General features: G+C 72.2%; 47 protein-coding genes (1 of these 47 cut by a window edge). 31 read left to right on the top strand and 16 right to left on the bottom strand.

Going from position 1 to position 57,671, the window contains the following annotated elements; all coding sequences use genetic code 11:
* Positions 1–18: 18 nt before the first annotated feature.
* Entirely contained in the window at positions 19–696 is a 678-nt protein-coding gene (locus tag ASE15_RS11270; RefSeq protein ID WP_056650666.1) for a GntR family transcriptional regulator, read from the top strand.
* 4 nt (positions 697–700) lie between these two features.
* Here the strand turns inward: ASE15_RS11270 and ASE15_RS11275 are convergent, their stop codons facing one another.
* Positions 701–3,301 carry an ATP-dependent DNA ligase gene (locus ASE15_RS11275; protein WP_056650671.1) on the bottom strand — a complete coding sequence of 867 codons (2,601 nt, stop codon included), beginning with the start codon at positions 3,299–3,301 and terminating at the stop codon, positions 701–703.
* Between the two features lie 203 nt (positions 3,302–3,504).
* On the opposite strand from ASE15_RS11275, the gene ASE15_RS11280 reads away from it, so the two are divergent.
* The 4 genes from ASE15_RS11280 (at position 3,505) to ASE15_RS11295 (ending at position 7,323) form a co-directional block, all read left to right on the top strand.
* Complete coding sequence (locus ASE15_RS11280; RefSeq protein ID WP_056763368.1) at positions 3,505–4,308, top strand: SDR family NAD(P)-dependent oxidoreductase; 804 nt, start codon at positions 3,505–3,507, stop codon at positions 4,306–4,308.
* Positions 4,309–4,459: 151 nt separating this feature from the next.
* Positions 4,460–5,101, top strand: coding sequence for a TetR/AcrR family transcriptional regulator (locus ASE15_RS11285; RefSeq protein WP_056650677.1), 642 nt, complete (start codon positions 4,460–4,462; stop codon positions 5,099–5,101).
* Positions 5,098–6,804, top strand: a complete 1,707-nt coding sequence (locus ASE15_RS11290; protein WP_068708475.1) for an MDR family MFS transporter — start codon at positions 5,098–5,100, stop codon at positions 6,802–6,804. The genes ASE15_RS11285 and ASE15_RS11290 overlap by 4 nt, the downstream gene beginning before the upstream one ends.
* Positions 6,805–7,023: 219 nt before the next feature.
* Positions 7,024–7,323 (top strand): hypothetical protein, encoded by a 300-nt coding sequence (locus ASE15_RS11295; RefSeq protein ID WP_157277207.1) that lies wholly within the window; start codon positions 7,024–7,026, stop codon positions 7,321–7,323.
* Positions 7,324–7,405: 82 nt separating this feature from the next.
* Here ASE15_RS11295 and ASE15_RS11300 read toward each other — a convergent pair whose 3' ends face one another.
* Both ASE15_RS11300 and ASE15_RS11305 read right to left on the bottom strand, forming a co-directional pair.
* The gene (locus tag ASE15_RS11300) at positions 7,406–8,368 is read right to left on the bottom strand and encodes a DUF5692 family protein (protein ID WP_056763372.1); all 963 of its coding nucleotides are present in this window, start codon (positions 8,366–8,368) and stop codon (positions 7,406–7,408) included.
* A gap of 114 nt (positions 8,369–8,482) precedes the next feature.
* Entirely contained in the window at positions 8,483–9,094 is a 612-nt protein-coding gene (locus ASE15_RS11305) for a TetR/AcrR family transcriptional regulator (RefSeq protein WP_056650684.1), read from the bottom strand.
* 250 nt (positions 9,095–9,344) lie between these two features.
* Between ASE15_RS11305 and ASE15_RS11310 the strand changes: the two genes are divergently transcribed.
* A complete protein-coding gene (locus ASE15_RS11310) occupies positions 9,345–10,148 on the top strand; it encodes a GTP pyrophosphokinase family protein (RefSeq protein WP_082608922.1) in 804 nt (267 codons plus the stop codon).
* Here the strand turns inward: ASE15_RS11310 and ASE15_RS11315 are convergent.
* Positions 10,145–10,447, bottom strand: coding sequence for a DUF1905 domain-containing protein (locus ASE15_RS11315; RefSeq protein WP_056650687.1), 303 nt, complete (start codon positions 10,445–10,447; stop codon positions 10,145–10,147). The genes ASE15_RS11310 and ASE15_RS11315 overlap by 4 nt on opposite strands.
* Positions 10,448–10,588: 141 nt before the next feature.
* Here ASE15_RS11315 and ASE15_RS11320 point away from each other — a divergent pair, with 141 nt between their 5' ends.
* From ASE15_RS11320 to ASE15_RS11335, 4 genes are all read left to right on the top strand, one after another.
* Positions 10,589–11,563, top strand: a complete 975-nt coding sequence (locus ASE15_RS11320) for a Ku protein (protein WP_056650690.1) — start codon at positions 10,589–10,591, stop codon at positions 11,561–11,563.
* Between the two features lie 27 nt (positions 11,564–11,590).
* On the top strand, positions 11,591–12,088 hold the full coding sequence (locus ASE15_RS11325; protein ID WP_056650694.1) for a heme-degrading domain-containing protein: 498 nt from the start codon (positions 11,591–11,593) through the stop codon (positions 12,086–12,088).
* Positions 12,089–12,204: 116 nt separating this feature from the next.
* The gene (locus ASE15_RS11330) at positions 12,205–12,684 is read left to right on the top strand and encodes a VOC family protein (protein ID WP_056650697.1); all 480 of its coding nucleotides are present in this window, start codon (positions 12,205–12,207) and stop codon (positions 12,682–12,684) included.
* A 39-nt stretch (positions 12,685–12,723) separates the two neighbouring features.
* Positions 12,724–13,152 carry a hypothetical protein gene (locus tag ASE15_RS11335; RefSeq protein ID WP_056650700.1) on the top strand — a complete coding sequence of 143 codons (429 nt, stop codon included), beginning with the start codon at positions 12,724–12,726 and terminating at the stop codon, positions 13,150–13,152.
* Positions 13,153–13,282: 130 nt separating this feature from the next.
* Here the strand turns inward: ASE15_RS11335 and ASE15_RS11340 are convergent, their stop codons facing one another.
* The 8 genes from ASE15_RS11340 to ASE15_RS11375 all read right to left on the bottom strand — a co-directional run bounded on the left by ASE15_RS11340 (position 13,283) and on the right by ASE15_RS11375 (position 24,511).
* Positions 13,283–15,829 carry a sialidase family protein gene (locus ASE15_RS11340; RefSeq protein ID WP_056763375.1) on the bottom strand — a complete coding sequence of 849 codons (2,547 nt, stop codon included), beginning with the start codon at positions 15,827–15,829 and terminating at the stop codon, positions 13,283–13,285.
* 316 nt (positions 15,830–16,145) lie between these two features.
* Entirely contained in the window at positions 16,146–16,871 is a 726-nt protein-coding gene (locus tag ASE15_RS11345; RefSeq protein WP_056763377.1) for an N-acetylmannosamine-6-phosphate 2-epimerase, read from the bottom strand.
* Complete coding sequence (locus tag ASE15_RS11350) at positions 16,868–17,956, bottom strand: ROK family protein (protein ID WP_235534375.1); 1,089 nt, start codon at positions 17,954–17,956, stop codon at positions 16,868–16,870. The genes ASE15_RS11345 and ASE15_RS11350 overlap by 4 nt, the downstream gene beginning before the upstream one ends.
* Positions 17,953–18,882 (bottom strand): dihydrodipicolinate synthase family protein, encoded by a 930-nt coding sequence (locus tag ASE15_RS11355; RefSeq protein ID WP_056650709.1) that lies wholly within the window; start codon positions 18,880–18,882, stop codon positions 17,953–17,955. The genes ASE15_RS11350 and ASE15_RS11355 overlap by 4 nt, the downstream gene beginning before the upstream one ends.
* Before the next feature lie 73 nt (positions 18,883–18,955).
* The gene (locus tag ASE15_RS11360; protein ID WP_056650711.1) at positions 18,956–19,750 is read right to left on the bottom strand and encodes an ATP-binding cassette domain-containing protein; all 795 of its coding nucleotides are present in this window, start codon (positions 19,748–19,750) and stop codon (positions 18,956–18,958) included.
* A complete protein-coding gene (locus tag ASE15_RS11365; RefSeq protein WP_056650714.1) occupies positions 19,747–21,855 on the bottom strand; it encodes a dipeptide/oligopeptide/nickel ABC transporter permease/ATP-binding protein in 2,109 nt (702 codons plus the stop codon). The genes ASE15_RS11360 and ASE15_RS11365 overlap by 4 nt, the downstream gene beginning before the upstream one ends.
* 1 nt (position 21,856) lies before the next feature.
* The gene (locus ASE15_RS11370) at positions 21,857–22,810 is read right to left on the bottom strand and encodes an ABC transporter permease (protein ID WP_139107857.1); all 954 of its coding nucleotides are present in this window, start codon (positions 22,808–22,810) and stop codon (positions 21,857–21,859) included.
* Between the two features lie 75 nt (positions 22,811–22,885).
* Positions 22,886–24,511 (bottom strand): ABC transporter substrate-binding protein, encoded by a 1,626-nt coding sequence (locus ASE15_RS11375; RefSeq protein WP_056650715.1) that lies wholly within the window; start codon positions 24,509–24,511, stop codon positions 22,886–22,888.
* A 94-nt stretch (positions 24,512–24,605) separates the two neighbouring features.
* Here ASE15_RS11375 and ASE15_RS11380 point away from each other — a divergent pair, with 94 nt between their 5' ends.
* The 3 genes from ASE15_RS11380 to ASE15_RS11390 all read left to right on the top strand — a co-directional run bounded on the left by ASE15_RS11380 (position 24,606) and on the right by ASE15_RS11390 (position 30,265).
* A complete protein-coding gene (locus tag ASE15_RS11380; protein WP_082608883.1) occupies positions 24,606–25,415 on the top strand; it encodes a FadR/GntR family transcriptional regulator in 810 nt (269 codons plus the stop codon).
* Entirely contained in the window at positions 25,412–26,044 is a 633-nt protein-coding gene (locus ASE15_RS11385) for an SGNH/GDSL hydrolase family protein (RefSeq protein ID WP_056763379.1), read from the top strand. Before ASE15_RS11380 ends, ASE15_RS11385 begins: the two co-directional genes overlap by 4 nt.
* Positions 26,045–26,239: 195 nt before the next feature.
* On the top strand, positions 26,240–30,265 hold the full coding sequence (locus ASE15_RS11390) for an NPCBM/NEW2 domain-containing protein (RefSeq protein WP_235534376.1): 4,026 nt from the start codon (positions 26,240–26,242) through the stop codon (positions 30,263–30,265).
* Between the two features lie 402 nt (positions 30,266–30,667).
* Here ASE15_RS11390 and ASE15_RS21735 read toward each other — a convergent pair whose 3' ends face one another.
* Positions 30,668–31,240 (bottom strand): TetR/AcrR family transcriptional regulator, encoded by a 573-nt coding sequence (locus tag ASE15_RS21735; protein ID WP_056650721.1) that lies wholly within the window; start codon positions 31,238–31,240, stop codon positions 30,668–30,670.
* Positions 31,241–31,436: 196 nt separating this feature from the next.
* Between ASE15_RS21735 and ASE15_RS11400 the strand changes: the two genes are divergently transcribed.
* From ASE15_RS11400 to ASE15_RS11450, 11 genes are all read left to right on the top strand, one after another.
* Positions 31,437–32,924 carry an MFS transporter gene (locus ASE15_RS11400; RefSeq protein ID WP_056651424.1) on the top strand — a complete coding sequence of 496 codons (1,488 nt, stop codon included), beginning with the start codon at positions 31,437–31,439 and terminating at the stop codon, positions 32,922–32,924.
* A 68-nt stretch (positions 32,925–32,992) separates the two neighbouring features.
* A complete protein-coding gene (locus tag ASE15_RS11405; RefSeq protein ID WP_082618390.1) occupies positions 32,993–34,927 on the top strand; it encodes a metallophosphoesterase family protein in 1,935 nt (644 codons plus the stop codon).
* An 85-nt stretch (positions 34,928–35,012) separates the two neighbouring features.
* The gene (locus ASE15_RS11410) at positions 35,013–35,738 is read left to right on the top strand and encodes a YceI family protein (protein WP_056650724.1); all 726 of its coding nucleotides are present in this window, start codon (positions 35,013–35,015) and stop codon (positions 35,736–35,738) included.
* Between the two features lie 72 nt (positions 35,739–35,810).
* Entirely contained in the window at positions 35,811–36,779 is a 969-nt protein-coding gene (locus tag ASE15_RS11415; RefSeq protein ID WP_056650726.1) for a metal ABC transporter substrate-binding protein, read from the top strand.
* A gap of 53 nt (positions 36,780–36,832) precedes the next feature.
* A complete protein-coding gene (locus ASE15_RS11420) occupies positions 36,833–37,732 on the top strand; it encodes a metal ABC transporter ATP-binding protein (protein WP_082618437.1) in 900 nt (299 codons plus the stop codon).
* A complete protein-coding gene (locus ASE15_RS11425; RefSeq protein WP_056763380.1) occupies positions 37,729–38,631 on the top strand; it encodes a metal ABC transporter permease in 903 nt (300 codons plus the stop codon). The genes ASE15_RS11420 and ASE15_RS11425 overlap by 4 nt, the downstream gene beginning before the upstream one ends.
* A gap of 101 nt (positions 38,632–38,732) precedes the next feature.
* Positions 38,733–39,437 (top strand): metal-dependent transcriptional regulator, encoded by a 705-nt coding sequence (locus ASE15_RS11430; RefSeq protein ID WP_304438071.1) that lies wholly within the window; start codon positions 38,733–38,735, stop codon positions 39,435–39,437.
* Positions 39,438–39,658: 221 nt separating this feature from the next.
* Positions 39,659–40,849, top strand: a complete 1,191-nt coding sequence (locus ASE15_RS11435; RefSeq protein ID WP_056763774.1) for an MFS transporter — start codon at positions 39,659–39,661, stop codon at positions 40,847–40,849.
* 102 nt (positions 40,850–40,951) lie between these two features.
* Complete coding sequence (locus ASE15_RS11440) at positions 40,952–41,641, top strand: vitamin K epoxide reductase family protein (RefSeq protein ID WP_056763385.1); 690 nt, start codon at positions 40,952–40,954, stop codon at positions 41,639–41,641.
* 254 nt (positions 41,642–41,895) lie between these two features.
* The gene (gene leuS, locus ASE15_RS11445) at positions 41,896–44,856 is read left to right on the top strand and encodes a leucine--tRNA ligase (protein ID WP_056650735.1); all 2,961 of its coding nucleotides are present in this window, start codon (positions 41,896–41,898) and stop codon (positions 44,854–44,856) included.
* Positions 44,857–44,992: 136 nt separating this feature from the next.
* Entirely contained in the window at positions 44,993–45,904 is a 912-nt protein-coding gene (locus tag ASE15_RS11450) for an endonuclease domain-containing protein (protein ID WP_056650738.1), read from the top strand.
* A 78-nt stretch (positions 45,905–45,982) separates the two neighbouring features.
* Here ASE15_RS11450 and ASE15_RS11455 read toward each other — a convergent pair whose 3' ends face one another.
* A complete protein-coding gene (locus ASE15_RS11455) occupies positions 45,983–47,971 on the bottom strand; it encodes a helicase HerA-like domain-containing protein (protein ID WP_056763387.1) in 1,989 nt (662 codons plus the stop codon).
* 105 nt (positions 47,972–48,076) lie between these two features.
* Between ASE15_RS11455 and ASE15_RS11460 the strand changes: the two genes are divergently transcribed.
* The 6 genes from ASE15_RS11460 (at position 48,077) to ASE15_RS11485 (ending at position 55,532) form a co-directional block, all read left to right on the top strand.
* On the top strand, positions 48,077–48,931 hold the full coding sequence (locus tag ASE15_RS11460) for a DegV family protein (RefSeq protein WP_056763389.1): 855 nt from the start codon (positions 48,077–48,079) through the stop codon (positions 48,929–48,931).
* 107 nt (positions 48,932–49,038) lie between these two features.
* Positions 49,039–50,241, top strand: a complete 1,203-nt coding sequence (locus tag ASE15_RS21505; RefSeq protein ID WP_235534379.1) for a helix-hairpin-helix domain-containing protein — start codon at positions 49,039–49,041, stop codon at positions 50,239–50,241.
* Positions 50,242–50,275: 34 nt separating this feature from the next.
* Positions 50,276–52,846 carry a ComEC/Rec2 family competence protein gene (locus ASE15_RS11470; protein ID WP_235534380.1) on the top strand — a complete coding sequence of 857 codons (2,571 nt, stop codon included), beginning with the start codon at positions 50,276–50,278 and terminating at the stop codon, positions 52,844–52,846.
* Positions 52,847–52,981: 135 nt separating this feature from the next.
* Positions 52,982–53,614 (top strand): hypothetical protein, encoded by a 633-nt coding sequence (locus tag ASE15_RS11475; RefSeq protein ID WP_056763391.1) that lies wholly within the window; start codon positions 52,982–52,984, stop codon positions 53,612–53,614.
* A gap of 377 nt (positions 53,615–53,991) precedes the next feature.
* Positions 53,992–55,008: a DNA polymerase III subunit delta gene (holA, locus tag ASE15_RS11480; RefSeq protein WP_056763393.1), complete on the top strand. Its 1,017-nt coding sequence runs from the start codon at positions 53,992–53,994 to the stop codon at positions 55,006–55,008.
* Positions 55,005–55,532 (top strand): GNAT family N-acetyltransferase, encoded by a 528-nt coding sequence (locus tag ASE15_RS11485; protein WP_235534382.1) that lies wholly within the window; start codon positions 55,005–55,007, stop codon positions 55,530–55,532. Before holA ends, ASE15_RS11485 begins: the two co-directional genes overlap by 4 nt.
* Before the next feature lie 123 nt (positions 55,533–55,655).
* Here ASE15_RS11485 and rpsT read toward each other — a convergent pair whose 3' ends face one another.
* The gene (rpsT, locus tag ASE15_RS11490) at positions 55,656–55,916 is read right to left on the bottom strand and encodes a 30S ribosomal protein S20 (RefSeq protein WP_056650751.1); all 261 of its coding nucleotides are present in this window, start codon (positions 55,914–55,916) and stop codon (positions 55,656–55,658) included.
* 284 nt (positions 55,917–56,200) lie between these two features.
* The gene (locus ASE15_RS21205; protein ID WP_082618391.1) at positions 56,201–56,884 is read right to left on the bottom strand and encodes a type II toxin-antitoxin system PemK/MazF family toxin; all 684 of its coding nucleotides are present in this window, start codon (positions 56,882–56,884) and stop codon (positions 56,201–56,203) included.
* Between the two features lie 238 nt (positions 56,885–57,122).
* Between ASE15_RS21205 and lepA the strand changes: the two genes are divergently transcribed.
* On the top strand, positions 57,123–57,671 hold the 5' portion of the coding sequence (gene lepA / locus ASE15_RS11500) for a translation elongation factor 4 (RefSeq protein WP_056763395.1). 1,374 nt of this gene lie beyond the right edge of the window; 549 of the gene's 1,923 nt are visible here — the first part of the coding sequence; its start codon is at positions 57,123–57,125; its stop codon lies beyond the right edge, outside the window.

The raw sequence follows: 57,671 nt of genomic DNA on the forward strand, positions 1-57,671 counted from the left end.
ACCGGGAAGAATGGTGGGATGAGCCCAGCGGAGCAGTTCGAGCCCGAGGCCGAGCGCGTCGCCCGGATCGTGCGCGAGCAGATCATCGACGGCGAGCGGGCCCCGGGGGACAAGCTCGTCGAGCGCGACCTCGCGACCGAGCTCGGCGTGAGCCGCGTCCCGGTGCGCGACGCGCTCAAGACGCTCATCGCCGAGGGGCTCGTGACCCCGCGCCCCCGCACCTGGGCGGTCGTGCGTACCTTCACCGAAGCCGACGTCGAGGACCTCATCGAGGTGCGCTCCGCGATCGAGACCCTGACGTTCCGCCTCGCGGCCGAGCGCAGGACCCCCGAGCGTCTCGTCGAGCTCGAGGCCGCGCTCGACCGTGAGGAGCGCGCCGCGCGGGAGGGCGACGCGACGGCCGCCCACCGGGCAGGCGCCGACTTCCACGAGCTCGTCGCGACCACGGCCGCGAGCCCCCTGCTCGACGAGATCGGCGCGATCACCGCGAGCCGGCTGCGCTGGTTGCTCGGGCAGCACGTCGACCTCCAGGAGATGGTCGACGAGCACCGTGCGCTCCTGGCCGCGATCCGCGCGGGCGACGGGCAGGAGGCGGCGCGGCTCGCCGTCGGGCACCTGCGGACCAGCCGCGACGCGGCGCGCGCGCGGCTCGCCCAGCGCGGCGGGGTCGCGCGACGGGACGCACCGCAGGACTGAGGGCTCAGCCCTCCCGGCGCACGTCCTCGGGCGACTTGTCCGGGCGCCAGCCGCGCCAGACCGCGTGCCGCAGCTTGCCGTCGCCCTCGGGGGCGCTCGTCCAGTCCGCGTAGTCGACCTCGCCGACCAGGTGCGGCGTGACCCAGCGGGCGTCCGAGGCGTCCGCGGCCGGCACGTCGAGAGCAGGGTTCGTGACCCGTGCGATCCGGCCGAGCCGGGTCACGAGGTCGCGCCGGTCCTTCTCGGTGAAGCCCGACCCGACGCGGCCCACGTAGCGCAGCCCCTCGTCGTCGGGCACCGCGAGCAGCAACGAGCCCACGAGGTGCGACCTGTCCCCGTGCCCCGGACGCCAGCCGATCACCACGACCTCCTGGGTGTGCGAGTGCTTGACCTTGATCCAGCTCCGCGAGCGCCGCCCTGCCGTGTAGGTGCTCGTGCGCCGCTTGGCGACCACACCCTCGAGGCCGAGCTGCCTGCTCGTCGCGACGGCCCCCGCGAGGTCGCCGTCGAACGCGGGCGGCACGTGCACGATCCCCGACCCGTCGACCAGGTCCTCGAGGATCTCGCGCCGCTCGTCGTACGTTCGCCTGACGAGCGAGCGCCCTCGGACGGACAGGGCGTCGAACAGCATGAGCTCGACCCCGACCTTGGCGCGGGCCGCCGCGACGTCACCCGCCTTGGTGAGGTTCGCGCGCTGCTGCAGGCGGCGGAAGCTCGGCCGCCCGCGCGCGTCGAGCGCCACGATCTCGCCGTCCAGGACCACGGGCAGGTCCGCGGCAGGGACGCGGGCCGCGAGGTCCTGGAGCTCGGGGTAGGTCAGGGTCATGTCCTTGCCGCTGCGGCTCACGAGGCGGACCGAGGCGTCGTCGGCTGCGCCCGTGACCTGCGCGATCACGCGGAACCCGTCCCACTTCATCTCGTAGGCCCAGTCGTCGGGGTCGCCCTCGGCGGTCAGCGTCTCGACCGTCCCGGCGGTCGCGAGCATGGGGCGGGGCAGGGCGGGCCCGGCGGGCTCGTCGTCGGGCCCCGCGGGGCGGAGTGTCGCGCTGCCGTGCCCCGCTCGCTTCGGGGGGTGCGCCTCGTCGCGCGGGGCCATGAGATGGATGAGCCAGCTGTTCTCCTCGGCTCTGCTCGCACTGCCCGACGAGCTGCGCTCCTGATGACCTCCCGTGTGGATGAGCGCGAGCCTCCGCGTGCCGTGCTGCTCGCCGTGCAGCGTGACGATGACCTCCTCGTCGTCGCGCCACTTCTCGAGCTCGTACGTGCCCGCGTCCCAGATGGTCACCTCCCCTCCGCCGTACTCGCCCGCGGGGATCGTCCCTTCGAACGAGCCGTACGCGAGCGGGTGGTCCTCGGTCTGGACCGCGAGGTGGTTCTGCTTCGTGTCGGTCGGCTCGCCGCGCGGCAGAGCCCAGCTCACGAGCACTCCGTCGTGCTCCAGGCGGAAGTCCCAGTGCAGGCGGCGTGCGTGATGCTCCTGGATGACGAAGCTGTTGCCCCCTGGCGACCCGTCGGCCGGCTCTGCGGTGCCCGGGACGGGCTCGGGGGTCCGGGAGGCGTCGCGCTTGGCGCGGTAGGTCTCGAGGCGGTCGCGCCGGGGAGCGGCGTCGGCCTCGCCGCCTTGCTCGGCCTCGCCGCTGCTCCCGCGCGTGCTGCCCGACGGCGTCGCCCCCTTGCGCGCGAACGTCGCCATGCGCTCGGGCGTGGGTTCGAGCGAGGCCAGGTGGCCCGCGGTGAGGGCCGCGAGGGGGTCGCCGATCGTCCGCACCCGCTCGACGACCTCGTCCTTGTCGAGGTGTGCGAGGTCGGGGTCGTCGAGCTCGTCCCACGTGCGCGGTGCCGCGACCGTGGGGTGGGCGCGGCCCCGCAGCGAGTAGGGCGCGATGGTGGTCTTGTTGCCGTTGTTCTGGCTCCAGTCGACGAGCACCTTGCCGCCGCGCAGCGCCTTCTTCATGTCGCTCACGACGAGGTCCGGGTGCTCGGCCTCGAGGTAGCGGGCGAGCTCGTGCGCGACCGCGCTGACCTCGTCGGTGGTCTGGTGCCCGTCGAGCGCCGCGTACAGGTGGATGCCCTTGGAGCCGCTCGTCACGGGCAGGGGGTTCAGGCCCATGCCGCGCAGCACGTCACGGGCCAGGCGGGCGACCTCGGCGCACTCGGGCAGGCCCGCGCCCTCACCGGGGTCGAGGTCGAGGACCAGGCGGTCGGGGTTCTTCTGGACCCCTGTCCGGCCGAACTGCCACTGCGGCACGTGGATCTCCAGGGCGGCGATCTGCCCGAGCCACGTGAGGGTCGCGAGGTCGTTGACGAGCGGGTACGCGTTGGTGCTGTGCTTGTGCTGGATCGTGCGGCGCCGGACCCACGTGGGGGTTCCCGCGTCGAGGTTCTTCTGGAAGAACACGGGCCCCTCGACACCGTTGGGCCAGCGTTTGCGCGTCGCCGGCCTGTTCGAGGCGTGGGGGAGCAGGACGTCGGCGACCGCCGCGAGGTAGGCCAGGACCTCGCCCTTGGTCGTGCCCGTGGCGGGGTACAGGACCTTGTCCAGGTTGGTGAGCTTGAGGCGATGACCGCCGACGCTCACGGTCTGCGCCGCCGTCGAGGAGGCCATGGGTCCATGGTTGCCCGGGGCGGGTGGTCGCGCTCGATGGGGGCGCGTCGGTCGGTGGGCGGGAAGCGAGCGATTGACGGGCACCGGGGACTCGACGAGCATGTGACCCGCACCACTTCTCGGCCGTCTCGGCGGCGGTGAGCGGCCCGCGGGCGGCTCGTCCTCCCTGTCCCGGCCGCCCTGCCGACACCACAGGAGACGCCATGACCGTGTTCGACCTCACCGGGCGCCGGGCCCTCGTCACCGGCGGGGCCCAGGGCCTCGGCGAAGGGATGGCCCGCGCGCTCGCGGCGGCGGGCGCGAGCGTCGTGATCGCAGACCTGCAGGAAAGCGGGGCGCAGGTCGCGGCCGGACTGCCGTCAGGCGGAGGCCAGCACCATGCGTTCACCCGCCTCGACGTCACGGCGGAGCCGGACTGGGAACGGGCGATCGCCGCGACGGTCGACGCCCTGGGTGGCCTCGACATCCTGGTGAACAACGCGGGCATCGAGATCTCCGGCCTGCTCACCGAGGTCGATCCCGACGACGTCCGGCGGATGCTCGAGGTGAACGTCCTCGGCACCACGCTCGGGATCAAGCACGGCCTGCGGGCGATGCGCCCGGGTGGGGCGGCGGGGTCCGGCGGCGCGATCGTGAACGTCTCCTCGGTCGCGGCCACGATCGCGTTCCCCGGCATCTCCGTCTACTCGGCCACCAAGTCCGCGGTCGACCGCCTCACGCGGGTCGCCGCGATGGAGAGCGGGAAGCTCGGCTACGGCGTCCGGGTCAACTGCGTCTACCCCGGCCTCGTACCGACCGCGATGGGTGCGGGCCTCGCGAACGACATGGCGACCCTGGGGCTGTACGGCTCGGCCGAGGAGGCGGTCGGCGCCGTGGTCGACCTGACTCCTTCCGGACGCCTGGGGACGGTCGAGGACATGGCGGACGCCGTCGTGTTCCTCGCGTCGGACGCGGCACGGTTCGTCAACGGCGCGGGCCTTCCCGTCGACGGCGGAATGGGGATGTGAACCGGAGCCGGCGAGCGCGGCGACGACGCGCCTGAGTGCGGCGTGGCTGTCGTCGATCTGTCCGTCGGGCGACAGCCGCTCCGCACTCAGCAGGACCCGCTGCGCAAAGGTGCAGTTGTGCAATCTTTGCAGTGCTGCATATAGTGCAGTAATGCACAACGCTCCGACGTCCCTCCGCGACCGCAAGCGCGCCGAGACCTGGCTCACGATCCATCAGGCAGCCGCCGCGCTGGTCCGTGAGAAGGGGCTCCAGCACGCGACCGTCGAGGAGATCGCCGCCACGGCGGGTGTCTCGCAGCGGACGTTCTTCAACTACTTCGCGACCAAGGAAGAGGCGATCCTGGGGCTCGTGCCCCCGCGCGTCTCCGACGAGGCGCTCGCAGCCTTCCGGGCGGAGACCGAGGGGCCCGCGTTCGAGCGGGTCGTGCGGTTCCTGCTCTCGATCCTGCGGTCCACGCTGCACCCCGGCGTGCCGTTCGCCGAGCGCAAGGCGCTCGTGCGGGAGCACCCCGAGCTGCGGCGGCACGCCATGGGCTACGTCTCCCAGGTCGAGGGGCTCGTCAACGACCTGCTGTCCGACCGGGCCGAGGACGGGACGGGGTTCAGCGAGCTCGCGTCGCTGGGCCTGCCCGACAGCCCCGACACCGCGCGAGCGCTCCTCATGCTCGCCGGCACCATCATGCGCTTCGCGTACTCGCGCGACCCCGGAGCCGCCCTGAGCGACGCCGACGCCGAAGCCGAGATCAGCGAAGCGATCACCATCTTCCGAGAGGTCTTCGAGGCCACGCTATGACCAACCCCACCCGAGCCGGCAGCACGCCGGCACCCACGCGAGGCGCGGCTCCCACCGCGCCCGGCCAGGCAGCGCCCGCAGCGCCGGTCGCGCAGAAGGACCGCGGGATCGTCCTGCTCTTCATGGGCCTCATGGTCACCATGCTGCTCGCGTCCCTCAACCAGACCGTGCTCTCGAGCGCGCTGCCGACGATCGTGGGCGAGCTCAACGGCGTCGAGCACATGAGCTGGGTCATCACGGCCTTCATCCTCGCCTCGACCATCACCATGCCGATCTACGGCAAGATCTCCGACGTCCTGGGCCGCAAGCCCCTCTTGATCACCGCGATCCTGCTGTTCATGGCGGGCTCGGTGATCGGCGCCGTCGCGGGCGACATGAACATGCTGATCGTGGGCCGCACGGTCCAGGGCCTGGGCGGCGGAGGTCTCATGATCCTGTCGCAGGCCGCGATCGCCGACGTCATCCCCGCACGCGAGCGCGGCAGGTACATGGGGATCATGGGCGCCGTCTTCGCGGTCTCCTCGGTCGCCGGCCCGCTGCTCGGCGGATGGTTCACCGAGGGGCCGGGCTGGCGCTGGGTGTTCTGGATCAACATCCCGCTGGGCATCCTCGCAGCGCTCGCCGCGATCTTCCTGCTGCACCTGCCCAAGAAGCAGCGTGGCCCCGAGCGCGTGCGCCACGACTACTTCGGCATGGCCCTCATGGCCGTGGCCACCACGGCGATCGTGCTGGTCGGGACCTGGGGCGGCTCGCAGTACGCGTGGGGCTCGGCGACGATCCTCGGGCTCATCGCGCTGGCCGTCGTGGCCGCCGTGGCGTTCGTGCTCGTCGAGAAGCGTGCCGACGAGCCGATCATCCCGCTGCACCTGTTCGCCGACCGCAACTTCACGGTCACGACCATCGCGGCCCTCGCGACCGGGATCGCGATGTTCGGCGCGATCGGCTACATGCCGACGTACCTGCAGATGGCGACCGGCGCGAGCGCGACCGTCGCGGGCCTGCTCATGATCCCCATGATGGGGTCCCTGCTCGTCACCTCGGTCGTCACGGGGCAGATGGTCTCGCGGACCGGGAAGTACAAGGTCCTCCCGATCGTCGGGTCGCTGATCCTGGGCGTGGGCCTGGCCCTGCTCTCGACCGTCAAGGCCGACACCCCGACCCCCATGATCTGCGTGTTCCTCGGGGTGATCGGGATCGGGCTGGGCAGCAGCATGCAGATCCTCACGCTGATCGTGCAGAACTCGTTCCCCCTGCGCGAGGTCGGCACCGCCACCGCAGCCAACAACTACTTCCGTCAGGTCGGCGCCACGCTGGGCTCGGCCGTGGTCGGCAGCGTCTTCATCTCGCGCCTGACCACGCTCATCGCGGAGAAGTTCCCGCAGGGCACGGGCTCGGCGGGAGGGACGGGCTCGCTCACCCCGGACCTGGTCCAGTCCCTGCCCGACGGCGTGCGCGCCCTCGTGATCGAGTCCTACAACGAGGCGCTCGTGCCGCTCTTCCTCTACATGGTGCCGCTCGCGATCATCGCGGCGATCGCCCTGTGCTTCGTCCACGAGAAGCCGCTCGCGACCTCGGTCGAGCACGAGATCGCCGCGGAGTCCCTGGCCGAGGGCCAGCTCCTGGTGACCGACGAGGACGAGGCGAGCGACGCCGTCGGGCCCCTCGAGGACGCGACCAGCGGGCCGCAGCACCGCGAGCGGTAGACCCACCGCGCACGAAGGGACCTCCGGCCGCGGCCGGAGGTCCCTTTCGTATCTCGCCGTCCGGGGAGAGCTTGTGCACTCTGAGGACGTGCGAGACTCTCCGTGACGCGAGCAGGAACGCAGGTGGGGCAAGCGGATTCGCGGCGCGGACCTTCTCCGCGGGGACCGCACTTCGGCGTCAAGGATCTGAGTTCGTCCGGCTGTGGATGAGGAGCGTCAGTGGATCTTCCAGGTGAGCTGTCGCTGGTCCCTGGGGTCGAATCAGTATGGGTTCATGACGGCGAAGAAGAACTGGTGGTCAGCTTCGACGACGACGCGTCCGGTGATCTGTCGATGGATGTCTGGCGGCTTGCGGAGGGCTGGGAGGTGGTTCGAGTCCTGCTGACGGACGTGAGCGTCCGGGTCTCGAAGGATGAGCTGTCGTCGATCGTCCAGGCGGTGGCCGCGCGGCGCTTCGCTACCGATCGTGGGCGCCTCTCCATCTGCTCGCCCGACGGCACCGAACGATGGTTCTGGTGAGTCGGTGGGCTCTCCCACTCACGACCACGGGTCGTCCGACAGCGTGTCGGGCGACCCGTCGTCGTGAGCGCAGAGCGGGACCTCAGGCCGTCGCCGCGCTGCCCGCTGTCGCCGCCACGGGGCCCGGGGCGGGACGGTCTTTCGCGAGCTCCTGGTACGACCGGTGGTCGGTGAACAGCTCGTCGCGCAGCGGGTTGCGCCGCCTGGTCGCGATGACCTTGACCTGGTAGACCGCGACCGCGACGTTCGCGAGGAGCGAGACCAGGCTCACGACGAACAGCGCCGTCGGGTTGTGTGACGAGTCGACCGCGAACGCCGAGTCCGACACGAACGTCGGCACGGCCATCGTGAACATCATCCAGAACGCGAGCGTGTGAGCGCGGTGCTGGAGCCAGGCGCCCTTGCGCAGGAAGAACGCCGGGATGGTGCAGCTGATGAGCAGCGCCGCGCCCGCGTAGAACGCGTGGTCGCCCACGCAGTTGTAGACGTACGCGAAGTTCCACAGGTCGTACGCGATGATCCAGAACCACATCATGTCGGGCCAGACCATGTCCTTGAAGCGGTCGCGGGTGATGTAGATGCCGGCCCAGCCGCAGATCGTCAGCAGGTTCAGGATGCCCGCGACGCCGTTCATGACGTTCCACGAGCCGCCGACCATGAAGACGCCGTCGACCATGCCGTGCATGCCGGAGACCTGGAAGTCGCGGATCACGGCCTCGAGGATGTTGAGGCCCAGGATCGCCGGCGGGAACAGCAACGCGTACTTCATGGCCGCGATGCGGGGGTTGTAGCGGATGAGCATGAAGCCGATGCACCCGGCGAGGGCCGAGTACACCTTGACCCAGTGGAACCAGGTGCCGGTCGAGGACCCGGCGCCCGCGGTGTGCGGCCACACGAAGATCGTCAGCAGGACCGGCAGGACGATGAAGATCCCGATCGCGGCGGCCTTGGACCAGCGGACCAGCTCGTTGAGGCCGACGAGGGCCGCGAGCACCACGAACCACATGACGGCGGCTTGCCAGGGGATGGAGTCGAACAGGAACACGTCGCTCCCTTTCTCAGGACGGCGGGACGGCAGGTGTCGTCCCGGCGGGTGGGGGAGGTGCGCCAGGTGGACGGGCGCGGACCCCGGCGCACCGGTGTGGTCCGTGCTGTCGCGTCACTCGGAATCGGCCCGCGCCCCCTCGAGGTGCAGTGCCTGCCGCACGATCGTCACGAGCACCGCGTCGTCGACCTCGGGACAGTTCCGGGCCAGGCCCACGAGGCCGTAGACCAGGACGTAGAACGTCTCGGGCACGTGCTCGATGCGGACCTGGTGCCGGGCCGCGTAGGCCTCGACCGTGGTGGCCTCGACGCACTCGACGACCGCGCGCACGGCGCGGTCGAGGAACCGGTTGTACAGCCCCGTGTGCTCGGCGCGCTGCAGGTCGTCGCGCAGCGGGTCGACCGACCGCAGGTGGGTGCGGAACATCGCGACGCAGTCGACGAGCGCCTTGTCGATGTTGCCCGGCTCGCGGGCCGCGTCCCACGCGTGCACGGCCTCGACGAACTCGGTGACGTACCCCTCGAGCACCGCGTCGACGAGCGTGTCCTTGTCGGGGAAGTAGTAGTAGACGAGCCCTCGCGCGACGCCCGCCCGCTCGGCGACGTCCTTGGTCGAGGTGTGGGCGATGCCCTGCTCGGCGAAGAGGTCGCGCGCCGCGAGGACGATCTCCTCGGCCCGCACCTCGGGCGCCGAACGACGGCGTCTGGGCCTCGTGGCGTCGGTCATCTGGGGCTCCTTCCCGAGCTGATGACACCGACGCTAGGACCGCTATTGACACAGCGTCAACAGTGTTCCGGCAGGTCAGGACGTAGGTCCCGGAGAACTGGGCCGTTGGGCCCGCGACCGGGCAGTGCCCCTTGCCTCGGCCCGCGCCACGACGTGAGACGGCCCGGGGGCGAGGGCGGACGTGGTCCCTCCGGGGGTGCGCGGTGTGCGACGGTAGATGGTCGGTGTCAGCACGAGCAGCGAGGAACTCATGAGCGGTGAACCCCAGGTCGGGGCAGAGCTACGGGCCCTGCGGGAGCACTTCACGCGGCTGATGATGACGTACCGGTTCGGCATGGACGAGGTGATGACCAAGATCACCATCCTGCGCGACGAGTTCGCCTACGCCCACGAGTACAACCCGATCGAGCACGTGTCCTCGCGCCTCAAGTCGCCCGAGTCGCTGCTCGCCAAGGCGCGGCGCAAGGGCGTGGACCTGACGATCGAGGCCCTGCGTGCCGAGATCTTCGACATCGCGGGCGTGCGCGTCACGTGCAGCTTCGTGTCCGACATCTACAAGGTCCGCGACATGATCGCGGCGCAGCAGGACCTCGTGGTGCTCGAGGAGCGCGACTACATCTCCCACCCCAAGGGCAACGGGTACAAGAGCCTGCACCTGATCGTCGAGGTGCCCGTGTTCCTGTCAGACCGCGTGCAGCCCGTGGTCGTCGAGATCCAGATCCGCACCATCGCCATGGACTTCTGGGCCAGCCTCGAGCACAAGATCTACTACAAGTACGACAAGGCCGTCCCGCAGCGCCTGCTCGACGAGCTCAAGGAGGCCTCGCTCGCGGCCTCCGCGCTCGACGAGAAGATGGAGCGACTGCACGACGAGGTGCTCCAGCACTCTCGCGACACCGTGGACCTCCGCCCCGAGACGGAGAAGGTGGCGGGACCGTTCACGCCCTCGTGGGACCTGCTCGACTCCTACCTGCGGGGCACGGGGGGAGGGCAGGGCGCCACGGACGCTCCCGGTTCCGAGGGCACCGGCGGCGCCTCAGGGGTCGCGGGCTAGATCAGCGTCTCGACCGCGATCCGCACGGTGTCCCCGACGTCGACCGCCTCGCGCCGACGCACCGCGGCCTTGACGGGCAGCACGAACGTCCTGCGCTCCGCGTCGGGGAAGACCGACGTCGACCAGCGCGAGCCGCCGAGCGTGACCTCGACCTTGACCGACCCGAACCCGGCCGGAGGCAGCGGGGAGTCGGCGATCTCGTCGCTGACGTCGGTGGGCAGGGCCGCGAAGACCCACGTGTCGCTGCGTGCGGTCCAGCGCCACAGCTCCGCCTCGAACTCGTACCTGGTGCCGGCCATGCGCCCATGATGCCGGGCGCCGCCCACAGGGGCGAGACGGTCGGCGACGTGATCGGGGTCGAGCTGCCCGTGGGCCCGCACCACCGGCTCCAGATGGTCTGACGACTCGCCAGCCCCCGGCCCCGGGAGCACCATGGAGACATGAGGGCCATCTGGAAGGGTGCCATCACGTTCGGTCTCGTCAACGTGCCGATCAAGGTGTACTCGGCGACCGAGGACCACGACGTGCCGCTGCACCAGGTGCACGACAAGGACGGCGGTCGGATCCGCTACCAGCGACGGTGCGAGGTCTGCGGCGAGGTCGTGGCGTACGAGCACATCGACAAGGCGTACGACGACGGCGAGCGCACGGTCGTGCTCACGGCCGAGGACCTGGGGTCGCTGCCCGCCGAGCGGAGTCGCGAGGTCGAGGTCGTCGAGTTCGTGCCCACCGACCAGATCGACCCCATGCTCCTGGACCGCAGCTACTACCTCGAGCCCGACTCCTCCTCGAACAAGGCCTACGTGCTGCTGCGCCGCACGCTCGAGGAGACCGACCGCACCGCGATCGTGAAGTTCGCGCTGCGCCAGCGCACGCGGCTCGCGGCGCTGCGCGTGCGCGACGACGTGCTGGTGCTGCAGACGCTGCTGTGGGCCGACGAGGTGCGCGAGGCCGCGTTCCCGACGCTCGACGAGCCCGCGAAGGTCAGCGCCAAGGAGCTCGCGATGTCGTCGCAGCTCGTCGAGTCGTTCGCGGCCGACTTCACGCCCGAGGAGTACCAGGACGACTACCAGGCCCAGCTCCGCCAGCTCATCGAGGCCAAGATCGAAGCAGGGGACACGTTCAGCACCGAAGAGACCTTCGGCGAGCAGGAGGAGAAGGGCGGCGACGGCGCCGAGGTCATCGACCTGATGGAGGCGCTGCGCCGCAGCGTCGAGAGCTCGCGCGGCAAGAAGTCGGGTGACGCCAAGGGTGAGGTGCCAGCGAAGGAGGCTGCGTCGTCGGGCACCACGAAGAAGAAGAGCGAGCGCCCGACGGCGTCGCGCGCCTCGGGCGGCAAGGCCGCCTCGACCAAGGCGCCCGCCTCGACGAAGGAACCCGCGAAGAAGACGACGCGCAAGAAGGCCTCGGCGTGACGAGCCCTGGCGTGCCAGGCTGACGCCATGACTCACGACCAGCCCGAGAACCCCGACCTCGCCCGCCTCGTCGCCGAGGCCGAGCAGCACGAACGCGACCTTGTGCTCACGCGCTTCACGCACGACGACGCGTGGCGGCTCGGCTGCCTGCTCGTCGAGCTCGCCGCGGAGCGGTCGCTGCCGATCACGATCGACGTGCGCCGCGGGCCGCAGCAGGTCTTCCACGCCGCGACCGAGGGCACCACGCCCGACAACGACACCTGGGTCCAGCGCAAGGTGCGCGTGGTCGAGCGGTTCGGCGCGTCGTCGTACCTCATGGGGCTGCGCGCCAAGGCCAGGGGGACGACGTTCACGGCGCAGCACGAGCTGTCGCTCCAGGAGTACGCGGCCCACGGCGGGGCCTTCCCGCTGCGGGTCGAGGGCGTCGGGGTGATCGGCGTCGTGACCGTGTCCGGCCTGGCCCAGCGCGACGACCACCTGCTCGTGGTCGAGGCCCTGCGGACGTTCCTGCGGACCGCCGCCTGACGCGCCCGCCGCGCCGCCGCGCCTGACCGGGTGCGCCGACCGATGAGTTCGCCGGTCCCTGCCGGTCGAACCTGAAGAGCGCGACGCACCGCGCGCCGCGCGGGAGGAGGAGTGCGATGAGACCGATCGTCCCGAGCCTGTGGTTCAACGGAGGACTCGAGGAGGCCGTGGCCTTCTACACCTCGGTGTTCCCCGACAGCACCGTCGGTGACTCCCTGAGGATGCCCGACGGCACACTCGTCACCATCGACTTCACGTTGCAGGGGCAGCCCTTCAACCTCATCAACGGCGGCCCCGACCACCTGTTCCCGTTCAGCGAGGCCGTCTCGTTCATCGTGCGCTGCGAGGACGAGGCGGAGGTCGACCGCTACTGGGACGCCCTGCTCTCGGGCGGCGGCACCGAGTCGCAGTGCGGCTGGCTCAAGGACCGCTATGGGCTGTCGTGGCAGGTCGTGCCGGTCGAGTTCGAGGAGCTCGCTCAGTCCGACGACCAGGAGGCCGTGGCGCGGATGATGGGCGTCATGATGCAGATGATCAAGCTCGAGATGCCCGCGCTGCGGGCTGCGTTCGCAGGGGAGAATGCCCCGGGAGCCTGAGGCAGTCGTGCCCGAGGCCCGGACGAGCGGAGCGCTTCTGTGCGATCGACCATCCTCTCGAGGACGTTTCTCGGGAAGAAGAGGTTCCTTGCGTCGTTCGACGCGTTCTTCGAGCAAGGGCTCCTGGTGGTCGCCGAGGACGGGAGCAAGTCCGTCCACGAGACGTTCGACCCCACGGGCGGGCCCGTTCACCACGACGGTGACTCGCTCTGCGTCATCGTCCGGAGCGCCGTCGACGGCCCCGTGACGGTCGTCGTCTTCGACGCGAAGGCGCCGCGTTCGCTGGTTGCCGACCTGAGCCTGGTGTTCGACGGCCGGTTCGAGGGCGGGAACGGAAGGATCGTCCTCGAGGCCACGGACGATTCGTTGCGGGTCGTCGTCGCGGCGGAGGAGGACGACTCGCCACGCGTCCGGGTCTACCTCGACGACCTGCGGTGGGCGACGGTCGTCGTCGTGGTGCTCTCCTAGCGACAGTGCCGCGCGAGGCTCGGCCCTCGTCCCCACCGGCATGGGGACGAGGGCCGAGGTCTGTGGTGCGGGTGCAGCGCCAGGCAGGGCGCCGCACCCCGAGGTGGATCAGTCGCGGATCAGCCGCCGATCAGCACGACGTCGCGTCGTAGGGTGCGACGAGGGTCGCAGTCGACCCACCGGCCATGACGTCGAACGCGACCTCGCCGGCCGTGACCGAGGCGGAACGGGTCGCGAACCGCTGCGACGCGCTGCGCCCGGCCTCCACGCCCGCGAACGACTTGGAGCCCGCGCTCGTGCGGATCGTGACGTCCACCGCCTCGTCCCCGGCGTTGACCGCGCGGCCCGTGAGCTGGACCTTGCCCGCCACGCACTGGGCGCTCGCGGCGACGTCCACGGCCACGGGGGAGACGGGAGTCGTGGGCAGCTCGTAGGGCGCCACGTCGACCCGTCCGGTCACGGCGAGGTCGCCGTTCACGGCGTCCACCGTGACGGTCCGGCCCGCGAGCGAGCCTGCCGCGACGTCCGCCGCGGTGAGGGTGCGTCGCACCGTGCCGCACGAGGCCTCGGCTCCTGCCGCGAGCTCGGGCAGCGTGCACAGGCCCGTGGCCCCGACGCCCGTCAGCCGCACGTTGCCGGTGTTGCGCACCGTGACTTGGTTGACCACGACGTCGCCCGCGTTCACCGAGCCGGTCCCGTCGGTGTCCTCGACCGTGGGCTCGCCGACCGTCACCGCGAGCGAGGGACGGCGGTCGACCAGGTCGACGGGCTCGCCCGTGAGAGAGACCGACGAGGCCTGGTCCGCGTTCATGTACCAGCGGGTCTCGGGGACGAAGAAGCCGTCCGCGAGGTCGCCTGCCGTCACCACGCGGTACGCGAGCGCGCACAGGTAGGTGCCGCCCGCGGGCAGGCTGCTCCAGTTGCAGCCCGGGGAGAGGTTCGTCAGGTTGCCCGTCGCGGTCGAGCGGTAGGCCGTGGTCCCGGTGTTGTAGACGCGGAACGAGTAGGGGACGCGCTCGCCGACCGTGTACGGCTGGGTCGCGACGTCACGGTCGGTCGTGTACTTCCCGAACACCGCGAGCGAGGTCACGGCTCCCCCCGCGGGGCCGCCGGTCACGGTCACGTAGCCGTACGCACGCGCCTGCGTGCCGTCGGCCGCGGTCAGGACGCTCTGGACACGGACGGGGTTGGCAGCCGTGGTCGCCGCAGCGGTCGCGGACGCCGTGAGCGCGACCTGCACCGTGGCGGTCTCGCCGACCGCGAGCGCCGGCACGTCGACCGTCGTCGCGCTCCAGCCCACGGGGGCGTCGATCGTCAGGCGCGAGGCGGCCAGCGGCGCCTGGTTCTGGTTGGTGACGCGGACGGGGACCTGGACCGTGGCGCCCGTCGCGACGGTCGTGTCCGGCACGACGGTCGAGGCGCACGTCGCGTTCAGCCACGCCTGGTCGAAGCTCGCGAACGAGATGGCGTTCATGCCCTGCGTCTCGTACAGGAGCCCGAAGCGCCCGTCGCCGAGCGGCGAGAGCGTCGAGTAGGCGCCCGACCCGGGGTTGACGACCCGGAAGCCCGGCCAGGTCGCACCGTCGTCGCACGAGAGACGTACGGTCACGTTCTCGCGGCCCGTGGTGCTGTTGGAGTTGCTGAACAGCAGCATCTTCGCCTCGGCCGAGCCCTCGGGGGCGTCGGGGTACAGGCGCGAGATCGACGCGTTGTTGGTCGGGTCGGGGAGCTGGCGGTCGAGCGTGACGGGGCCGTAGGTGTGCCCGCCGTCGCTCGAGAACGCGATCTTGCGGTACTTGCTGCCCGCCGAGTCGCGCGAGTTCATCATGACGCGCCCGTCGGAGAGCTCGACCGACTTGTTCTCGTCCATGCCCGTGCCGAACGCCTCGCCGTGCGCCCACGTGGCGCCGTGGTCGTCGGAGTAGACGCTGTAGGCCTTGTAGGTCCCGCCCGTGCGGGCCGTGAACTGCTGGACCAGGCGTCCGGCGTGCTCGCCGTAGCGCAGCTGGATGCCCTCGCCCGAGGCCGCGAAGATGCCGGCCCACGACGGGTCCTTGGCGCCCTCGGTGATGACGCGGCCCTCCCAGGTCTCGCCCCCGTCCTCGGAGACGCTGACCGCGGCGTGCAGGATCTGGCGGTTGGTCGGGTCGATGCCCGTGGCCGACCCGCCGAAGCCCTGGTCGAAGGACTTCACGTGGAAGTTGAAGATGGTGCCGGTCTCGCGGTCCACGACGTAGCTGGGGTCCGAGAACCCGTACTTGTCGGGGGAAGAGTTCGTCCCGTACCCCGCGGCCACGACGGTCGTGGGCTCCCAGGTCGCGCCACCGTCACGGCTCACGCGCTGCAGGATCGAGTTGGGCTGCGGGGCGTCGCCCGCGTTGAACGGGCGCCCGTCGTACGAGGCGAGGATCGTGCCGTCGTTCGTCGTGGTGAGGGCGGGGATGCGGTAGTTCGCGTAGCCCCCCGTGCCGCCGACCGCGAGGGTCTGCTCGGAGAACGTCCCCGGCCCGTCGGTCGCGGCGGGAGGGAACGGGTCGAACGCCTGGGCGCTCACGGCCGGCGCCACGAGGAGCAGGGACAGCCCGGCCGCGAGGGCCGTGCGCGACCCGCGGCGGCGGGCGCACGCCGGTGAGCGCGGGTCGGGCGGGGTCGCTGGGGTGGAAGGGTGCAGTGGCATCAGATACTCCTGGCTTCGTCGGGTCAGAGCTCTTGGTGCACGGTGCGGTCCTGCGGGTGCTGTGCCTGCCCCGGGGCGCGGGGCGAGCACTGCGCGGACCTCCGCCTCGGCACCGAGTCGGGTGCGGGGGTCCGGTCTGTGGTGCTCCTGGTGCGAGGTGCCCGACGGCGGAGCGTGCGTCGGGCGGGAGGGTGCGGGACCGTCGTGGTCGTCGCGACCCGTGGTGCTGGCGAGGGCGTCCGGTCTGGGCCCGGGGCGTCGGCGGCGGTGCGGACGACCCAGGACGGGGCGGGTTCGGGCGGGAGGAGCGGGGGCGTCAGCGCGTCAGCGCGTCGACGAACCATCCCGTGATGCTCGTGGGGTGCGTGATCGCGGTCCCCACGACGACTGCCCACGCGCCCGCGTCGAGAGCGGACCGGGCCTGGGCGGGCGAGTGGACGCGGCCCTCGGCGATCACGGGCAGGTCGAGGCGGTCGACGAGCTCGGCGAGCAGCTCGAGGTCGGGCCCGTCGGTGCGGGGACGTTCGCCCGTGTACCCCGACAACGTGGTGCCGACCACGTCGACCCCGGCGTCGAGGGCCGCGAGCGCGTCGTCGAGGCTCCCGCAGTCGGCCATGACGAGGGCGGACGTGTGCTCGCGCAGCCCGGCGACCGTGCCCGCGAGGCTCAGGCGGTCGGGACGCGGGCGGCGGGTCCCGTCGATCGCGACGATCGTCGCGCCGGCCTCGGCGACCGCGACCGCGTGGCGCAGGGTCGGGGTGATGAAGACGCCGTCGGACCCGTCCTTCCACAGCCCCGTGACGGGCACCGTGATCCTGCGCTCCGCGAACGCACGCGTGACGTGCTCGATGTCGGCGATGCCCTGGACGCGGATGCCCGCCGCACCACCCTCGACCGCGGCGAGCGCGACCTGGGTCATGGTGCGCGGGTCGCGCATGGCCTCGCCCGGGTAGGCCTGGCACGAGACGACCAGCCCGCCGCGCAGGGCGATCAAGGGGTCCTGGGCGGGGGTGCCGGGCGGTGTCGACGAGCGGTCGGTCACGAGTTCCTCCGGGGAGCCGAGGGGGCGGACGGGACAGCGGTGACGAGGTCGAGGCCGACCTCGGGGTCGTGCGGGAGGGCGGTGGCACCGCCAGGGGTCCGGTCGTGCGCGGCGAGCGCGAGCCGGGCGGCACCGAGGACCGCAGCGTCCCCGCCGAGCACGGCCGGGACCACGGGCAGACCTACGAGCGGAGGCATGAGCTCGGAGGCGAGCGCGGCGCTCATGGTGTCCCACCAGAGCGCCCCGGCCCCGGCGAGCCCGCCGCTGACCACGACGACCTCCGGGTCGAGCATGTTCGCGACGCCGCCGACCGTGCGACCGAGCGCGGTCGCCGCGACGACGACCGCGTGCCGCGCGATCGTGTCGACGTCGGCGACCTCGCACACCGCTCGTGCCGTCGTGTGCGCAGGGTCGCCGCCGAGCCGCAGGTAGAGCGCGTGCAGCGCGGGACCTGACCCGACGGCCTCGAGGTGGCCCGTGCGTGAGCACGTGCACGCGAGCCCTGCGGCCTCGGCCGCGGGAAGGTGCCCCAGGTGCCCCGCGACGTGCCGGGCGCCGTGCTGGGGCGAGCCGTCGAGCAGGAGCGTCGCGCCGACCCCCGTGCCCGCGGCGACCACGAGCGCGGTGCGCGTCCCCGCGCACGCGCCGAGCCAGTGCTCGCCCAGCGCGTGGGCGTGCACGTCGTTCTCGGCGAGCACGGGCAGGCGCGCCGCGAGGCTGCCGGAGGCCGCGAGCCGCGCCGCGACCCCGCCCGCGAGGTCGGTCCCGGCCCAGCCCGTGAGGGCGTCGGTCGCCGAGACCACGGTCCCGCGGCCCGAGTCGATCACCCCGGCCGAGCCGATGCCCACCCCGACCAGGAGGTCGGGCGAGCCGGATGACCCGGGCGCGTCGGCGCCGTCGGGCAGGACGAGCCCGACCAGGCGCGCGACCGCGTCGAGGATCGCGGCCGCCCCCTCCCGGGCAGGGGTGGGGACCCCGGCCCGGGCGAGGACCGTGCCGTCGTCGCGCACGAGCCCGGCGGCGATCTTGGTGCCGCCCAGGTCGATCCCGACGGCGGTGCGGTGGCTGATCGGGGAGCTCGTCACAGCAGCCCGGCCTCCGCGAGGATCACCTTGATCTGGTCGACGACCTCGCCCTCCAGGGCGGGGGCCGGCGTCGTCATGACGTTGGACTCGATCAGGCCGAGGAGCTGGAGCGAGGTCTTGAACGCGCCGAGGCCGCTCGCGCCGCCGCTGTAGCCGCGAGGCTGGAAGACGATCTCGAAGAGGGCCGCGAGCCGGTCCTGCTCGTCGCGCGCCGCGGTCCAGTCGCCGGCCTGCGCCGCGTCCCACAGGCGCACGTAGCCCGCCGGGTCGACGTTGCCGAGGCCGGGGACCACGCCGTCGGCGCCGAGCAGCAGCATGCCGTCGACCACGACCTCGTGACCCGTGAACAGGCGCAGCGGGCTGCCGGCGGCACGGTTCGCCGCGACCAGGCGGCGGAAGCCGACGTCGTCGCCGCTCGAGTCCTTGACGCCTGCGATGACGCCCTCGGTGCCCAGTCGCACCAGCATGTCCAGGTCGAGCTTCGAGTGCACGCACACCGGGACGTCGTACGCGAACAACGGCAGGTCGCTCGCCGCGGCCACGCCGCGGAAGTGACGCTCGATCTCCTCGTCGTTCGTGCGGATGTACAGCGGGGCGGTCGCGACGACCGCGTCGACGCCCGCGTCGACCGCGCGCCGGACCTGGTCCGCGACGCGGTGCGTCGTCAGGTCGATCACGCCTGCCATGACGGGGACGCGGCCGGCCGTGATCTCGACGGCGGCCTCCATGACCTGGGAGCGACGGGCGTCGTCGAGATAGGCGACCTCACCGGACGAGCCGAGCACGAACAGGCCGTGCACGCCCGCGTCGAGCTGGCTGGTGATGACGCGCTCGAACGATGCGCGGTCGAGCTCGCCGTCCGCCGTGAGAGGCGTGACGACGGGAGGGATGACGCCGGAGAAGGTGGGCGTGGTCGGGGTGGGCACAGCGGACTCCAAGGATGGTGCGGTGGTGCCGGGCGGGACGACCGCCCGGCACCGGGTGGATGAGGGGGGACCGTCAGAGCAGCGTCGGCGCGGCGCCGAGCAGGGTCCGGGTGTAGTCGTTCGTCGGGTGGTCGAAGACCTCCTCGGCCGTGCCCTCCTCGACGACCTTCCCGAAGTACATGACCGCGATGCGGTCCGAGACGTACCGGACGGTCTGGATGTCGTGCGAGATGAACACGAGCCCGAGGTTCAGGCGCGCCTTGAGGTCGGTCAGCAGGTTGAGCACCTGGGCCCGCACCGAGACGTCGAGCGCCGACGTGGGCTCGTCCGCGACGATCACGTCCGGGTCCAGTGCCAGGGCGCGGGCGATCGCCACGCGCTGGCGCTGGCCGCCCGAGACCTGGCTCGGCAGCACGTCGAGGGCCGACTGGGGAAGACCCACGAGATCGAGCAGCTCGGACACGCGCTTCTCGCGGTCGCGCGGCGAGCCGATCCCGTGCACGTCGAGCGGGTCGCGCAGGATGTCGCGCACCAGCATGCGGCCGTTGAGGGCCGTCGACGGGTCCTGGAACACGATCGAGATCGCGCGCCCGAACTCCTTGCGGGTGCGGGCGTTGCGCTTGAGCACGCTGCGGCCGTTGAACACCACGTCGCCGCTCGTGGGGGCCTGGAGGCCCACCATGACCTTCGCGAGCGTCGACTTTCCGCAACCCGACTCACCCACGATCCCGATGGTCTCGCCGCGCCGCACGGCCATGTCCACCCCGGCGACCGCGTGGACGCGGTCCGGGCGGAAGAGCTTGCCGGTGCGGGCCTTGTGCACCACGTGCACGTCCTTCAGCTCGAGCACGGGCGTGTCGTCGCTCATCGGGCACCTTCCTGGACGAGGAGACCGCTCTCGGTCGACTCCGTGTGGCTCGCATAGCGGTGGTCGGTCCCCGGCAGCGTGCGCAGCGGGGGCCTGGGCACGAACGCGTCCTGCGGTCGGGAGGACCGAGGCGCGAACCGGTCGCCCGTCGCGAAGTCGCGCGGGGAGGGGACCGTGCCGGGGATCTGGTGCAGGCGCTCGGCGCCCGACTCGATCGACAGGACCGCCCCGAGCAGACCCCGCGTGTACTCGTGCTGGGGGTTCATGAGCAGGCTCGGCACGGGGGCCGACTCGACGACCTGGCCCGCGTACATGACCGTCACGCGGTGCGCGAGCGAGGCGACGAGCGCCAGGTCGTGGCTCACGAAGACCATGGCGAACCCGAGCTCGTCGCGCAGCTCGTTGAGCAGGTCCACGACCTGCTTCTGGACCGTGACGTCGAGGGCCGTGGTCGGCTCGTCGGCCACGACCAGGTGTGGGTCGCGGGTCAGTGCCATCGCGATGAGCACGCGCTGGCGCTGGCCGCCCGAGAGCTCGTGCGGGTAGCTCTTGAGCGTGCGCTGGGCGTCGAGGCCCACGAGCTCGAGGAGCTCGACCGCGGTGCGCGTCCCGCCACGCTTGACGAGCTGCGCCATCTGGGTGCGGATCAGCATCGACGGGTTGAGCGAGCTGAGCGCGTCCTGGTAGACCATGGCCATCTCGTGGCCGCGCAGAGCGTTCCGGCGGGCCGGGGTCGCCGTGAGCAGGTCCACGCCGTCGAGGAGGATCTCGCCCGTGACCTGCGCGGAAGCGGGCAGCAGGCCCATGACCGCGAGGCTCGTGAGCGACTTGCCGCAGCCCGACTCGCCCACGAGCGCCATGGTCTCCCCGGGGCGCACCGCGAAGCTGATGTCGTCCACGACCGCCACGTCGCCGTGCCGTTCGGGGAACCGGATCGAGAGGTTCTTGACCTCGAGCAGGGGAGCGGCGTCGCCCGTGTAGACCAGGCGGTCGGAGCGCTCGCGCTCGGCCACCCGCAGGCGTTCGAGCTGGACCGCGAGGGCCTCGCGCTGGGCGGCGGCCGCCGCGACCGCGAGCTGCGGGTCGGGGATGACCGAGGTGTCCGCGACCAGCTCGTCGAGCACGCGAGGCTCGCGCAGGTCGGCCGCACCCGAGTACTCGAGGGGAGCGTCGGCGTCGGGCTCCGTGAGCGGGTCCGTGGCGTGCGCGGCGTCCTCGGACGCAGCGGCCGCGGCACGAGCCTCGGCCGGCTTGCGGGCCGCGGGGCGGACCATCGCGTCCGTCAGGCCCTCGGACAGGACGTTGAGCGAGAGGACCGTCAGGAGGATCGCCATGCCCGGGAAGAACGTCGCCCACCAGCCGCCGTTGAGCAGCAGGTTGCGCCCGTAGGCGATGACGTTGCCCCACGAGGGCTCGGGGTCCTGCACGCCCGCGCCGATGAACGACAGGCTCGCCTCGAACACGATCGCGTCGGCGACCAGGACGGTCGCGAACACCATGATCGGGGCGATGCAGTTGCGGGCCACGTGCTTCATCAGGATCAACGACGTCCGCGCCCCGATGACCTTCTCGGCCGACACGTAGTCCTCGCCGAACTGGCTCAGGACGTTGGCGCGGACGATGCGGGCGATCTGCGGGGTGTAGAGGAACGCGATCGTGAAGATGAGGACCGGCAGGGACTTGCCCCACACGGCCACGAAGACCACGGCCAGGGCGATGCCCGGGAAGGCCATGATGATGTCGAGGATGCGCATGAGCGTCTCGCTCACGGCCTTGTGGGCCGTCGCGGCGACCGAGCCGAGGATCGCACCGGCGACCAGGGCCACGGCAGTGGCCCCCAGGCCGATCACGAGCGAGTAGCGAGCACCGTAGACGATGCGCGAGAAGATGTCGCGACCCGTGCGGTCCGTGCCGAACCAGTGCTCGCCCGAGGGCGGCTGGGCCGGGGTGCCCGACTGCAGCGGGTCGTAGGCCGCGACGAGCGGGGCGAAGATCGCCAGGAGCGCGACCAGGAGCACGAACGCCAGGGCGATCTTGGAGCCCAGGGGGAGAGCGGCGAGGCGCAGACCCGGGCGGGACAGTCGTTCTGTCAGCTTCCGACGCATGTCACACCGTCCGGATTCGAGGGTTGACGACGAGATAGAGGAGGTCGACCAGGATGTTGACGACCACGAAGGTCAGGGCGACGGTCAGCGTCACTCCCTGCACCAGGGCCGTGTCGCTCGCGGTCACGCCGTTGAGGATGAGCTTGCCCATCCCGGGCAGGTCGAAGATGACCTCGATGATCACCGCGCCACCCATGAGGTAGCCGACGCGCAGGCCCAGCACCGTGATGGGCGTGATGAGCGCGTTGCGCAGGACGTTGCGTCCCACGACGACGCCGCGGGGCAGGCCCGAGCCGATCGCGGTGCGCACGTAGTCGCGGTCGAGCTCCTCGACCATGGCGGTGCGGACCACGCGGGTCAGCGACGCCGCGACGGGGATCGCGAGGGAGAGCGCGGGCAGGAACATCGAGGCGAGGAACATCCCGAAGTCGTCCGCGGGATTCGTGTAGCCGCCCGAGGGGAACCAGTCGAGGCGCAGCGAGAACTGCTGGATGAGGAGGATCGCGAGCCAGAAGGACGGCGTCGCGACGCCCGCGATCGACAGGACGCGGATGACCTGGTCGGGCCACCGGTCGCGGTAGAGCGCGGCGCTCACGCCGAGCACCAGGGCCAGCACGACGGCGATCGCCAGCCCCATGAAGGTCAGCTGGAGGGTGAGCGGGAACGCGTTCGAGATGAGCTCGCTCACGGGCTGGGAGGGCGGCACGGTCATGCCCATGTCGCCGCGCACGAGGCCGGCGAGGAAGTTGCCGTACTGCACGAGCATCGGGTCGTTCAGACCGTTCGCGGCGCGATAGGCCTCCTTGGCCGCGTCCGTGGCGGACTCGCCGAGGGCGTTGGTCGCCTGGTCGCTGGGCGCGAACTGCATGACGACGAAGACGAGCAGGGTGATGCCCAGGATCATGACGGGCAGGGCGAGCAGACGTCGTCCGGTCAGTCGTAGGAGCGCGGTCACGCGGTACTCCTCGGGGTCGGGGTGGGTGGCGGCGGCGCAGGGAGGGGCGCCGCCGCCACCCGGAACACGGGGACGTCAGGCGGTGCGGGAGACGTCCAGGAAGGACAGGCCCGTGACGGGGATGGGCTTGAACCCGGTGAGCGCGGAGTCCTCCCAGGCCGTGGGGAGCTTGCGGTGCAGCAGCGGGTAGAGCGGGACCTCGTCCGAGAGGATGTCGTAGATCTCGCCCCAGGTCTTCTTCTGCTTGGTCGCGTCCTGCTCGGCAGCGCCCGCGTCGAGCAGGCGCGTGACCTCGGCGAACTCGGGCGTGCTGGCCCAGCGGTAGCGCTTGACCGGCCACACCGAGCCCGAGTACCACCAGCGCAGGAGGAGGTCGGGGTCGTTGCCGAAGACCGACGGGTCGCCCGGGGCGACCATGACCTCGAGCTGGCCGTCGTCGACCTTCTTGTACTGGCCGCCGGACTGGCCGATGTCGAGCGTCGTGGAGATCCCGACCGCGTCGAGGTCCTCCTTGATGAGCGGGGCGACGTCCTTGACCCAGCTCGTGTCGGTCGTCAGGAGGGTGATCGACAGGTCGCTCACGCCCGCGTCGGTCAGGAGCTTCTTGGCCTTGGCCGGGTCGTACGTGTAGACCGTGCCGGCCTCGACGTAGGACGGGTGCTCCTTGTGCAGGAAGCTCGTGGCCGCGGTCGCGTTGCCCAGCAGGCCCGTGCTGATGATCTTGTCCATGTCGAGCGCGTGGAAGAACGCCTGGCGCACGCGCTTGTCCGTGAACGGCGCCTTGGTGCAGTCGAACATCATGAAGAGCAGGCCGAACGACTGGACCGACTCGACCGTGACGGCGTTGGAGAGGCGCTCGACGTCGAGGTAGGGCACGTCCTCGATCGACTGGACGCGACCCGACTCGACCGCGGTCACGCGGGCGGCCGCGTCGGAGAGCAGGTTCCAGGTCATGGCCTTGGCGAGCGCCGGGCGCGAACCGTTGTACGCGTCGAAGCGCTCGAACGTGATCTTGTCGTCGACTGTGGCGCTCGTGAGCTTGTACGGGCCGGTGCCGACGGGCAGCGAGTCGTACGCCTTGGGGTCGGCCTCGACGATGGCCTTCGGGACGATCTTGACGACCGAGACGCGGTCGACGAACAGCCCAAACGGGTAGTTGAGCGTGAACGTGACCGTCTTGTCGTCCTTGGCCGCGACCGAGGCGAGGAACGGCAGGAACTGGGAGTAGAGCGAGGCGTTCGCCGGGTCGAGGACGCGGTTGAAGCTGAAGACGACGTCGTCGGTCGTGACGGGGGAGCCGTCGTGGAAGGTGGCCCCGTCGCGGAGCGTGACCTCCCAGGTGGTCTCGTCGATCTTCTTGGGCAGCTCCTTGCCGAGCGCGGCGTAGGGCGTGCGGGCTGCGGGGTCGAGCTCGACGAGCCCCTCGAGGACGTGCCAGTTGGCGGCCATGGTCACGGCGCCCGACGTCGTCATGGGGTCGAAGCCCGTGGACAGGGCGTACGAGATGCCGGCCTCGATCGTGCCGTCGAGGTTGGGCTTGGCCCCGCTGCCGGCGGGGGTGGTCTGCGGGTCGGCCGAGGTGGACGCAGGTCCGCCGCAGGCGGCGACCGCGCTCGCCAGGACTGCTCCGGCGCCGATCACTCCGGCGAGCTTGAGGAAGCTGCGGCGAGAGGTGTCGGTCGCGTTCGTGCTATTCGCCATCGAGGTAGCCATGAACTCTCCAGATATAGGACGTCTGATGTCTGACGCTGGTAGGGTTGAACGGTAGAGGCAATTCCTGAGGAGGTCAAGGCGCATGACAGCTACCGATCCCGTGGATCATGGGGGATTCGCTCGACAGGGGGTTCGTCCCCCGACGACGACGGAGCAGATCAAGGAGTACATCCTGCGGGCCCACCTGCGGCCCGGTGACCTGCTGCCCACCGAGGCCGAGCTGTGCTCGCTGCTCGGCGTCAGCCGGTCGAACGTCCGGGAGGCGATCCGGACGCTCGCGGCGCTCGACATCGTCGAGGTGCGGCACGGGTACGGCACGTACGTGGGGCAGCTCTCGCTCAAGCCGCTGGTCGAGGGGCTCGTCTTCCGCGGGGTCCTGATCCCGGGGGACGACTTCTCGGCGCTGCGCGAGGTCGTCGAGGTCCGCCAGGCGCTCGACATCTCGATGGCCGAGCAGATCGTCACGGAGATGGCCGGGAGCAGGAACCCCGAGCTCGAGCGGCTCGTCGCGGAGATGGAGCGCAAGGCGCGCGCGGGCGAGGACTTCTTCGAGGAGGACCGCGCGTTCCACTCGCACCTGCTCGCCCACCTCGACAACTTCCTGGTGGCCCAGCTCGGCACCGCCTTCTGGGACGTGCACCAGGTCGTCTCGCCCAAGCTCGGCCTGCCGGCCCCCGACCAGATCGACCTCACGGCCAAGGCGCACGGGGCCATGCTCCGCGCTGCCGAGGCCGGGGACGCCGAGGCCTACCGCGACGCCGTCGTCGCGCACTACGCGCCCCTCCGGGACGCGCTCACTCAGATGGCCTCGACGGTCGAGGAGGGGCGCGTCGCCGCGGCAACGGCCGCCGGTGCCCAGGAGTCCCAGGGTGTGCGGGGCGGTGTCGCATGAGCGGCCCGTCGCTCGGCCCGGGCTCGCGGGTCGTGCTGATCGGTGACTCGATCACCGACGCGGGTCGCCTCGCCGAGGGGGAGTTCGGCCTGGGGCACGGCTATGCGGCCCGTGTCGCGGGCGTGTGCGGGCGTCGCGGCGTCACGGTCCTGAACCGGGGGGTGGGTGGCCACCGGGTGGTCGACCTCCAGGCGCGCTGGGACCAGGACGTCCTCGCGCTGGAGCCCGACCTCGTCTCGATCAAGATCGGCATCAACGACACCTGGCGCCGCTACGACGCGGGCGACGAGACGAGTGCCGAGGACTTCGAGGCCGGGTATCGCGACCTGCTCGACCGCACGCTCGCCGGTGCGCCGCGGGCGGCGCTCGTCCTGGTCGAGCCGTTCCTGGTGCCCGTGCGCCCGGAGCAGTGGGGCTGGCGCGAGGACCTCGACCCGAAGATCCAGGTCGTGCGCCGGCTCGCCGAGTCCTACGGCCTGCCGCTCGTGGCGACCGACGGGCCCTTCGCCCAGGCCGTCGCGACGAGCGGGCTGGGTCCCCAGGCGTGGGCGTACGACGGAGTCCACCCCACGCCCGCGGGCCACGACCTCCTCACCGAGGCCTGGTTGAAAGTTGTACATCTGCGCTAGTACTTCCGTATCTCTTGCCTCCGGCGTCGAGGTGACTGATTCTTAGTGCGTGGTTCAAGGCTAAAACACGCACAACCAGTCATTAGGCAAGGGAGCTCAATGAAACCGGTCGTACAGCGCCGCCCCGCGACCCCCCGTCGCGGCGCACCGCCTTCATCCCGAGTCCTCGCTGCCTCGATCGCCGCACTGGCGCTCGTGGGCACGGGCCTCGTCTCCGTCCCTGCCGGCGCGGCACCCGCCGCGCCGGCAGCGACCTCGCTCGCGGCAGCCGCCGCCCCCAAGCCCGTGACCCCCGAGGTCCCCGTGGATGCGGCGGGCAAGCCGCTCGGGGCGATCTCCCAGGTCACGGCCGTCGGCAACAAGGTGACTCTCACGGCGGGCACCGGCGCCTACCGGGTGACGTTCCTCGACGACGAGACGCTGCGCGTCGAGGCCGACCCCTCGGGGACGTTCTCCGACCCGGCGAACACGCCCCAGGGCGACGCGACACGCACGGCGAACATCGTCGTCGGGCTCGACGAGTTCGCAGGCACCACGCCGACCGTGACCGACGGCGCGACCATCACGCTCGCGACCGCGAAGGTCACCCTGAAGATCGACAAGGCCACGGGCCGCATGACGCTCGTGCGTACCGACGGCTCGGTGGTCTGGGACGAGTCGGCACCCCTCTCGTTCGGTGCCTCGTCCGCGACCCAGCACCTGCGCACGGCGTCGGACGAGCAGTTCCTCGGCGGCGGCATGCAGAACGGCCGCTCGATCCACACGGGCGCGACCATCAACATCGCGCGGAACTTCGACTGGGACGACGACGGCTACCCCAACGCGGTGCCGTACTACATGACGTCGAACGGCTACGGAGCTCTGCGCAACACGTTCGCCCGAGGCACCTACGCCTTCACGGACGAGGCCACGACGACCCACGAGGAGCGGCGCTTCGACGCCTACTACTTCGTCGGCGACTACAAGGGTGCGCTCGACGGTTACACCCAGCTCACGGGCCGCCCCCTCATGCCGCCCGTCTACGCCCTCGAGTACGGGGACGCCGACTGCTACAACCGCTCCAACCCCACGTACTCGTCGTCGGGCTTCGGCGACCCGGAGGGGATCAAGCAGAAGACGCCGCAGGCGGCGATCACGGCCGCGCGCTTCAAGGAGAACGACATGCCGGCGGGCTGGATGCTCGTCAACGACGGCTACGGCTGCGAGTACCAGGACCTGCCGGAGACGGTCGCCCAGATCGCCGAGGACTCGGACCTGGTCACGGGCCTGTGGACCCAGCGGTCGCTCACGAACCAGGAGTACGAGGTCGGCGAGGCGGGCGTGCGCATGCGCAAGCTCGACGTCGCGTGGGTCGGCAACGGCTACCGCATGGCGCTGACGGGCTGCGAGTCCGCCTACAAGGGTTTCGAGGACTACTCGGACGCGCGCGGCACGTCCCTCATGGTCGAGGGATGGGCGGGGTCGCAGCGGTGCGGCATGCAGTGGACGGGTGACCACTCGGGCAACCTCGACGCGGTGCGCTGGCAGATCTCGGCGCTCACGGGGGCCGGGAACTCGGGGCTCGCGTTCAGCACGGGTGACGTCGACGGGATCTTCGGTGGGTCGACGAAGTCCTACGTGCGCGACCTGCAGTGGAAGGCCTTCGCGCCGGCCCTGTACTCGATGAGCGGCTGGGCGTCGGTCGACAAGCGCCCGTGGCTCTACGGCGACGAGGCCACCGAGATCAACCGCAAGTACCTCCAGCTGCGGCAGAGGCTCATGCCGTACATCTACACGCTCGCGGCCGGGTCCCACGAGACGGGCACGCCCATGATGCGCTCGCTCGCGCTCGAGTACCCGCAGGACCCCATGTCCTACGGGGCCGAGGCGAACAACGAGTTCCTGCTCGGCGAGGACTTCCTCGTCGCGCCCGTGTTCTCCGACTCGGAGATCCGCAACGGGATCTACCTGCCCGAGGGGCGTTGGGTCGACTACTGGACGGGCGACGTGCTCGACGGCGGTCGCGTGCTCAACGGGTACAGCGCCCCGCTCGACACGCTGCCCGTGTTCGTGCGGGCGGGTGCGGTCGTCCCGCAGGGCCCGGTGGCGCGCAACGCGTCGCTCGTGCCCGAGGACTCGGCGATCACGCTCGACGTCTACCCCCAGGGCGACGAGAGCTTCACGCTGTACGAGGACGACAAGCTCACGCGTGCCTACAAGGACGACGCGACGTCGTCCCAGGAGCTCACGGTCTCGGCCCCCGAGCAGGACGGTGGTGACGTGACGGTCACGGTCGGCGAGCGGGTCGGGGACTACGCGGGCAAGGCTGCGGCGCGCCCGTACCTGCTCGACGTCCACACCGGCTCGGCGCCCTCGGGTGTCACGGTCGGGGGAGCGGCGCTCACGCAGGTCGCCGACGCGGCGGCCCTCGAGTCCGTCGCGACGGGATGGTTCTACGACGCGTCGGCACCGGGTGGTGTGGTCCGCGTCAAGCTCGGCGCGATCTCGTCCGACGCCTCGGCGACCGTCGTCCTGGCCGGGACCAGCGCGGTCGGCGGCAAGGACTCCGACGCGGGCCGTGCTTCGGTGACCGTGGGCCTCGCGGCCCAGGTCTTCCAGGGGCAGGAGACGACGGCGGAGCTCACGTTCACCAACACCGGCACCAAGGCCAAGACCGACCTGGTGATCGAACCCGTCCTCCCTCAGGGGTGGACGCTCGTGAGCAGCACCGGGACGACGGCGGCCTCGGTCGCGCCGGGGGCGAGCGTGACGGCCCGCGTGGTGGTCTCGCCGGCCGCGGGGTCCGCGGCCGGGCAGCAGACCGTGGGTGCGCGTGCGACCTACCGCGACGCGGCGGGCGACGAGCGCACGGTGGCGGGGGCCAACCAGCTCTACGTCGCCTACGGCACCCTGGCGGCAGCCTTCAACCACGTGTCCGTCACGTCGCTCGCGACCAAGGACGCCGGCAACTTCGACGGCGGGGGAGCCTCGTTCTCGGAGGACGCGCTCGCGGCCGCCGGGGCCACGTGGGGCGAACCCCTGACCGTGACGAGCGGCGAGGACATCATCGAGTACACGTGGCCCGCGGCAGCGCCGGGCGTCGCCAACTCGATGGCCCTCGACGGTCAGACGGTCGCGCTCTCGGGCAAGGGGACGCACCTCGCGTTCCTCGGCTCGGCGTCCGCCGGGGCTGGCGTCACTCCAGAGGTGACCATCACGTACGCGGACGGCACCACGTCCAAGCAGTCGTTCTTCTTCCCGAACTGGCTGCTCCAGGGCGGTCTGAACGGGTCGAGCGTCGCGGTCGCGAGCCAGGGCCGCAACAACAAGAACAACCCGGCGGGGTACGAGTACCCGACGTACACGTACCAGGTCTACTCCGACACCGTGATCCTCAACCCGGCCAAGGAGCTGCGGTCCGTCACGTTCCCGGTGCAGACCAACGCGAAGCTGTTCGCGATGAAGGTCGCCACGCTCGGGCTGCCGGAGGCACCGCAGGGGACGGTCTGGGCCTCCGACCTCACGTGGACGTCGGCGACCAACGGCTACGGCGTGATCGGCAAGGACGTCGCCAACAAGGACTCGGCCTCCTCTCCGGACAAGCCGCTCGTCATCAACACGACGCCCGAGCTCAAGAAGACCTACACCAAGGGGCTGGGCGTTCACGCGGCGTCGAAGGTCACGTACTACCTCGGCGGGCAGTGCACGGCGTTCACCGCGGACGTCGGGCTCGAGGACCCCTTCAAGGGGTCGGTGATCTTCAAGGTGGACGTCGACGGCGCCAACCGGTACCAGGGCACCACGTTCCAGGCGGGCTTCCCGACCGAGCAGGTCTCGGTCGACGTCACGGGTGCCCAGTACATCGACCTGGTCGTCGACCCCACGAGCCCGGGCGCCATCAACGGCGCGCACGGCGTGTGGGGCGACGCGAGGTTCACGTGCGCCGAGCCTGCCCCGGAGATCGCCTTCTCGGCCGAGGCCTCGGCCAAGCGCAGCGGCGCCTCGGTGCTCCTGTCGGTGCGCGCCGTCAACGAGGAGGACGTCCCGGTCGACGTCGCCGTCACGACGCCCTTCGGCACCAAGACGTTCGTCGGCGTGCTGCCGGGCAAGAGTGCGAGCCAGAGCTTCAACGCTCGGGCCGCGACGATCCCCGCGGGTGAGGTCACGGTCACCGTGACCAGGACCGTGGACGGGAAGAAGGTGAGCGTCGACCGGACCGTCGCGTACGGCGGGGTCGGCTGACCTGACGAGGGGGACGGGGACGCCGCCGGGCGGGCCGAGGCTCGACCGACGGCGTCCCCGGACGCCTTGCCGCTGCTCGGAGGTCGGTGCGAACCGACCTCCGGCCTCGTGTCACCCTGGCGGTCAGGGCCGAGACAGTGGAGACTGGCTCGTGGGCCCTCGGGCCCCCTGACCGTCGTCGTACCGGACGCACCACGCTACGGACCGTGGGAGCCCCGGGCGAGGCACGAGGGAATCCCCCGCGCTGCTCGCAGGGCGGGGGTACCGCATAGAGGTGTGCGGGAGGGAGAGGCGCCGGTTGCCACTGGGGGCGAACGGCGCCTCTCGCATGTCCGGCGACGAAGGAGCGCCCTGCCCGACGGCGACGCGCCGCCTGCCTGTGGCCGGCCGGGCCCGGCGTCCTCAGGCGTGCTGTGCGCGCAGCGCGATCATCTGGTCGATCAGGGCGAGCAGGTCGTCGATCGACCCGCCCTGGGGCGTCGCCGCGTTCGCGGGCGAGGCGCCGCTCGCGAAGTGCTCGCTCGCCTGGGCGTAGAGGCCGTCGCCGATGAGCATGATCGCGCGGGTCAGCACAGGGTCGCCGACGACCTCGAGCACGGCCCCGGCCCAGGCGTCGTGCGCGTCGTCGAGCGCGGCGCGTGCCTGCGGGTAGCTGCCCTGAGCGAGCCGCGAGACCGCGACGTAGACGAGCTCGAAGTCGCTGTCGGAGTCGGCCGACGTGCGGATGAAGTAGTCCACCGGGCCTGCGGGGGCTGTGCGCATGGCGTCGACGTCGGCGGCCGTGAGGTCTCGCAGGTGCTCCATGAGCCCCTCGGCCAGCGCGACCTTGGACCCGAAGTGGTAGAGCAGGCCGCCCTTGGACACGCCGGCCTCGGCGGCGACCGCGTCGAGCGTGGTCGCGCGCTCTCCCTGGGTCACGAGCAGGGTGGCGAAGGCCTCGAGGACCTTGGCGCGAGCGGCGGGGGGCGGCGGCATCTTGAAAGTGTACCGACCGGACGGTTACTATACCGTCTGGACGGTTGGCAGTCCGGCGCCACAGCGCCGCCCCAGCCGTCCTCGTACGTGAAAGGACGCTCCCGTGACTCTCGTCCAGGACAACCGGACGCCCCGGGACCCGAACGGCCCCGTCGGCGCACCGCAGGACCCCACGACCCCGACCGGTGGCACGCCCCTGACCCGCAGGCGCCGGTGGGTCGCGCTCGCCGTGCTCATGCTCCCCGTGCTGCTCGTCTCGATCGACAACACGGTGCTGACGTTCGCGCTGCCGCAGATCTCCGAGGCGCTGCGCCCCACGGGGACCCAGCTGCTGTGGATGATCGACATCTACCCGCTCGTGCTCGCGGGCCTGCTCGTCTCGATGGGCTCGTTCGCGGACAGGATCGGCCGGCGCAGGCTCCTGCTCGTCGGCGCGGTCGGGTTCGCTCTGCTCTCCGTCGTCGCGGCCTACGCTCCGAGCGCCGAGGCGCTCATCGCCTCGCGCGCGGGGCTCGGGTTCTTCGGCGCCATGATCATGCCGCCCACGCTCTCGCTGCTGCGCAACATCTTCACCGACCGTGAGGAGCGGCGGCTCGCGATCGCGATCTGGGCCGCGGGCTTCGCCGCGGGCAACGCGATCGGGCCCATCGCCGGCGGGTTCCTGCTCGAGCACGCCTGGTGGGGCTCGGTCTTCCTGCTGGCGGTGCCCGTCCTCGTGCTGCTCCTCGTGCTCGCGCCGGTCTTCGTGCCCGAGTCCAGGGACTCGAACCCCGGCCGCGTCGACGTGGTCTCGATCGTGCTCTCGATGGCGACCATGGCGCCGATCGTGCTCGGGATCAAGACCCTCGCGAAGTCCGGTCCCAGCGCGCTGGCGTTCGGGGCTCTCGTGCTCGGTCTCGTGGCGGGCTGGGTCTTCGTGCGTCGTCAGCTCGGGCGCCCGGACCCCATGATCGACGTCCGGCTGTTCCGCAAGGGCGAGTTCTCGGGGGCCGTGGTCATCAACCTGCTCTCGGTCTTCTCGCTCGTGGGCTTCCTGTTCTTCGTGTCCCAGGACGTGCAGCTCGTGCTGGGGCTGAGCCCCATGAAGGCGGGCTACGCCCTGCTGCCGGGCCTGGTCGCGATGGTGGTCGCGGGTCTCCTGGTGGTCCGGGTCGTGCGCAGGGTGCGCCCGTCCCACGTCGTGGCGGTCGCGATCCTGTTCGCCGCCGCGGGGTACGCGATGGTCGCCCTGACCGCAGGGGCGAGCACGCTGACCGGGCTCGTGGTCGCGTTCGTGGTCCTCGCGATCGGGATCGGAGCCGCGGAGACCGTGTCGAACGACCTGATCGTCTCGGCGGTCCCCGCCGACAAGGCGGGTGCCGCCTCGGCGATCTCGGAGACCGCGTACGAGGTCGGGGCCGTGCTCGGCACGGCGGTGCTGGGCAGCATCCTCACGGCCTCCTACCACCGCAACGTCGTCGTGCCCGACGGGGTGCCCGCCGCGGATGCGGCGGCGGCCGCCGAGACGCTCGGCGGCGCCACGCAGGTGGCGCAGACGTTGCCGACCGAGCAGGCGCAGGCGCTGCTCGCCTCGGCGCACGAGGCGTTCGGCAGCGGCGTCGGGACCACGTCCTGGATCGGCTTCGGGCTCATGCTCGTGGCGTCGGTCATCGCGCTCGTGGCCCTGCGTTCCGCACGCGCGTGAGATTCACCCGGATGCCGGCGAGCGTGCCCGCTGGCATCCGGGCGTCCGATCCGCAAGGGTGAGAGGTGATGAATCGTCCCCGTCGCACCCCGCCCCGCTGGGTCCGTTACACGCTGTCCGTCGTCGCCCTGCTCGTCCCGTGCGTCGTGTTCGGCGTGACCACCGCGACCGCGGACCTCAGCCTGGGCCCGCACGAGGCCCGGTACGAGGTGACGACCGACAGCCTCGTCGTGGTCGACCTCGGCCCGCTCGGCACGCTCGAGATCGACTCGCCGCTCCCGGTGGGTCTCGGTGCACGGATCACGGTCGAGGAGATCCCCGCGGACCTCACGGCGTTCGACCAGGCGACGACCATCGCCGCCCTGACGCAGGACCTCCAGGGGTACCTGCAGTTCTTCGGCGGGCCGCAGGACACGATCGAGCAGGTCACGCGCAGCCTCGTGGCCGACGCCGCGCGGCGGACGGGCCTCGCGATCCTGGTGGTCGCGGCCGCGGGCGCGGGGTTCTACCTGCTCCTCGGAGCGGCCCGACGGCGTGAGATCGGCGAGGCGGTCGCGCCGAGGACCTGGGAGATCACCGCGGGTGTCGTCGTGGTCTCGCTCGTCTTCGGTGTGCTGTCCGCCTCGGCCGAGGAGCCCTCGACGACCGACTCGCGCCCCGCATCGGCGGTCTTCGCGGGCACCCCGCTCGAGGGAGCCCGGATCACGGGCCGCCTCGCGGGGGTCGTCGACACCTACGGCGGCATGCTCATGAACGCCTACAAGGACAACGAGGCCTTCTACGCCCGCGCGAACACGGCGCTGGGCGTCGCGTGGGACGAGCGCGACGTGCTCGAGGAAGAGGCCGCCGCCCAGCGGGAGGCCGACGAGCAGGCCGCACGCGACGCGGCCACCGCGCCGCCCGTGGAGGGGGAGCAGGGGGCCGACGGCGGCGTCGCAGGCGACCAGGTGGGCCCCGACGACCCGACCGGCACCGACGGTGCGGCCCAGGACCCTGCGGGCGAGGCGCCGTCGGGCAGCGAGGGCGACCGGGCCGCCGAGGGCGCGGAGGGCTCCGCCGCGCGTCGTGGTGCGACCCCCTCGGGCGGTTCGACCGAGTCGCCGTCCGCGACGCCCGAGGACGAGCTCGTCTCGATGCTGGTGGTGAGCGACCTGCACTGCAACATCGGGATGACCCCGCTGATCCGCACCGCGGCCGAGCGCTCCGGGGCGAGCATCGTGCTCAACGCGGGCGACACGACCATGAACGGCACGAGCGTCGAGCAGTTCTGCGTGAACTCGTTCACGTCCGCCGTCCCGGACGGTGCCACGATGGTCGTCGCGGACGGGAACCACGACAGCGTCGAGACCTCGGCGCAGGAGCGCAAGCGAGGCGTCAAGATCCTCGACGGCGACGTGATCGAGGTCGACGGGGTCCGCATCCTCGGAGACCGGGACGCGCTCGAGACGAGGATCGGTGCCGGGTCCAAGGCCGCCCGTCCCGAGACCCCCGCCGAGCAGGCCGAGCGGCTCGCGCAGGCCGCGTGCGACGCCAAGGACGGGATCGATCTCCTGCTCGTGCACTCGCCGCGCGCCGGGAACGAGGCCCTCGAGACGGGCTGCGTCCCGCTGCAGGTCTCGGGGCACACGCACCGCCGCAGCGGGCCCGAGCAGTTCGGCCTGGGCATCCGGTACGTCAACGCGAGCACCGCGGGGGCCGAGTCGGGGGAGCCGACCGTCGGGCCGCTCAAGGGGGTCGCGGAGATGACCGTCCTGCGCTTCGACCCCGTGCTGCGCGAGTTCGTCGACTGGCAGCTCGTGCAGGTCTTCCCCGACGGTTCCGCGCAGGTCGGCGCCCGCGAGGCGTTCCCCGTGCCGGTGCCGGAGGAGGTCCTCGACGGGACCGGCGAGGGCACCGAGGCGCCGGACGGGACGGGGACCGGTGACGGCGCCGACGGGACCGGTGACGGCGCCGACGGGGCGCCCGCGGCGACGATCACGGACGACTCCGCGAAGGAGGAGTGAGGGGCTCGTGCACGACTCCGACGGAGCGGGTGAATCGACCGGTCGCGGTCTCGACCCCGACCGCGGACGCGGCAGAATACGCGGTATGAGCAGAGGTGCCCGATGGATCCTCGCCGCGATCGTCGCGGCGCTGGTGATCGTGCTCGCGGGCCCCTACCTGGTCGCACGGCTCTCGGCCGGCACGGCCCCGCCGCCCCTCGGGCTCCAGACCCCGGGGGAGACGGCCTCCCCGACGGCCACGCCGGACCCGGGCCCGTTCGACCCGGACGGCACCTGGGTCGTGGGCGCGGGTTCGCAGGCGGGCTATCGGTTCGACGAGGTGCTCAGCGGCGAGAAGGGCACGGTCGTCGGCCGGACGGACGAGGTCGCGGGGACGCTCGTCGTGACGGACGGCGAGCTCGTCCGGGCCGAGATCACGGTCAAGACCGCGTCGATCGCGAGCAGCAGCGTGGTGCGCGACGACGCGTTCCGGCGTCTGCTCGAGACCGACGTCTTCCCCGACGCGGTGTTCATCCTCACCGAGCCGGTCGACCTCGAGGGTGTCGAGGAACGCGACGAGCCCCTCACGGTCCAGGCGCGCGGCACGCTGACGATCCGCGACGTGACCGAGCCCGTGACCGTGACGCTCGAGGCGCGGCGCTCGGGCGACGGGGTCCAGGTCAGCGGTGCGATCCCCGTGACCTTCGCCGACTACGGCGTGCACCTGCCCGAGCTGCCGTTCGTGACGGTCGAGCCCTCGGGGACGGTCGAGATGCTGCTCGAGCTCGAGCGTGTCCCGGAGGCGCCGTCCCCGGCGCCCACCTCGCCCTGAACCTGTTCGAGGAACCCGTTCGATCCGCCCTGAGGACTCGACGCGGCACCTCGTTCGTGGTTAAAGTTCGGTATGCCGAACTTTCAACTTCGCACAGGGGTGAAAGGTCTCCTCGGAGGCCTGACGGCCCTGCTCCTCGCCGCGGCCTGCGCGGCCGACACCGCCCCGGGCGAGCCCGCCGGAACCTCCGCCGACCATCCGGCGGCGAGCGACGCCGTCGGGCGCCTCGAGGTCCTGACGACCTTCACCGTCCTGGCGGACATGGCCCGCGAGGTCGGGGGAGAGCACGTCGAGGTCTCCTCGCTCACCAAGGTCGGCGCCGAGATCCACGGCTACGAACCCACGCCCGCGGACCTGCGGCGCGCTGCGGGCGCGGACCTGGTCCTCGACAACGGGCTCGGGCTCGAGAAGTGGTTCGAACCCTTCGTCGCACGCCTCGACGCGCCCCACGTCACGGTCTCGGACGGCGTCGACGTCCTCTCGATCGCCTCGGGCGCGTACGACGGGCGGCCCAACCCGCACGCCTGGATGTCGCCCGTCAACGGCGCGATCTACGCGCGCAACATCGGTGAGGCGTTCGCCGTCGCGGACCCTGCGCACGCTGCGGACTACCGGGCGAACGCGACCGACTACGCCGAGCGCATCGAGACCGTGGGGCGCGAGCTCGCTGCCGAGGTCGAGCAGGTGCCCGCGGGGTCGCGCGTCCTGGTGACGTGCGAGGGGGCGTTCTCCTACCTGGCGCGCGACGTCGGGCTCGACGAGAAGTTCCTGTGGCCGGTCAACGCCGACCAGCAGGGCACGCCCCAGCAGGTCGCGGGCGTGATCGACCACGTGCGTGACAACGGCGTGCGCGCGGTGTTCTGCGAGACGACCGTCTCGGACTCCGCGCAGCGCCAGGTCGCCGCGGAGACGGGCGCGACGTACGCGGGCACGCTCTACGTCGACTCGCTCTCCCGGCCCGACGGCGACGTCCCCACCTACCTCGACCTCCTCGCCTACGACGCGCGCGTCATCAGCGAGGGTCTGCGGGGCGAGTCGTGAGCGCGGGTGTCGGGAGCGGTGCGGTGGCACCAGGGACGGACGCGGGGTCGGCCCTGGCCCGGAGCGCTGCACCGGTCGAGCCTGCTGAGCCCTCTGCACCTGCAGCCCTGGCGGTCCGCGGGCTCACGGTCCGCTACCGCGAGACGCTGGCCCTCGAGGACGTCGCCCTCTCGCTCGCCCCGGGCACCGTGACCGGGCTCATCGGGGCCAACGGCTCGGGCAAGTCGACGCTCTTCCGGTCCGTCATGGGCATGACGCGCGGCAGCGGCGTCACCCAGGTGGGAGACGTCCGGATCTACGGCCGAGACGCCGACGCGGCGCGCAAGGACGGGCTCGTGGGATACGTCCCGCAGTCCGAGGACGTCGACTGGTCCTTCCCGGTCGACGTGCGCGACGTCGTGACCATGGGGCGCTACGGGGGGCTCGGACCCACGCGCCGCGCACGCGCCGAGGACCGGCGGGCCGTGGCCGACGCCCTGGACCGCGTGGGGCTCGCCGACCTCGCGCACCGGCAGATCGGGAGGTTGTCGGGCGGGCAGCGCAAGCGCGTCTTCGTGGCGCGCGCGATCGCGCAGGGCGCGCGGCTGCTGCTGCTCGACGAGCCCTTCGCCGGGGTCGACAAGGTCTCGGAGGCGCAGATCACCTCGGTGCTCCGGAGCCTCGCCGCCGCGGGGTGCGCCGTGCTCGTCTCGACGCACGACCTCGCGTCGCTGCCCGACCTCGTGGACGACGCGATCCTCCTCCAGCGACGCATCATCATGACCGGGCCGCCCGACGTGGTGCTGCGCCCCGAGAACCTCGCGCGCACGTTCGGGATCGACCCGCTCGCGTCGGCGCGCCGCGAAGGTGCGAGCGACAGCTCGGGCGCCTCGACCACCACCTCTGGTGTCGCCGACCACGGCTCGGCCGTCGCCGACCCGTCCGACGCCCCGTCCGAAGGAGCAGCCCGTTGAACCCCGTCGACCTTCTCGCGAGCGCGGGGGACTGGCTCGCCGCGCCGCTCGGGTACGAGTTCGTCCAGCGCGCGTTGCTCGTCGCGGTCGTCGCGAGCATCGTGTGCGCGCTCCTGAGCTGCTGGCTCATCATGATCGGCTGGTCGCTGCTGGGCGACGCGGTGTCGCACGCGGTGCTGCCGGGCGTGGTCCTGTCGTACGTGGTGGGGGTGCCGTTCGCGATCGGGGCGCTCGTGTTCGGGGTCGGCGCGGTCGCGCTGATCGGGACCGTGCGCGACACGAGCCGGCTCAAGGAGGACGCGGCGATCGGCGTGGTCTTCACGACGCTCTTCGCGATCGGGATCGTGCTCATCTCGGTGACCCCGAGCCAGATCGACCTGGGGCACATCCTGTTCGGCAACATGCTGGGCATCACCGACGCGGACCTGTGGCAGGTCGTGGTCCTGGGTGCGCTGACGACCGTGGTGCTCGTGCTCAAGCGGCGCGACCTGACGCTGTTCGCGTTCGATCCCGTGCACGCGCACGCCGTCGGGATCTCGCCGCGGCGGCTGTCAGCGCTGCTCCTGGGGTCGCTCGCGCTGACCGTGGTGGTCGCGCTCCAGGCGGTCGGGGTCGTGCTCGTGGTGGCCCTGGTCATCACGCCGGGCGCGACGGCCTACCTCCTGGTCGACCGGATGTCGCGCATGCTCGTGGTCGCGCCGCTCGTCGCGGTCGGGTGCGCCGTCGTGGGGATCTACGCGAGCTACTACCTCGACACCGCGAGCGCCGCGACGATCGTGGTGGCGCAGGGCGTCGTGTTCGCGGTCGCGTACGTGGTGCACCTGGCGCGCCGCCCGCGCGTCGTGCCGTCCTCCGGCCCGACGGCGGAGCGCGAGCCCGTGGAGCTGGTCGCGGGGTGAGGTGACCGGGCGTGGCGAGGGGGCGGGCGCCGGGTGCGCGCCGGCGTCCGGACCTCGGTCCTCCCGGCTCCGGGGGAGGGCCGTGAAATAGAGTGGGCGCCGTGGACCATCCCCTCGACCTGACCTCCGTCGCCCAGGACTACCTCAAGGTGGTGTGGTCCGCGCAGGAGTGGTCCGACGAGCCGGTGACCACCAAGCTCCTCGCGGACCGGCTCGGCGTCGGGGCCTCGACCGTCTCGGAGACCGTGCGCCGCCTGTCGTCGCAGGGGCTCCTGGTGCACGCGCGCTACGGTGCGATCGAGCTCACGGACCTCGGGCGATCGCACGCGGTCGCGATGGTCCGTCGGCACCGGATCCTCGAGACGTACCTGGTCTCGGAGCTGGGCTACTCGTGGGACGAGGTCCACGACGAGGCCGAGGTGCTCGAGCACGCGGTCTCGGACCTGATGCTCGACCGCATCGACGCCCTGCTCGGCCATCCCACGCGCGACCCGCACGGCGACCCGATCCCCACGGCGTCCGGGTTCGTCCCGCGTCCGGCGGCGATCCGGCTCTCGGAGCTCGACGCGGGGGCGTGCGCGGTCGTGGCGCGGATCTCGGACTCGGACCCGGACGTGCTGCGCTACCTGGCCGAGCTGGGCCTGGGCCTCGACGCCGAGGTCCGCGTGCACGAGCGGCGCGAGTACGCGGGCACCATGGCGATCACGTGGGGGAGCGACGCGAGCCCGGTCCATCTGGGACTGCCGGCGGCGTCGCGCGTGTGGGTCGTGCCCGTGCCTCTCGCCACGGACTCCGCCCCGGTCTAGACTGACGGTCTTCCCGCATCACGCTGCCGACGGCGCCGGCGTTGCGTTCGAAACGATTCGATCCTTGCAACGACACCCTTGAAGGGGGCGCCTTGACCGTCGACAGCACCGGCCTGCCCGGGACGACCGACACCCGCTCCGACGCGCCCGTCCCGGGCGCGGACCGCCGTCGGGCACGCACCGGCGGCGCACCTCGCAGCACCCGGACCGCAGGCCTCGCGCTGCTCGCGCTCGCCGTGGGCGGCTTCACGATCGGCACCACCGAGTTCGCGACCATGGGCCTGCTGCCCGACATCGCGACCGCGTTCGACGCCTCCATCCCCCTGACCGGGCACGCGATCACGGCCTACGCCGTGGGCGTCGTGGTCGGCGCGCCGCTCCTGACCGTGCTCGCCGCGCGCGTCTCGCGCAAGAAGCTCCTCGTGGGCCTCATGCTCGCCTACACGCTCGGCAACGTGCTGTCCGCCGCGGCCCCCAGCCTCGAGTGGCTCATCGCGGGCCGGTTCTTCGCCGGACTGCCGCACGGCGCGTTCTTCGGCGTCGGGGCGGCCGTCGGGGCCGCCGTGGCGGGCCCCGGACGGCGCGGCCACGCCGTCGCCATGATGATGACGGGGCTGACCGTCGCGAACGTCGTGGGCGTGCCGCTCTCGACCTACGCCGGGCAGGTGCTCGGGTGGCGCGCGGCGTTCGTGCTCATCGGCGTCCTGGGCGGGATCACGCTCCTTGCCCTGTGGCGCTGGGTCCCGGCCGGGTCCGGCGACACCGGGTCGAGCGTGGGCCAGGAGCTCGCGGCGCTCAAGAACGGCGCGCTCTGGATCAGCTTCGTGGGTGGGGCGATCGGGTTCGGCGGCATGTTCGCGGTCTACTCCTACGTCGCCCCGACCATGACCGAGGTCACCGGGCTCTCGCTCGGCGTGGTCCCCGTGGTCCTCGCGATCTTCGGCCTGGGCATGACGCTCGGGACGGTCGTCGGGGGCAGGCTCGCGGACAAGGACGTCATGCGCACGGTCTGGATCGGGTTCGGGTCCACGGCCGCGGCCCTCGTCGCGTTCGCGCTCACGGGCCAGAGCCCCGTGCCCGCGGTCGCGGCGCTGTTCCTGCTGGGCGTGACCTCCCAGATCCTGGGGCTCGCGCTCCAGACCCGCCTCATGGACCTCTCGCCGGACGCCCCCTCGCTCGGCGCCGCGCTGTGCCACTCGGCGCTCAACGTGGGCAACGCCAACGGGGCGTTCCTCGGCGGTCTCGTGATCGCCGCGGGCTGGGGCTACCTCGCCCCGGCCTGGACAGGGCTCGCGCTGACGCTCGTGGGGCTCGCGATCATCGTGGCCTTCGGTCGCCAGCGCGTCGCGCACGTCCGCGAGGACGTGGTCCCGGCAGACGCGCCCGTCGAGGAGACGGTCGCCGCGTCCTGAGGTGACGGACCGGCGAGACCTCCAGCCAAACCTCAGAGTTCGCCGGTACCTTGGGCCCACCTGTGTGCCGGAAGTGCACACGCAGACCTCCAGGAGCGGTTCGTGAGCGAGAGCCCCACCCGTCCTTCCCGTGCCGGGCGCACCCCGGCGCCCCGCGCGCAGCGCCCGGACGCAGCCGCAGGGCTGCCCGACGTCGACGCCAAGAACCTCTCGACCCGAGCCTTCGGGTGGGTCCTCGTGGTGGCGGGCGCGGTCGGCCTGGTCGGCGCCGCCTGGCTCGCGATCGAGAAGTACCTCAAGCTCATCGACCCGAACCACGTCGCGTCGTGCTCGCTCAACCCGTTCCTCGACTGCGGTCCCGCGATGGCGTCGTGGCAGGGCACCCTGCTCGGGTTCCCCAACCCCTACCTCGGGGTCGCGGCGTTCCCCGTGGTCATGACGATCGGCGTCGTGGTGCTGACCGGTGCGCGTCTGCCGCGCTGGTTCTGGCTCACGATGCTCGCCGTCACGACGGTCGCGATGGGTCTCATCGTCTTCCTCGTGTGGACGAGCCTCTACGTGCTCGTCGTGCTTTGCCCCTTCTGCATGGTCGTGTGGGCCGCGATGATCCCGCTGTTCTGGTACCAGGTCGTGCACGCCGTGCAGGAGGGGTACCTCCCGGTCGGCGAGGGCGCGAAGCGGCTGATCGTCGACAACCGCGGGATCCTGCTCGCCGTGATGTACGTCCTCCTCGTGGCCTGGGTCTTCCTGGAGATGGGCCCCACGATCGTCACCTACCTCCAGAGCACCTGATCGGCGGCCGGAGGGGCCGGACGGCCCTCGGCAGCACCTGACAGGTCCAGAACCCACCGGGCCGGTGGCCGGCACCACCGGCCCGGTGACCCGCCCCCGCTCGCCCGGGAGACCCGAACGGACGGCGACCGGGTAGCGCGGGGTGCGCTGCGCCGTCGGGCCGGTCACACCCCGGCGGGCGGCGACCGGAGCACCCCGTGCCCAGTAGCGAAGACGCTGCCGGGCGCCCCCGTGCCGAACGGTAAACTCGCGGGGTGAGCACGCCAGAGAACCCCGCCCCCGAGAACCCCGCCGAGTCCGCGCACACCGCCCCCGCGGCCTCGCTCGAGACGACCTCCCACCGCTACACGCCCGCCCTCGCGCAGGACATCGAGCTCCGGTGGCAGGACGCGTGGGAGGAGCGCGGCACGTTCTTCGCGGCCAACCCCTCGGGTCACCTCACCGACGGCGAGGGCAGGCACGCCGACGGCCGCTCGCCGTACTTCATCATGGACATGTTCCCGTACCCCTCGGGCGCGGGCCTGCACGTGGGCCACCCGCTCGGGTACATCGCGACCGACGTCGTCGGACGCTTCCGACGCATGTGCGGCGACAACGTGCTGCACGCGCTGGGCTACGACGCGTTCGGCCTGCCCGCCGAGCAGTTCGCGGTGCAGACCGGTCAGCACCCGCGCGTCACGACCGAGGCCAACATGGCCAACATGAAGCGCCAGCTGCGCCGGCTCGGCCTGGGGCACGACTCGCGCCGCTCGTTCGCGACGATCGACCCCGAGTACATCCGCTGGACCCAGTGGATCTTCCTGCAGATCTTCGAGGCCTGGTACGACGAGGACGCCGAGCGTCCCGACGGCGGCACGGGCCGTGCGCGCCCCATCACCGAGCTCGTGGCCGAGTACGCCGCAGGTACGCGTGCCGTCCCCGGCCACCCCGAGGGCACCCGCTGGGAGGACCTCGACCGCGTCGCGCAGCGCGCCGTGATCGACCCGCAGCGCCTGGCCTATGTGTCCGAGTCGCCCGTGAACTGGGCGCCGGGCCTGGGCACCGTGCTCGCGAACGAGGAGGTCACGTCCGACGGTCGCTCCGAGCGCGGCAACTTCCCCGTCTTCCAGCGCAGCCTGCGCCAGTGGAACATGCGCATCACGGCGTACGCGGACCGCCTGGCCGACGACCTGGACCTCATCGACTGGCCGGAGAAGGTCAAGTCGATGCAGCGCAACTGGATCGGTCGCAGCGAGGGCGCCACCGTGCGCTTCGCGATCGACGGTGCGATCGGCGGGAGCAGCCCCGTCGGCGACGTCGAGGTCTTCACGACGCGCCCCGACACCCTGTTCGGCGCGACGTTCATGGTCGTCTCGCCCGAGCACCCGCTGCTCGACGAGGTCCCGGCCGAGTGGCCCGACGGCACGCACGACGTCTGGACCGGCGGGCACGCGACCCCGATCGACGCCGTCGCGGCCTACCGCAAGGAGGCCGCCGCCAAGACCGCGGTCGAGCGCCAGGCCGACGCGGGCAAGAAGACCGGCGTGTTCACGGGCCACCTCGCCGTGAACCCCGTCAACGGTGTGCTCATCCCCGTGTTCACCGCGGACTACGTCCTCATGGGCTACGGCACGGGCGCCATCATGGCGGTCCCCGGCGGCGACGAGCGCGACCACGCGTTCGCCGAGGCCTTCGAGCTGCCCGTGGTCCGCACGGTCGCGGCCCCCGAGGACCACGAGGGCGCCTGGACCGGCGACGGCGAGATCGTCAACTCGTCCAACGACGAGATCTCGCTCGACGGCCTGAGCGTGCCCGACGCCAAGCGCGCCATGATCGAGTGGCTCGAGGCCAAGGGCATCGGCAGCGGCACCGTGACCTACCGCCTGCGCGACTGGCTCTTCAGCCGTCAGCGCTACTGGGGCGAGCCGTTCCCCATCGTCTACGACGAGAACGACCAGCCCATCGCGCTGCCGGACTCGCTGCTGCCCGTCAACCTCCCCGAGGTCCCGGACTACTCGCCGCGCACCTACGAGCCGGACGACGCCGACTCCTCGCCCGAGCCGCCGCTGGGCCGCAACGAGGACTGGGTCAACGTCACGCTCGACCTGGGCGACGGCCCCAAGACCTACCGCCGCGACACCAACACCATGCCCAACTGGGCAGGGTCGTGCTGGTACTACCTGCGCTACCTCGACCCGGCGGACACCGAGCACATGGCCTCGCCCGAGCTCGAGAAGTACTGGACCGGCCCCGGGCACAACGCCACGGCCGGCCCCGCGGGCGGTGTCGACCTGTACGTGGGCGGCGTCGAGCACGCCGTGCTGCACCTGCTCTACGCGCGCTTCTGGCACAAGGTGCTCCTGGACCTGGGGCACGTGACCAGCACCGAGCCGTTCCACAAGCTCTTCAACCAGGGCTATGTGCAGGCCTATGCGTACACCGACTCGCGTGGCGCGTACGTGCCCGCGGAAGAGGTCGTCGAGGAGAGCAGCGGCGATGAGGTCCGGTACCTGTGGAAGGGCGAGCCCGTCAACCGTGAGTACGGGAAGATGGGCAAGTCGCTCAAGAACGTCGTGACGCCTGACGACATGTACGAGGCCTACGGCGCCGACACGTTCCGCGTGTACGAGATGTCCATGGGACCGCTCGACCTGTCGCGCCCCTGGGACACGCGCGCGGTCGTCGGCTCGCAGCGCTTCCTGCAGCGGCTGTGGCGCAACGTCGTGTCCGAGGACTCGGGCGAGACGACGGTCTCGGAGGAGCCCGCGGAGGTCGCGACCCTGCGCCTGGTCCACCGCACCATCGCCGACGTGCGCGTCGAGATGGAGCACATGCGCTCCAACACGGCGATCGCCAAGCTCATCGCGCTCAACAACCACCTCACGGGCCTGGACCGGGTGCCCCGCGAGGCGATCGAGCCGCTGATCCTCATGGTCGCGCCCATCGCGCCGCACATCGCGGAGGAGCTGTGGTCCCGGCTCGGTCACCCGCAGTCGCTCGCGCACGAGCCCTTCCCGGTCGCTCTCGACGAGTACCTGGTCGAGGACACCGTGACGTGCGTCGTGCAGGTCCAGGGCAAGGTCCGCAGCCGGCTCGAGGTCTCGCCCTCGATCGGGGACGACGAGCTGCGCGAGCTGGCCCTGGCGGACGCGAACGTGCAGCGCACGCTCGACGGGCGCGGGATCCGCACGGTGATCGTGCGGGCGCCCAAGCTCGTGAACGTGGTCCCGGCCTGACGTTCGTCGCTTGAGTGCGTGATTCGGCTGCGACTCGCCGGGCGTGTCGCAGCCGAATCACGCACTCGACGGCGGGTTGTCCACAGATGACCGGCGGGCCCGCCCCTGGGCGTGCGAAAGGCGGCATCGTGGCGGCATGTCGAACCCTCAGGTGCCGTCCGTCGTGCTCCGGTCGCGGGACGCCGCGAGCCACGGACTGACACGCCACGAGCTCGGTCGGCCCTGGTGGGAGGCCCCGACCCGCGGCGTCCGCGTACCGGCGGGCAGCATCGACGGCATCGCCGCTCGGTGCCGGGCTGCGCTCGAGATCCTGCCGTCCGCTGCGGCGTTCAGCCACGTCACGGCACTACGGCTCCTCGGGATCGAGGTGCCCTGGCGGCTGGACCGGTCGTCGGCCGAGGCGGGTGGTGGGCCGGGGGAGCGGCTGCACGTCGTCGTGCCACGCAGGGACCTGCGACCGCAGCGCGACGACCTGGTGGCTCACACCTGCACCCAACCGGCTCTCGCCGTCACGACGTGGCACGGGATCCCGGTCACCACCCCGGCGCAGACGTGGCTGCACCTCTCGCACGGGCTGAGCGTGAACGAGCTGGTCGTCCTCGGAGACGCCATGACCCGCCGGAAGGGCCCTGCGACCTCGGTCATCGAGATGCGCAGGCTCCTCGGGAGCACCCACAGGATGAGGGGACTGGTGGCGTCGCGGGTGGCGATCGAGCACGTCGTCGGCGGAACCGACTCCTCGATGGAGTCGCGGACCCGGATGATCCTGGTCGACGCAGGGCTGCCGTGCCCGGAGGTCAACATGCCCGCCCTGGACCGGGCGGGATCATTCCTCGCCCTCCCGGACATGTCCTACCCGGCGCTCCGGATCGCGATCGAGTACGACGGGGACGTCCACCGCACCGACCCCGGGACGTGGCGACGTGACGTCGAGCGTCGACAGCGGCTCGAGGAGGCGGGTTGGCTGATCATCACGGTCACGGCCGACGACGTGATGCGACACCCCGAGAGGTTCATCCGGCGGGTGCGGGCGGCCTTGGCCCGTTGAGTGCATGATTCGGCTGCGACTCGCCGGGCGTGTCGCAGCCGAATCACGCACTCGACGGCGGGCCGGACAGCCCTGGGCTCACCGCCGCCGCGTCCCGAACACCGTCCGCGTGATCTCCCGGCCGAGCTGCGTCGCCATCGACCCCAGGAACTTGTCGAGCCCCGACGACGCGGTCGACTTCCGGGCCGTGCTCGTCCGCGACCCGCTCCCGGCGCGCGCCGCGTCCCGTTCGAGCTTGGCGCGCATCTTCTCGAGCTCGTCGGCCTGCTTCTTGGCCGCCTTGTCGGCCTCCTTCTGGGCGGCCTCCTGCTCCTTGGCGAGCTGCTCGGCGAGCTCCGCCTGCTCGGCCGCGGCGTGCTGCGCGGCGATGCGCGCGGTGAGCAGCTCGTACGCCGACTCGTTGTCGACCGCCACGGCGTACCGCGCGGCGAGCGGCGACCCCGCCACGATCCCGTCGATCACGGTCTCGGGCGCCGGCTCCATGGACGACTGGGGCGCCCGGACCCGGGTCCAGGCGACCGGCGTGGGGGCGCCCTTCTCGGTCAGCACCGTGACCACGGCCTCGCCGGTCCCGAGCGACTGGAGCAGCTGTTCCAGGTCGTACGGCGACGTGGGGAACGTCCGCACTGCCGCCCGCAGGGCCGCGGCGTCGTCGGGCGTGAAGGCGCGCAGCGCGTGCTGGACCCGGTTGCCGAGCTGGGCCAGGACGTCGGCGGGCACGTCCTTGGGGCTCTGCGTCACGAAGAACACGCCCACACCCTTGGAACGGATGAGGCGCACGGTCTGCACGACCTGCTGGAGGAACTCCTTGGACGCCCCCGTGAAGAGCAGGTGCGCCTCGTCGAAGAAGAACACGAGCTTGGGCTTGTCGAGGTCGCCGACCTCGGGCAGGTCCTGGTACAGGTCCGCGAGCAGCCACATGAGGAACGTCGAGAAGAGCGCGGGCCGGTCCTGGACGGCGGGCAGCTCGAGCGCCGAGACGGTGCCGCGGCCGTCGGACGCGACGCGCAGGAGCTCGGTCGTGTCGAACGCGGGCTCGCCGAAGAACACGTCCGCCCCCTGTGCCTGCAGCGTCACGATCTCGCGCAGGATGACCCCGGCCGTGGCCGCGGACAGCCCGCCGATGCCCTTGAGCTCGGCCTTGCCGTCGTCCGAGGTGAGGTACGCGATGGTCGACTGCAGGTCCTTGAGGTCGAGCAGCGCGAGGCCCTGCGTGTCGGCCCAGTGGAAGATCAGGCCGAGGCTCGACTCCTGCGTGTCGTTGAGCCCGAGCACCTTGGACAGCAGCAGGGGCCCGAAGTCGCTCACGGTCGTCCGGATCGGGATGCCCTTGCCGAGCCCGCCGAGCGAGTAGAACTCGACCGGATAGATGGTCGGCTTCCAGTCCTGCCCGATGCTCGCGGTCCGCTCGAGGATCTTCTCGCCGCTCGCGCCCGGCACCGCGAGCCCGGACAGGTCGCCCTTGATGTCGGCGACGAACGTCGGCACCCCGGCGTCGGAGAGTCCTTCGGTCATGCCCTGCAGCGTCTTGGTCTTGCCCGTGCCGGTGGCCCCGGCGACGAGCCCGTGCCGGTTGAGCATCGCGAGCGCGAACCCGACCTGGACGTCGGCGCGTGGGACGGGGTCGCCGGGCGTCCGGTCGGGCGCTTCGAGCAGCGCGCCGAGCGCGAGCGTCCCGCCCTTGGTGGCGTAGCCCGCGGCGACCTCGGCGGGGTACCCCTCGAGCGGCCCGGGGGAGGTGCCCGACGGCGGAGCGTCGGCGGGAGGAGCGGCGTCCGTCGGAGCGGGGCCGGCTTCGTCGCTGCCCGACGGCGGAGCGTCCGCGGGTACGGCGCTCGCCTCGGCGCTCGCCTCGGCGGTGGCCTCGGACCTGGCCGGGACGGCGGGTCCCGACGGTGCGCCACCGGCTGGCGCGCCCGGGGCCGACGAGGCTGCAGCGGCCTGCGCCGCCTCGAGCGCGGCCTGGGCCGCGGCTGCCTTCGCCTCGGCCGCCTCGGCAGCTGCCTGTGCGGCGGCGGCCTTCAGGGCGGCGAGCTCTGCGGGGGAGGGGGCTGCGTCGTCGGGCATGTCTCGGATCCTAGGGCGGTGCCGGGGTGAGCGCGCGGCGCACGCACGCCCTCGCGGGCCGACCGCGTGCGACCGCAGGGGCACGCCACGTAGGATCTCCCGAAGATGAGTCCTGCCAAGCCTCCGGCCGTCCACGTCGTCACGGACTCGACCGCCTCCCTTCCCCCGGGTGACCGCCCGTCCCTGTCCGTGGTGCCGCTGCAGGTGCTGGTCGGTGACGAGACGTTCCTCGAGGGCGTCGACGTGTCACCCGACGACGTCGCCGCCAGGATCGGCTCGGGCCAGCGCGTCACGACCTCCCAGCCGACGCCGCACGCCCTGGTGCAGGTCTACGAGGCGGCGGCCCGTGCGGGGGCGCGCTCGGTCGTCTCGATCCACCTCTCGGGAGACCTGTCGGGCACCGTGCACGCGGCGGCCCTCGCGGCGACGCGGTCGCCGATCCCGGTGCGCGTCGTGGACTCCCGGACCGTGGCCATGGGCCTGGGGTTCGCGGCGCTCGCTGCGGCCGACTCCGCGGCGGCCGGTGCGACGATCGACGAGGTGGCCCGGCGGGCGATCGGGGTCGCCGACTCGAGCCGCGCGATCTTCATGGTCGACTCGCTCGAGCACCTGCGGCGCGGCGGACGCCTGGGGGCCGCGGCGGCTGCGCTCGGCACGGTGCTGGGCGTGCGCCCGCTCCTCGCGGTGCGCGACGGTCGGATCGAGGTGATCCAGAAGGTCCGGACCCGGGCTGCGGCGGTCGAGCGGCTCGTGCACGTCGCCGTCGAGTCGGTCGAGCGGCGCGCCGAGCCCGAGCTCGCGGTCCACTTCCTGGGGGACGACGCCGCGGCGACCGAGGTCGCCGAGCGGCTGCTCGACGCAACCGGGGTGCGGGCTGCGGTGACTCCTGTGAGCGCGGTCGTGGGCGTGCACGCGGGACCGGGAGTCCTGGCGATCGTCGTGGCCGACCGCGCGACCTGAGGCTCTGGGCGGTGTCTGGCCGTGCACAGGCGGGTTCGAAGGCACCTCCTCCACAGGGGATCCCTGATGCCCCGCGAGGCGTGAGCGGACGCGCCTAGCGTGCCGTGGTGACCTTCTCCCGCGTGCGCCGCTCGCACGACACGACGCCTGCTGACCCGCTCGCCGAGCCGCCGGGCGAGGACGGCGCGGCCCGGCTGCGAAGGCTGCGGAGCGTCCCGGGTGCGGCACCCGGGCCCGCGGCCGTCCGGGGTGCGTCGGCCCCGTCGGTGCGGGGGGCCGAGCCTGCGGACGGCTTCTCGTCCGTGACTCTCGACCCGGACCTGAGGCCGGAGGAGCGGCAGGACCCCGGGTCGGAACCGGCGTGGTGGAGCGTCTCGGCGGGAGTGGCGACCGAACCCTCGACCGACGGTCGAGGGCCCGGTGAGGAGGGACGCGGCCCCTTACGCTCGACCTCACGTCGAGGGTTGGACGACGGGGGCCCACGGCCGTCGAGCGTGCAGGACGGCCCCGCCGGGACGCGCGGCGCGCTCGACGCGGTCGCCGCCGCTTACACCGCGGCGAACGGCCACCCGACGTCGCACGCGGGATTCGAGCACGTGCCCGACGGCGGTCCCCGCCGCTGGTCCGTGGCCGCGCGGACGGCCGTGGTGGCGGCGGTCGCGGTCCTGCTGCTCGCGGTCGGTGTCGGCGCGTGGACCCTTCGGGGAGATGGCGACCTGCGCCCTGTGGCGACGCTCGCCGACCCAGCGACCGCCTCCGAGGGCGGCGCCGGGCCGGGCGGGCAGGCGTCGAGCGAGACCAGGGCCTCGGACGACGGGTCTTCGACCGCGCCGGGTGCGACCGAGGCGAGCGACGTCGGGGCGACCGGTGCGGCCGGGGCGAGCGACGTCGTCGTGCACGTGGTCGGCGCGGTGGGTGCTCCCGGGCTCGTGACCGTGCCCGAGGGGTCACGCGTGGCCGACGCGCTCGCCGCCGCAGGGGACGCCACGGCTGAGGCGGACCTCGCGGGCGTCAACCTGGCGCGCGAGGTCGTCGACGGCGAGCAGATCGTCGTGCCCCGCCCGGGGGAGGTCGTCGCCGCGGCGCCCGGTCCCGCGACCGCGCCGGGCAGCGAGGCCGGACCCGTCGACCTCAACTCGGCGGACCAGACCGCGCTCGACGCCCTGTCGGGGATCGGGCCCGTGCTCGCGGCCCGGATCGTCGAGTGGCGCGAGGCCAACGGGAGGTTCACGAGCGTCGAGGAGCTCGGGGAGGTGAGCGGGATCGGCGACGCGCTGCTCGCGAGGCTGCGCGACCAGGTACGGGTCTGAGGTGGGGAACCGATCTCCGGCCAGAGGCGCCCCTGTGCCCGCGAGCGCCCCGAAGACCCCCGCTCCGGGCGTGGCCCCGGTGCCCACGCCGCGCCAGGTCTCCGCCACCGACCTGCGGCTGGTCCCGGGTGCGCTCGTGGCCTGGGGAGTCGCGTGGTGGCTCACCGCGGCAGGGTCCAGGACGGCCCTCGTGGGAGCGGCGGCCGCTGCCGGACTGCTCGCGCTGATGGGCATGCTGCTGCTCGTGCGGCGGGCCCGCCCACCCCGTGGGCTCGGTCAGTGCGTCCTCGTGACGGCGTGCGCGCTCGCGGTCCTGCTGGGCGGGACGGCCGACCTCGTCGCGCGGGAGCGTGGGGGAGCCGCGGACCTCGCGGGCCAGGGGGCGACGGTCGAGGTCGTGGGACGGGTCGTCAAGGAGCCCGTCGTGGTCGTGAACCCGTGGTCGGGCGCGTCGGACAGCGTCCGCACGGCCCTGGACCTGACCACGGTCGAGGGGAGAGGTGTCGTCGCGCCGGGTGGGGGCCGGATCGGGGTGCTGGGCGACCTCGCCTGGGGCGAGGCCGACTACGGGGCCGAGGTCCGCGCGTCGGGCCGGCTCCTGCCTGCCGGCCCCGGCGACCGGACGGTGGCCACCCTCGTCGCGAGCGGGCCGCCGGTCGTGACCGCGCCGCCCTCCCGGGCGCTGGGTGTCGTGGGCGTGCTCCGCGCGGACCTGCTGACGGCCACGGACGGTCTGCCCGCCGACGCCCGTGCGCTGCTCCCGGGCGTCGCGGTCGGCGACACCTCGCGCATCGACGACGAGCTCGACGCGGCCCTCAGGACGACCGGCCTGACGCACGTCACCGCGGTCTCGGGCGGCCACTTCGCGATCGTCGTGGCGACCGTGACGGCGCTGTGCGCGCTGGCCCGGGCGCCGCGCGGTGTGCGCATCGGGGTCACTGGCGCGGTCATGGCGGGGTTCGTGCTGCTCGTCCATCCCGACCCGAGCGTGCTGCGTGCCGCGGCCATGGGGGTGGTCGGGCTGGTCGGGATCGGGCTGGGGCGTCCCTCGCGCGCTGTGCCCGCGCTCGCGGCCGTCGTCGTCGTGCTGCTCGTGCTCGACCCGTGGCTCGCGCGCTCGTACGGGTTCGTGCTGTCGAGCGTCGCGACCGCCGCCCTCGTGCTGGGCACCCAGCCCGTGGCACGACGTCTCGCGCCGTGGATCGGCAAGGGGCCCGCGTTCGCGCTCGCGGTCCCGCTCACGGCCCAGCTCGCGTGCGCGCCGGTCCTGGTCCTGCTCGACCCGTCGATCGCGACGTACGCCGTACCGGCGAACCTGGTCGCGGCGCCCGCGCTCGTGCCCGCGACGGTGCTCGGGGTGCTCGCCACGCTCGTGGCCCCCTGGTTCCCGCTCGGAGGGGTCGTGCTCGCGTGGCCCGCGGGCCTCGCGTCCTGGTGGATCGCGGCGGTCGCCCGGTTCTTCACCGGGCTGCCCGGGGCGCGCGTGCCGTGGCCGGGTGGTGCGTTGGGCGCGACGGCGCTCGCCCTGCTGACCCTCGCGGCGCTGGTCCTGGTGTGGCGCTGGCGGCGTGTGGCGGCCCTGCTGGGTGTGCGGGTCCCGTGGAGCCGGGGGAGCGGCTGGCCGCACACGTGGCGCACGGCGGTGCGCGCGGGCGTCCGGGAGGCGTTGGCTGCCCGACGGCGGCGCGCGACCCTGCGCCTCGTCGCGGCGTGGGCCGTGGTCGCCGTGGGAGCGGTCGGGTGCGTGGTGATCGCGTGGCCCCGCTGGATCGCACCGGCCGGCCGGGACGTCCCGGCGGACTGGGCCGTGGCCGCGTGCGACGTCGGCCAGGGGGACGGGCTCGTGGTCCGGACCGGCGACGGGCGCGGACTCATGATCGACGTCGGTCCGGCGGGAGACGCCGCAGGGCGGTGCCTCGACGACCTGGGGATCGAGCGCCTCGACCTGCTCGTCCTGACCCACTTCCATGCCGACCACGTCGGGGGGCTCGGTGCGGTGCTCGACGGGCGCCAGGTGGGACGAGCGCTCGTGACCGGGCTGGGTGACCCCGCGGAGCAGGCTGAGTGGGTGCTCGACGACCTCGCCGACCGAGGTGTTCCCGTGGAGGTGGCCGAACCCGGTGCGGGCGGCACGCTCGGCGACGTGTCGTGGGAGGTGCTGCAGGCGGGCTCCACGCCCGGTCCCGACGCCTCCGGAGACGGACGTCCCCGTCTCGCCGAGGCCGACGGGGGAGCCAACGACGCGAGCATCGCGCTGCGTGTCGTGACCCCGTGGCTCACGCTCGTGGCGCTCGGCGACCTGGAGGCTGGGGGACAGGAGACCCTCGACCGGACGCTGCGAGCCCGCGCGGGCGACCCGTCGGTCGACGTCGTCAAGGTCGCGCACCATGGCTCGCGCGTCCAGTCCGCACGCCTTGCCGCGACGCTGAGCCCGGCGGTCGCGATCGTCAGCTCGGGCGAGAACACGTACGGGCACCCTACTCAGGAGGCCCTCGACCTCTACGCGGGCGTGGGAGCCGCAGTCCTCCGCACGGACCGATGCGGGACCTTCGCGCTCGTCGTGCGGGACGGGGCGCTCGCGGTCGCGGGGTGCGAGGACGGGTGACCACGAGGAAGGGCGACGTGGTGTCGTGCGCGGACGACGCTGAGCCCGCACGTCGTGGACAGGCGGTGGTGCCTGCGTCAGACTCACCTCGTGACCAGACCGGGCCCGGTCCAGCCACACGACGAAGGGTGAGGCATGGCGGTGCTCGTGCTGCAGGACGAGTTCGCTCCGCTGCTCCTTGCACGGGGCTTCGTGCGGTCGAACAAGGTGTTCCGGAGGACGCCCGGCGACGGTATGGGGATGACGGTCTGGCTGAATCCCGAGAACCGGCTGAAGCAGGTCCGGACGGTCAACGTCGACTGCTGGGTGGACGACGAGGACCAGGGGTGGCTCTACAGCCTGGACCAGGCCCGGGCCGTCTCGGAGATCGAGCGGCGTGGGGCCTGGGCGTCGTTCGACTACACCCCGGACATGCCGGACTGGCCGGCGGTCATCGTCGAGGACTTCGAACGGGTGACCCTGCCGTTCATCGATGCGTGCACCAGCCCGGCGGCGCTCTGCGACCTGCTGCTCGAAGGCCGCGTCCCGCCGTCGAACATGAAGCGGGCACCCGTCGGCTGGTTCGAGGATGTGTGGTCGATCGCCGACAGGGCGCGGCTCTCCGGGTACGGCGACACGGCGCTGGAGAGGCTCGGCTCTCTGCAGCTCACCCGGTCCGATCATGACAACGTCCAGTGGTGGGCTGTCCAGCAAGGGATCGACGATCTCGTCCTGAACGCCCCGCTGCCAAGTCCCCGGCGCTGGTTCGGCCGTCGCCGTCAGCGCTGAGCGTCACGGTGGGACGAAACTCTGGAGGGGCTGCGGCGTGAACGACCGCCCGCAGGTCGGGACATCGTCGTCGGGTTGCCCGATCTGCCGGTCGGTGCAGGGGATGTGAGAGCGGACACCGACCAGGAGCGGAGGGAGGGAGGTGGAGAGTCGGGGCGCGATCATGTGGTTGTCGTCCGTCGAGCATGCGGTTCTCGTGCGGATTCTGCGGATTCGCGACACCAACCGCATGCTCGGCCCCGCCGGGCGCTGACCGCCCCCGGGACAGAATCGCTCCCGGGACAGCATCGCCCCCAGGCGCCGCGCGCTGGTGAGTCGTGCCCCGCCAGGGGTCGGCGATGTGCCCTCGGTGGGTGGCCCGTGGGATCGTTGTGCCCATGGCTCCCGCTCCCTCCCGCACCTCTGCCCGCCCGTCCGCGACGCTCCCCTGGAACGCGGTCGAGCTCGCCCCCGTGGTGCTGGTGCAGGGACCGGAGGGTCTGCTCGCGGAGCGCGCCGTCGACTCGTTGCTCGAGCTCGCACGGGCCCGCGATGCGGAGGCGGAGAAGTCAGAGATCGAGGCGGTGACGTATCAGTCGGGCATGCTGACGGTCGCCGCGAGCCCGTCCCTCTTCGGTGAGCCCAAGTTCGTGGTCGTGCGGGGCGCCGAGGCCGCGGCCGACGCGCTCATCCCCGACGTGGTGGACTACGTCGCCTCGCCGGACCCGGAGACGACCGTCGTGATCGTGCACGGCGGCGGCGTCCGAGGCAAGAAGATGCTCGACGCGATCCGGGCGAGCGGCGCGCCGGTCGTGGCGTGCGAGGCCATCAAGAAGGACGCCGACAAGCTCTCGTTCGTCGCCGCCGAGGTCAAGGCGGCGGGTCGCCGTGCCGACGCAGCGGCCGTCAAGGCCCTCGTCGAGGCGCTCGGTAACGACCTGCGCGAGCTCGCGAGCGCGTGCGCCCAGCTCGTGGCGGACACGACCGGCACCATCGGCGCCGCGACGGTCGACAAGTACTACGGCGGTCGCGTCGAGGCGAGCGGTTTCCGCGTGGCCGACGCGGCCGTGGCGGGCAAGGCTGGTGAGGCAGTGTCCCTGCTGCGCCACGCGCTGGCGACCGGCGCGGACCCCGTGCCGCTCGTCGCCGTGCTCGCGATGAAGCTGCGCACGCTCGCCAAGGTCGCGGCCATGCGCGGGCGGGGAGGGGCGTCGGCCAAGGACCTGGGCCTGGCCCCCTGGCAGATCGACCGGGCTCGCAAGGACCTCTCGAGCTGGACCCCTGAAGGCCTCGCGGCGGCGATCACGGCGGTCGCTCAGGCCGACGCCGAGGTCAAGGGCGGCGGACGCGACCCGGTGTTCGCGGTCGAGCGCGCGGTACTCGTGATCGCGGGAGCGCACGGCACCGGTCGGTGACCCTGTCCCGGAGCACTACCGGCGGTGCTACCCAGGGCCGCAGCGCGATCAGGGTCAGGCCGGCCGGGGAGGACGACCTCGCGAGCATCGCGGGAATCGAACGCCGCGCGGCGCGCAGCGCGAACCTCGACCAGGTGCGCCTCGCCATGGCCGACCCGGGACGGTTCGTGGTCGTCGCGACGATCGACGATGCCGTGGCGGGGTGGGCGAAGACGCACTGGTGGCAGTACGCCGACGGGCCCGCTCCGGTCGGACACTACCTGGGCGGGATCACGGTCGACCCGGCGGCCCGCCGTCGGGGCGTCGGGGCCGCGTTGACCCAGGCGCGCATGGACTGGGTCTCGGGTCGCGCCTCGTTCGTCTGCTACGTCGTGAACGCGACGAACGCCGCGTCGATCGCGCTCCACCGCCGGTGGGGATTCCACGAGGTGGCGCGCGCCGCGTCGTTCCACACGATCCGGTTCACGGGAGGCAGCGGCGTGCTGCTGCGGGCCGGGCTGGACGGGATGCGGCAGGAAGCCTGAGGGCCACCCCCGGACGCACGAGAGGCGCTGCTCCGTGGAGGGAGCAGCGCCTCTCGACGTTCACCGTGCTGCCCGAGGTGGATCAGGGGCGCACAAGGTCACGCGTGGAAGGGAGTGTCAGGCTCAGAGAGCGTTGACGGCCTTCGCGAGTGCCGACTTGCGGTTAGCAGCCTGGTTCTCGTGAATGACACCCTTGGAGACTGCCTTGTCGAGCTTCTTCGACGCGACGACGAGGGCGCTGGTTGCGGCCTCCTTGTCACCGGCGGCGACGGCCTCGCGAACGCGGCGAACGTTCGTCCGGAGCTCCGACTTGACAGCCTTGTTGCGCAGACGAGCCTTCTCGTTCGTCTTGATGCGCTTGATCTGAGACTTGATGTTAGCCACGTGTGGACTTTCTGGTGTGTTCGCCGAAGCGATCGAATAGGTCGTAGAGGGCGATTCCAGCTCCGGGACTGGGGGTGGGGAACCCTTGGAGAGGAGCTGGAACTGTGCCCGCCGACCTGGGCGGACACGCGACCACCAAGACTACCAGCCGACCGCAGGATCGGCCAGAACGCTGGAACGCCGCCCTTCGTGCGGCCCGCGCGCGCCCCGTGCGGCGCCCTGCGCGGGGGCCAGCAGACCCCGACCCCACGGTCTCGTGCCGGGACGCAGGCCCGGACGGAGCCTCAGACCTTGCCCATCTCGCGGATGATCGTGTCGAACGTCGAGCGGCCCATGACCGCCCCCTCGCGGCGCACGGCGCCGGGGTCGACGCGGATCACACGGTCGAGGCGCACCTCGGAGTCGCGCCCCTGGGCGTCCCAGGGACCGGAGCCGATGTCGAGCCAGTGCCGGCCCCAGCGGGCCTCGTCCGCGGCGTCGCGCGAGTGGTCCTTGCTCGTGAGCATGATCGCGAGCAGCCAGCCGCCGTCACGCCCCACGAGCAGCACGGGACGGTCCTTGCCCTGGGTGAAGTCCTCCTCGTAGGGGACCCAGGTCCACACGATCTCGCCGGGGTCCGGGTCGCCGTCGAGCTGCGGCGCGTACTCGGCGCGCACCCGGCCGGTGTAGTCGCCGGGGTAGGTGCCCGCGCCGGGCTGGGGCCCGCGCGTCTGGGCGGGGGCGGGCTTGCGGCCCCCGGGCCGCGTGCTCGCGGCCCCTCGCGGGGCTCCCGCCGTGGGGCGGGCCGTGCCCGACGACGGCGCACCGGACCCGGGTCGGGGAGCGACACCGCGCGGGGTGCCCGACGTCGTCGGGCCGGAGGTCGTACGACCCGTGCCCGAGCCACCCGACCGCGACGAGCCGCCGAGCGCGCCGAGGATCGCGCGGGCCGCGTCCGTGAGCAGGGAGATCCACTTGTTCTGAGCCACGCCCGCAATCTACCGGGAGCGTGCGGTGCGTTCGGAGGCGTCCCGTCCGTCGGCGGAGGGGTGAGCCGTGCCCGTGCGGGCTCGTGGGACAATGATGGTTGCTGTCCGACCCTGCGCGCGGCGACCAGCGACCTGCCGAGCAGAACCCGGCGGCTCACGCTCCGTCGTCGAGCACCGAGCCGCAGGTCCGGGCGCCGTCCGCCGCCCCGTCTTGACCCACCACAGGAGCGCACCCCCGTTGTCCCCGATCCCCAGCGCCCAGCTGAGCACCCGCATCCAGCCCGCGGCGACGCCGCCCGAGCTGCTGCGCAACTTCTGCATCATCGCGCACATCGACCACGGCAAGTCCACGCTGGCCGACCGCATGCTGCAGCTGACCGGCGTCGTCGACGCGCGCGCCATGCGTGCGCAGTACCTCGACCGCATGGACATCGAGCGCGAGCGCGGCATCACGATCAAGTCGCAGGCCGTGCGCATGCCGTGGGCCGTGCGAGAGGGCGACGACCCGGACGACACGTCGGCGCCGCTCGTCCCCTACGCCCTGAACATGATCGACACGCCCGGGCACGTCGACTTCACGTACGAGGTCTCGCGCTCGCTCGCCGCGTGCGAGGGGGCCGTGCTCCTCGTGGACGCCGCGCAGGGCATCGAGGCGCAGACCCTCGCGAACCTGTACCTCGCGATGGAGAACGACCTCGCGATCATCCCCGTGCTCAACAAGATCGACCTGCCGGCCGCGCAGCCCGAGAAGTACGCCGAGGAGATCGCTGGTCTCGTGGGCGTCGAC

The sequence above is a fragment of the Oerskovia sp. Root22 genome (assembly GCF_001429135.1).
Lineage (GTDB): Bacteria > Actinomycetota > Actinomycetes > Actinomycetales > Cellulomonadaceae > Oerskovia > Oerskovia enterophila.

What these genes read in the sequence shown, in the direction of transcription:
- ASE15_RS11280 (WP_056763368.1), top strand. Translation starts at nt 3,505, where the DNA reads ATGACCGTGTTCGACCTCACCGGGCGCCGGGCCCTCGTCACCGGCGGG.
- ASE15_RS11375 (WP_056650715.1), bottom strand. Translation starts at nt 24,511, where the DNA reads ATGGCGAATAGCACGAACGCGACCGACACCTCTCGCCGCAGCTTCCTC.
- ASE15_RS11290 (WP_068708475.1), top strand. Translation starts at nt 5,098, where the DNA reads ATGACCAACCCCACCCGAGCCGGCAGCACGCCGGCACCCACGCGAGGC.
- ASE15_RS11450 (WP_056650738.1), top strand. Translation starts at nt 44,993, where the DNA reads ATGTCGAACCCTCAGGTGCCGTCCGTCGTGCTCCGGTCGCGGGACGCC.
- ASE15_RS11380 (WP_082608883.1), top strand. Translation starts at nt 24,606, where the DNA reads ATGACAGCTACCGATCCCGTGGATCATGGGGGATTCGCTCGACAGGGG.
- ASE15_RS11320 (WP_056650690.1), top strand. Translation starts at nt 10,589, where the DNA reads ATGAGGGCCATCTGGAAGGGTGCCATCACGTTCGGTCTCGTCAACGTG.
- ASE15_RS11275 (WP_056650671.1), bottom strand. Translation starts at nt 3,301, where the DNA reads ATGGCCTCCTCGACGGCGGCGCAGACCGTGAGCGTCGGCGGTCATCGC.
- ASE15_RS11325 (WP_056650694.1), top strand. Translation starts at nt 11,591, where the DNA reads ATGACTCACGACCAGCCCGAGAACCCCGACCTCGCCCGCCTCGTCGCC.
- ASE15_RS11310 (WP_082608922.1), top strand. Translation starts at nt 9,345, where the DNA reads ATGAGCGGTGAACCCCAGGTCGGGGCAGAGCTACGGGCCCTGCGGGAG.
- ASE15_RS21735 (WP_056650721.1), bottom strand. Translation starts at nt 31,240, where the DNA reads ATGCCGCCGCCCCCCGCCGCTCGCGCCAAGGTCCTCGAGGCCTTCGCC.
- ASE15_RS11340 (WP_056763375.1), bottom strand. Translation starts at nt 15,829, where the DNA reads ATGCCACTGCACCCTTCCACCCCAGCGACCCCGCCCGACCCGCGCTCA.
- ASE15_RS11365 (WP_056650714.1), bottom strand. Translation starts at nt 21,855, where the DNA reads ATGCGTCGGAAGCTGACAGAACGACTGTCCCGCCCGGGTCTGCGCCTC.
- ASE15_RS11455 (WP_056763387.1), bottom strand. Translation starts at nt 47,971, where the DNA reads ATGCCCGACGACGCAGCCCCCTCCCCCGCAGAGCTCGCCGCCCTGAAG.
- holA (WP_056763393.1), top strand. Translation starts at nt 53,992, where the DNA reads ATGGCTCCCGCTCCCTCCCGCACCTCTGCCCGCCCGTCCGCGACGCTC.
- ASE15_RS11360 (WP_056650711.1), bottom strand. Translation starts at nt 19,750, where the DNA reads ATGAGCGACGACACGCCCGTGCTCGAGCTGAAGGACGTGCACGTGGTG.
- ASE15_RS11405 (WP_082618390.1), top strand. Translation starts at nt 32,993, where the DNA reads ATGAATCGTCCCCGTCGCACCCCGCCCCGCTGGGTCCGTTACACGCTG.
- ASE15_RS11270 (WP_056650666.1), top strand. Translation starts at nt 19, where the DNA reads ATGAGCCCAGCGGAGCAGTTCGAGCCCGAGGCCGAGCGCGTCGCCCGG.
- ASE15_RS11385 (WP_056763379.1), top strand. Translation starts at nt 25,412, where the DNA reads ATGAGCGGCCCGTCGCTCGGCCCGGGCTCGCGGGTCGTGCTGATCGGT.
- ASE15_RS11315 (WP_056650687.1), bottom strand. Translation starts at nt 10,447, where the DNA reads ATGGCCGGCACCAGGTACGAGTTCGAGGCGGAGCTGTGGCGCTGGACC.
- ASE15_RS11285 (WP_056650677.1), top strand. Translation starts at nt 4,460, where the DNA reads ATGCACAACGCTCCGACGTCCCTCCGCGACCGCAAGCGCGCCGAGACC.
- ASE15_RS11415 (WP_056650726.1), top strand. Translation starts at nt 35,811, where the DNA reads ATGCCGAACTTTCAACTTCGCACAGGGGTGAAAGGTCTCCTCGGAGGC.
- ASE15_RS11410 (WP_056650724.1), top strand. Translation starts at nt 35,013, where the DNA reads ATGAGCAGAGGTGCCCGATGGATCCTCGCCGCGATCGTCGCGGCGCTG.
- ASE15_RS11305 (WP_056650684.1), bottom strand. Translation starts at nt 9,094, where the DNA reads ATGACCGACGCCACGAGGCCCAGACGCCGTCGTTCGGCGCCCGAGGTG.
- ASE15_RS11330 (WP_056650697.1), top strand. Translation starts at nt 12,205, where the DNA reads ATGAGACCGATCGTCCCGAGCCTGTGGTTCAACGGAGGACTCGAGGAG.
- ASE15_RS11460 (WP_056763389.1), top strand. Translation starts at nt 48,077, where the DNA reads ATGAGTCCTGCCAAGCCTCCGGCCGTCCACGTCGTCACGGACTCGACC.
- ASE15_RS11475 (WP_056763391.1), top strand. Translation starts at nt 52,982, where the DNA reads ATGGCGGTGCTCGTGCTGCAGGACGAGTTCGCTCCGCTGCTCCTTGCA.